Below are 57,671 nucleotides of genomic sequence, written 5' to 3' on the forward strand. Positions count from 1 at the left end.
ACATGAACTGAAAGGGATCATCCTGCGGAATGACAACGGCAGTCAGTTCATTGCCCATCGGGTCCGCCAATTTTTGAAGACCTCGGAGGTCAAGCAAGAGTTTACCCATGTGGCCACCCCAGAGGAGAACTCCTACATTGAGGCATTTCACAGCATATTGGAGCAAATCGTGATGCAGCGGCATGAGTTTGACAGCTATTATGAAGCCAAGGAAACACTGAAACGATTTTTTAATCACTATAAATGAAAGACGTCACCGGTCATTGGGTTTCATCACCCCACAAAACAAGTGGGAAAAAGCAGGTCAATGCGACTCAACTATTTTAGAAAATCTGTCCAACTAATCGGGGACTAAGACACAAAAAAGCCGCGAGGTATAACACCCTGTCATACCTCGCGGCTGTACAGGTTACCTTTATTATAAATCTTCTACCGCCGTCAGCCCGAAGCCGTATCCCGGATGATCGTCGCTTAGCTGTCCTTTATTAATTGATGTCGGCTGGACCTCTCATGAAAGACTTAAACTACTAGTTTGACGTAAAACCAAACGTTCTGCTGAATTGAGCTGGACATTATTGTCCTGTTGGCGTTAACTCTGCTTGCCGTCGTCGTTGGCTATCTTCTTCCGGTTGCGGTCGGGCGTGGTACTCATTTTGCCGAACCGCCAGTTGACCGACAGCCGGATGTTGCGGATGACGTTGTAGTTGGTTGCGTCGGTCACGAAGGTATTGGTCCGGAACTCGTTCTCGATGACGTTGTAGCGCCGGAATGGGTTTTCGAAATTAGCGGTGGCCGTAACGTTCTGCTTCTTGAACTCCTTGCGCGCCGAGAAGCCGTAATAGTAAAAACTCGACGACTGCCCCTGCAACTGAATCCGTCGCGAGTTGAACGAGCCGTTGGCCTGTAAACTGAAGTGATTCGGCAACTGCAGCGAGGTGTTCAGGTTGAAGCGGTAGCTGATATTCTCGTTCTCGACTTGCAGCGCCGGGCTGTTCAGCAGGTTGTAGTTGATGCCCACCGAGCTGTTGATGTTCCACTGCTTCACAGGACGGACGGAGCCGAACAGCGTTAGTCCGTAGGTCGCATTCTGGGCAATGTTGCGGAAGGTGCTGCTCGATACGCCACTGGTATCGACCGATGTAACCCGCTCGATGGCATTGTTGGTTTGCCGGCTGAACACCATCGCGTTGAACGAAGAGCCTTTGTCGGTATAGGTGCTATAGGTCAACTCCACCGAGTGCGCCAGTTCCGGGTCCAGATAGGGGTTACCCGACGATATGTTTTTGGGGTCCGAGTAATTGACATACGGGTTCAGGAAAAAGATAGAGGGGCGCTGAATCCGCTGACTGTAATTCAGACGTAACCGCTGACTGTCACTAAACCGTTTAAACACTGTTACGTTCGGCAGAAAATTCTGGTAGCTGTCGGCGAATTTTGTCTGGGTAGAGATAAAGTTGGCGTCAATGTCGGTCAACTCAAACCGCCCACCCAGGTTGAAACCCCACTTTCTGGCGGTCCGCATTCGGAACGATGCATACGACGACCACACTAGCTGCTGGTATTCGAAGATGTTGGCGCGGCTGGGATCATCCTGAAAGTTCAGACTGCCGTCGGGCGAGTTTTCCAACTGGTAGTTACTGGATACGTCCCGGCGGATCGCTTTCATACCTACCTCCAGCAGACGCCGGGTTTCGGTCGAGAACGAATGGGTATAGTCCGTCTGGATGGTCAGCTCATTTTGCGCATTATCGTTGGTATTGCGCTCCCGGTAGTTGATCACTTCGCTTTCGGGCAGCGGGTACTGAGTCAGGTTATAATTGCTGTGGTTATCGTTGCGGTTGTACTGGGCCAGAAAGGTGTACTCCTGCTCCGGGCGTTTGAACGTCTTCGTGTAATTGAAGTTGACGTCCATATGCGAGTTATCGTTCTCGCTGTTGTTGTACCGGCGAAACTCCTGCGGATTGGCCGACGCAACCCGCGTATCCCGCGTCGAGAAGGTATTGCGGCCGTCACCCCCAAAGGATGCATCAATCCCGATGCGATTGGTCGAGTCCAGGTCGTAATCGATATTTACCGAACCAAACCCTGAGTACCCCCGGTTGCGGTACTGGTTGTTCTGCTCGACGGTGCTGATGACCTGTCCTTCGCGCAGGTTTTGCCGCACCGACTCCGAGCCGCCGAAGTAGTTGTTACGATTACCCCCGCCGTAGCTGGCGATGCTCAGTTTACCCCGTTTGTAATTGACGTTGCCGCTGAGGTTACGCGACCGGCTGCCCACCGATGTGTTGACCCCGCCCGTTAGCCCCTGCAGCTGATTTTTGGTGATAATGTTGATAACGCCCGCCGTGCCTTCGGCGTCGTACTTGGCCGAGGGGGCCGTAATAACCTCTACCGACTTGATCACCTCCGCCGGAATCATCTGCAGGGCTTCGTTGATACTGCGGGCCATGATGCTCGACGGCTTGTTGTTGATCAGGACTTTGATGCTGGTACTGCCTTTGAGGGTAATGGTGCCGTCGGGATCTACGGTTAGCATCGGCACTTTCTTCATCACGTCAATGGCTGTTCCGCCCGTGTTCGACAGGTCTTTCTCGGCATTGTACACCAGCCGGTCTTCCTTATCTTCAATCAGCGCCTTTTGCCCTGTCACTACTACTTCGGTCAGCGTTTGCGTATTGGCCTGGACGGCCACCGAACCCAGCGCTACCTCCGGCTTCTCGACGCTGACAGAGACGTTGTCGATAACCCGGCTGTCGTAGCCGACAAAGCTGATCATCAGGCGGTACTGTCCAAAGGCTACCTGGTTGATGGTAAAGCGGCCGTTTTCATCGGAGTTTGTTCCGCCGATGGGCTTGCCGGTGACCGGGTCAAGCAGGGCAACCGTGGCAAACTCCACCGGTTTGCTGGTGGTAGCGTCGGTAATAGTACCGCTGATTTTCCCTTTTGAGGTGATTTGCGTTGATGGGTTGATTTGTGGTACCGTCGTATCCTGGGGCTGAACTGGTGTTGTCTGAGCAATGACTGACACGCTGAGGCCAATACCAGCCAGTAAAGGAAGCAGAAAACCTTTCATTTGTTAGAGTAAAGCGATGCGGAATATTTCAGAAGATCTGTTTGGATTGAAACACCGGCGAAACAAATCTGTTTCAGCCGACACCCGTAATAAGCAGGGGAACCGACGGTCTTACTCAAAAAATGAGCAAACAACTGTTAAATGCAAACAACGCTACTTTATCTTACCCTGCAATAAGAAATCCCGCACAAGCGCCAACTGATCGGTATTGAGGAAATCAACACCGGCTTCCCGGAGTTTGGCCCAGACGGCCGGGTCTTCGGGACTTGCCCACAATCTTAGCTTCTTGCCTTCTTTATGGGTGCGTTCAGCAAGTTGGCGCAATTTCTGGAACTCAGTGGCGGGCATACCGCCCTGACCACGCCAGGATAATTGATTCTGGTAGGCATCGCTCACGATCGGCATCAGGGCTGCACTGTATCCTTTGCCCAGGTCAGCGGGACGGCCATCAATGCCTAGCAATCGTTGCTTTGCTTTAGCAATGGTTTGCCCCGGCCGGTTACCCGATAGCACAACCGTGACAGGTCCTTTGCTGGTAGTTAACAGCTGTCGATACCGTTGCAGCACGGTTTCTATGGCTCGGTAGGTGCTGTCAGACTGAGTTTTGGCGTCGATCATCAGGTAAAAAGGGCCATTGTAGCCAGCGAGCACCCGACCGCCGTTCTGCCGGATGCGTTCGGCCAAAGGCTTCAGATACATGGCTTCGAGCGTTGCCGCCGGATTCCGGAACGCAGGGCGGTTATGGGCCACGTACAGCGTATCACCAATCAGATGCACATCGGCCTCAACGCTGGTGAAGCCGTGGTCCAACGCATCCCACAGGGGGCGGGACTGTTCGTAGTCGTTATGCGCGTGGGCATTCGGCAGGGGCGTTACATCCGCGAGTGTCTGTGGCACTTGGGGCCAGCTGATGGGCTGCGTCCAGGCCATTTCGACATCGCCCGGCATAAACGGGTTGAACTTTGGCGTATTGGAGATAATCCTGGCCCGAACCATCCAGACGTCGTCTGTCAGGGTGTAACGGGCCGTTGTATCCGTTACCTCCCGAAGGATCTCCGCCCGTTCTTTCCCTTTCCGGACGCCGATAAACCGAATGCGGTAACGGGTTTGGGGGGCGGCTTTGACCCGAACGGTGAGCGTGTTGCCGCGCTGGGGTAACTGCTTTAGCTCTACGCCGGTAGTAGCGTAAAAACGGCCAGCTTCCAAAGCCTCAATCAGGGCTTCTGGTGTCAGCGTTGGTGCATTGACCATCACCCAGGCCCGGCCGGAATTGCTATAGGTCGGCCCGAAATAAGAATAATTGTGGCTGTCGTCAGTAGCCAGACCGTGCATGAGTGGCCGACCCTGCCGTAGAAAATGGAGGTTGATTTTATCCCACATCACTTCGGTGCTGTCGTGGGTAGTGTCACCGTAATTGTTGACCTGCGGGTGGCCGTTGAATACCTCAAAAAAACGCTCGTGCCGGAGCTGCATCAGGTCCTGGGCCGTCATGGCATAATGGAAATTGGGGTGGTTGATGTGCGGGAACATGGGTTGGCCCGTCAGCCGCCGTTGGGCAACAACCAGATCGATGTTGTTCTGCATCACTTCGGCTACGCTGTTACCGGGTTGCGGACGGATCAGGTTCTGCACATTCGTGACGTTGAGGTGAATGGGTTTCCCCTGAAAGCCCGTTGACATCTCTTCGCTCTTCATAATCAGAAACTTACCCGGTTCCTCAAAATGGTTGCGGTATTCGCTGAGGGTTTTGAGCCGGACCGTCAGCGAGTCGTTGGGACCCTGGCGGTAAGTGACCCAGTCGGGGCCGAAGGTTTGCAGATAACGGGCGAATACCTGCCGGCGATCTTTCTGACGGGCGACCTTCACCCATTTCTCGCCCTCCTGCAGAATGTTATGGTCCGACAACCCGACGAAGTGATACCCATTGGCCTTGTACCAGCCCATAATCATTTCGGGGTAGTCGTCGCCGTCACTCCATAGGGAGTGCGTATGCAGGTTTCCCTTGTACCAGTTCTGGGCGAATACGGGAGAAAGGCAGTGGACAAATAGCAGGAGCAAGACAGAGACTTTCATAGCGTGACGGTAGAGGCCGGGGTTAGGATAAATATGCCATAAAATAACCTATAAAAACTGTTGGCCGCAAAACCGGTTGTCCGATTACATTCCATATCTCGCTACGCTGCCGCATAAGCCGACACAACACTGAACTATGGCGACAACAACCCTGGAGCCGATAAAGGCACTTTTTACCAGTGCTGTAATCAATAAACTTAGTCCGAGACTCGACGAAAAGCCGGAGAACGTTCGTAAAGCACTGGATCTGCTGATTCCGTCCGTAACGGGTGCAGTGACCAGCCGGGCGGAGGGGGACGGCCTGACCAAGCTATTCAACTGGGCTAAAACCTGGTCTCAGCAGTTTGATCTTTCCTACTTAGCCGGGCATGATGAGGCCCGACAGAAGGTAACCGACCAGGGGCGCCAGTTTCTGGAGAGCCTGGTGGGGCCACCGGTAAGCGGGCTGATCAATACGGCCTCAGCGTCCAGCGGAGTAATGTATACGTCGGCCGCCGGACTGATGGGCCTGGTTGGCGCTACCATACTGAGTTTTCTGCATAACCAGATTGAAAAAAAGCAACTGACCAAAGCACAGATCGGCGATTTATTACTAAGCGAAAATGAACGGATCGCCGAACAGGTCCCTAACGAGGTAAACGTTGCTGTTCCGGACCTGCTGGTGGAACCGGGTGGCGATCTGACCAGTAAAAATACATCAAAGCCCCCGGCACCGGTTAAGATGCAGTTGCCAAGAAAGGATTTTGACCGTATGTTTTTGCGGCTGATCGGTCTGATCCTGCTGCTGGTGATGCTGCTGGATACGGTGCGAACCTGTAGTGAGACCAAGGAGAAGAAAGCTCAGGTATCTCAGGAAACAACATATCTTCACAATCCGTAAATTATTTTTGATGCTGGTGGTGGATTTATAAGGCAGACTTGTCTTTAGATTGTTACAAATCTTTCGACATGTCTGCTGACGCTTACCAAAGACACTCCGCCCGACACGGCGACTCGGTACACTGGCTGGCAAAAGACCGGGAGGAAACCGCTGCCAATGAGGACGCCACCGGGATACCGGAGCCGTTAGACGGACTCGATTCGGATCGCGTCATGCCAGACCGGGTCACGCAGGACCGGGAATTTTTTATCCGACAGGCGTTCGGGCAGGATCCCCGGCGCGGCTGCGAACTCCTGTTCCGGCAGTATTATGCGCCGTTGTGCAGCCATGCGATTCGCTTCGTGCATAACCGGCAAGTTGCCGAAGATCTGGTGGCCGACGTATTTTACACCTTCTACAACCAGGAACTTCACCGGCAGATAACCATTTCGTTTCGCTCATACCTCTTCCGAGCGGTCCGTAACCGTGCGTATAATTATATCCGGTGGGATCTGAGTCGCCAGGAACCCTTACCCGACGATACAGACCGGCCTGAAGCCGAAGCGGCTCAGCCTGACCGCCTGATGGTTCAGGATGAGCTTTATTTTGCTCTGGAAGAAGCCATCAGCCAGTTACCTCCGCAACGGCAAAAAGTTCTCCTGCTAAGTCGCTTTGAAGGTAAAAAGCAGAAAGAAATAGCCGACGAACTGAATCTCGCGCCTAAAACGGTTGAAAATCATCTCCTTCGGGCACTGGCTACGCTCCGGACGGTGCTGACGCAAAAAAATTTGCTAGGCTGGGTGTTGCTGATTAGCCTCTGCCAGGGCCGGTAACCTTTTATCTACAGTTGACCTAACGAACTTCACTGTCATGACAGTTACTAAAGAATTACTATATACCTACTTCTCCGGTCAGGCTACTCCGCTTCAGAAACAGCTGATTGCCGATTGGCTGAAGCAGCCGGATCACCAGGAACTGTATTTTGACTGGCTGGAGGAATGGGAGCGCCGGATGCCGCAATATGCACCGGATACAGACACGGCAGTTGATCGCTTCCGCCAGCGGATGGATGGGCTGGTGCTGCCACTTTCAACCTCAGGAGATGAATTGTCGTCTGAGCCAGAGTCAGCTGGCAGGCTATGGGGACGAAACTGGCTGCAGATAGCGGCAACCCTTGCGCTGGTATTAGGGCTGCTCGGCTTTATCGTGAAGGATTACCTCTGGTATAAAACGTACGCCACCGACTACGGACAAACGTATGCGCTGACACTGCCCGATGGGTCGGCCGTAATGCTAAACGGCCACTCGAGCCTGCGGGTACCCCGCTTTGGCTTTGGTGAATCGGTCCGGCAGGTACAGCTGTCGGGTGAAGCCGTCTTCGACGTGAAGCATACAGTATCCAGCCAGCGGTTCGTCGTGCAGACTCTTAGTAACCTTGAGGTAGAGGTACTGGGTACCGAATTCTCCGTAACCACCCGTCCGCAGGGAACACAGGTAGCGCTAAACCGGGGAAAAGTCAAACTGCACTATCAGGCTACAGACCGGCAGGAACACGAGTTGGTAATGAAACCCGGTGATTGGGTGGCGCTGGATCAGCAAGGGCTGCTGAAGCGCGGTAGTCACAAAGACGCAAAGCAGTTTGCCGCCTGGCGGGAGCAGCGGTTCGAGTTTGACAATACGCCCCTGCAGGAGGTGGTTACCATGCTTAACGAAACCTACGGGTTTACCATAAAGCTGGCCGATGACCGGTTAGCTACCCGTACGCTGACGGGGACATTCCGCGCCCGGACTCCCGATGAACTGCTCGAAGCGCTGGCTCAACTGCTCAATCTGCGGATCGACCGCCAGCATAAAACCATCGTTCTCTCAACGCCTGTAACCAATCTATAACCTTACGTTAAAATGAACAAATCACTACCCTTAGCGTTGGCGACCAGCCTGCTGCTGGGTCTTCCGCCGGCTGTAACGGGACAGACGCTGGCCTTTGCCCAGCCCAAAAAGCGAGCCCTTGAATCAGTAAGCCCTGCCAGAACGCAATCGCTGAAGCAGGTACTGCTGGAGCTGAAGAATCAGTACGGGGTTGACATTCTCTTCGAAGAAACCGTCGTAGGCGATCGCTCAACAACCGTTACGATCAACCCGAAAGCTAAACTGGAAACAAACCTGAACGCCCTGCTGGAATCACAGGGGCTGCACTTCAGGAAGCTCCGGCCAGACGCTTACCTGATTGTGGCCACCAAGCCTGAGGCAAAGAGAACTGGCCAGCTTACTGTTCCGGCCACTATTCCCGTGTCGGCCAGCAACGGTGCGGAATCGGTACTTACGCCCATGCTGATAGATCGGGAATTGACGTTAGCCGTATCCGATGTGCGTGTAGCGGGCCGGGTAACTGCCGAAAACGGTGAAGCGCTGCCGGGCGTAAGTGTTGTGCTGAAAGGTACTACCCGAGGCACCACAACCGATCCGAATGGCCGCTATGATATCAATGTGCCAGACCGTAATGCCGTACTGGTATTCAGCTTTGTGGGATACGTCAGCCAGGAGATCACCGTCGGTAGCCGGTCGGCCCTGGATGTGCAACTGGCGGCCGATACCCGTTCGCTGAATGAGGTGGTCGTTATTGGCTACGGTACGCAGAAGAAAAGCGATCTGACCGGAGCGGTTTCAACCGTGCCGGTCGAGGAAATCCGGAAAATAGCCGTTACCTCGCTCGACCAGGCCCTGCAGGGGCGGGCCGCCGGGGTACAGATCACGCAGAACTCCGGCGCTCCCGGTGGGTCAACGACCATCCGCATCCGGGGTGGTAACTCGATTCAGGGCGACAATGAACCGCTTTACGTCATTGACGGGATTCCGTTCAAGAACGACAATGCCGGCAGCGGATCGAGTTTCAACGTCCTGAGTACGCTGAACCCAAGTGATATAGAGTCTATTTCGGTGCTAAAAGATGCCTCATCCACGGCCATCTATGGCTCACGCGGGGCCAATGGCGTAGTAATTATCACCACGAAGCGGGGTAGGGCCGGCCGGTCGACGGTTAACTTAGAAACGTATTACGGGGTGCAGCACGTACGCCGAAAATATCCGGTGCTGAATGCCCGCGAGTACGCCCAGTTTGTTAATGATGCCAACACCAACGAAGGCCGCGCTGCCGTGTACACCCCAGCGCAGGTAGAGGCTTTTGGCGAAGGAACCGACTGGCAGAATGAGATTTTTCGCTCAGCTCCGATTTCGAACTACCAGCTGACGATGAGTGGCGGTGACGAACGAACACAATATGCGATTGCCGGTGGCTATTTTAACCAGCAGGGCATTGTGGCTAACTCTGATTTTGAGCGCTATTCGTTCCGGCTTAATCTGGACCGGAAACTGACGGGCAAAATCAAGATCGGGAACAGCCTGACGGTGAACCGAACCAAAACCAACCAGTCGCGTACGGACGGTGATCTGGGCAGTGCCGGGCTGGTTACCATGGCTGCGCTGCAGTTTCCGCCGATTCTGCCCGTCTATAATCCCGACGGATCGTACCTGGTTACGCATCCGGCGCTGAACTTCACCGCTGATAATCCGGCGGCACTGGCCCGCGAGAGCCGGAACCTGAACACGGCGTACCGGATATTCGGAAACGTGTTTGGAGAATACCAGATCATGGAGGGCCTGAGCCTGAAGGTGCTGCTTGGACTGGATGCCATCCTGCAGAAACAGGACTCCTACCTGCCCCGCAGTGTGTCCAGCGGTTTGGCCCAGGGGGGCGTTGCTTCGCTGACCAACCGGCAATCGGCAACGTGGCTCAACGAGAACCTGTTGACGTACAACAGGACTTTCGGAGAAGTACATAGCATCGGGGCGCTCTTGGGGTACACCCAACAGGCTAACCGTACCGAGGCTAATACCGCGGCCTCCCGTAACTTCGTCAATGATAACCTGGGAACGGGTAACCTCGGTTCCGGTTCTGTCGCGCTGGTGCCTTCATCCAGTATTGGCACCTGGGGGCTGGAGTCGTATTTGGCGCGGGTCAACTACGGTTACCGCGACAAATACCTGATTACAGCTTCGTTCCGGGCCGATGGTTCATCCCGATTCGGGGCCAACAAGCGGTTCGGGTACTTCCCGTCGGCTGCGGTAGCCTGGCGGGTGTCTGAAGAAGATTTTCTGAAAAATGTTTCTGTGCTCAGCGACCTGAAACTCCGGGCTACTTACGGTCTGACCGGTAATCAGGATGGTATCGGCAACTACCCGGCCTATTCGCTGCTCAGTACGCAGAACTATGTGTTCGGTAATGCGGTGTCGACCGGCATTGGACCCAGCCAGATTGCCAATCCGGATTTGTCCTGGGAAACCACCGCGCAGGCTGATCTGGGACTGGACCTGGGACTACTCAACAACCGCATTACAGTAACGGCTGATGTGTACCTCAAACGGACAAAAGACCTGCTCCTTAACGTGACCATTCCGAGTACATCAGGCTTCTCGAGCGCGATTAAGAACCTTGGCCGGGTGGAGAACAAAGGGTTGGAGCTAAGTATTTCGTCCCGAAATATTGATGGTGCATTCAAGTGGAACACGGATCTGAATTTTGCCCTGAACCGGAACAAGGTGCTCGACATTGGTGGGGCTCCGCAGATTTTCGCCGGTCAGGTGGCTAACATTGCCCAAAACATCAACTCAGGTATTATCCGGGTTGGTGAGCCGCTCGGGTCATTCTATGGGTACGTCACCAACGGCCTGTACCAGTCTACCGATGAACTGGTGGCGTTGGTCGATGCGCAGGCCCGAAAGCCAGGTGACCGCAAGTACCTGGACCTGAACGGCGACAAACGAATCGACGATAATGACCGCACGATCATTGGGCGAGCCCAGCCTAAGTTTTTGGGCGGTATCAACAACACGTTCTCTTACAAAGGCTTCGAACTGACTGCCTTCTTTCAGGGCGTATACGGCAACCAGATCCTGAACGCCAACCGCTTTGAACTGGAGTACCTGAACGGTACCAATAATCAAAGCCGGGATATGCTCAACCGCTGGACTCCGACGAATACGAATACCGATATTCCGCGGGCGTCGACCACCCGGCCTGCCAACCGCATTTCGACACGGCAGATTGAGGATGGTTCATACCTGCGGCTGAAGAACCTGCAACTGGCGTACAATCTGCCGGCACCGGTGCTGAATACTTTAAAAATTGCTTCGTTGAGGGTGTATGCCACCGCGCAGAATTTTGCCACCTGGACGAAATACTCAGGCTATGATCCGGAGGTAAACCGGTTCGGGCAGGATAGCCGGAGCCAGGGTTTTGATTACGCCAGTTATCCCGCTGCCAAGACCTGGATGCTTGGCCTTAATGTAGGTTTCTAACTCGTTTCGACATCATGAAAAAGATAGTTATAACAAGCTTATTAATCGCTTTCTCCATGTCGGGTTGCGAAGTGCTGAACCAAACGCCGGAGTCGAGTTTTACACCCGAGAATTTCTATCGCAATGCCGATGATGCCAAAGCCGCCGTTAGCACCGTCTATGACCCACTGAACAGCTCGAATATGTACGGGCAGGTCATGTGGATTCTGCAGGACCAGGCTACCGATGATTCGGAGTGGGGCGGAGGCCGTTCCACCGCAAACCAGGCCAAAAACGACCTCGACAAACATACCTTTACCCCCGCTACCAGTACGTTTCAGTCCTTGTGGACGACAGTCTACCAGGGTATCAACCGGGCTAACGCCGTAATTGAACGAGTGCCGCCGATTGCCATGGACGAAGCCCTGAAGGCGCGTTACATTGCCGAGGCTAAATTCATGCGGGGCTTCTATTACTTTACGCTGGTTCGGTTATTCGGTGGTGTACCCCTGATGTTGAAAGAAACGACGTCGCTGAACGATCTGGCTGTGTCGCGGGCGTCGGCCGACGAAGTGTATAATCAGGTAATTCAGGATTTTACGGAGGCTGAAACTGCGTTACCGCCCTCGTATACTGGTGCAGACCGTGGTCGGGCTACTAAGGGAGCCGCCACCGCTTTCCTGTCAAAAGTATACCTGACCCGGAAAGACTGGGCTAAAGCGGCCGCTAAGGCTAAAGAGGTAATTGACTCTGGCGTATATGATCTGTGGGCTACGTTCTCAGAAGCCTTTCTGATTGCTAACAAGAATGGTAAAGAAGCTGTATTTGAAATGCAGGCGCTGGGTGGCGGTTTCGGAGAAGGTAGCCTGATGCAGGGGTATATGCGTCCGCCGTTTGACCGGGTCAATGGTGTAGCCGGCTTCGGCGACGATCCGGTGACTGAAAACCTCTACAAGGCTTACCGCCCGGAAGACAAGCGTCGTGACGTTACTATAAAAATGTACTCCGCTACCACGACGCCGGCGGCTCCGGCCAGTGTGGTTTATCCTGCTTACGTCTATAAATACCTGGACCCGTCGGCAACCGCAAACGGGGAAGGCAGCAATAACTATCCAATTATCCGCTACGCCGATGTGCTGTTGATGTACGCCGAGGCACTTAATGAGTTAAACGGACCCACACCGGAAGCCTATGCGGCTGTCAACCGTCTGCGCAGACGGGCGGGTCTCGCCGATCTGGCTGATATGACCAAGGATCAGTTCCGGGAAGCCGTGCTGCTGGAACGACGGCTTGAACTGGCCTTTGAGGGGCACCGCTGGTATGATCTGGCGCGTACAGGCCGGTTGATCAACGCTATAAAAGCGCAGAACCCGACTATTACGGTACCGGCCCATCATGTGCTGTTTCCGATTCCGCAAAGCGAAATCGATGTGAATTCGCAGTTGACGCAAAACCCTGGTTATTAGAATTTACCGTTCGGCTGCTTTCTGATTCAGATCGCTACATACCTGCTCAGATGGCGGCCGAACGTTATTTATTGATCTTATGAGAAGAAATACTTTTCTGTTAATACTCGCTGGTTTGGCCACACTGACAAGCTTCACGGTGCCTAACCGTCCCACTGCGGTTCAGCAGGCCGCGGTTCGGCGGGCCGATGTTATTATCTACGGGGGAACTTCGGCAGCGGTCACAGCAGCTGTGCAGATTAAAAAGATGGGTAAATCTGTCATCGTTGTGTCACCCGACAAGCACCTGGGCGGGTTGTCGTCCGGTGGACTGGGCTTTACCGACACCGGTAATAAGGAGGTAATCGGCGGACTATCGCGGGAGTTTTATCAGCGGCTGTATCAGCATTACCAGCAGCCTGCCTCCTGGAAATGGCAGAAAAAAGAAGAATACGGCAACAAAGGGCAAGGGACGCCAGCTATTGATGGCAACGCCCGCACCATGTGGATCTTTGAGCCCCACGCGGCCGAAAAAGTTTTTGAAGACTTTATCCGCGAAAACCAGATTACCGTCTACCGCGACGAGTGGCTCGACCGTTCCGCCAACGGCGTGCAGAAACGCAACGGAGCCATTCGTCAGTTCCGGACCTTGAGCGGCAATGTCTACGAAGGGCAGATGTTTATCGACGCGACCTACGAAGGCGACCTGATGGCGGCAGCCGGGGTAAAGTACCATGTAGGTCGGGAGGCCAACAGCGTTTACGGCGAAACCTGGAATGGCGTGCAGCCGGATGCCCGCCACCACGGCCATTTCTTTAAAGCGCAGATCAGCCCGTATAAGGTGCCCGGCGATCCAAAAAGTGGCCTGTTGCCGGAGGTGTCGGCGGCCGGACCGGGGGAGAAAGGCATGGGCGACAACAAAATCCAGGCCTACTGCTTTCGCATGTGCCTAAGCAACCACCCCGACAACCGGGTGCCGTTCCCCAAACCGGAAGGGTACAACCCCGCCCGGTACGAACTGCTGGCGCGGGTATTTGCTTCCGGCTGGCGCGAAACCTATAACAAGTTTGATCCGATCCCCAACCGGAAAACGGACACCAACAACCACGGCCCGTTTAGTACCGATTATTTAGGCAGGAACTACGACTATCCGGAAGCTACCTACGAGCGCCGGAAAGCAATCATTAAAGACCATGAACGCTACCAGAAAGGGCTGATGTACTTTTTGCAGAACGACCCCAGCATTCCGGCCGATGTCCAGACCGAGATGAAGAAGTGGGGCCTGGCCAAAGATGAGTTTACCGACAACGGCAACTGGCCGCATCAGATCTACGTCCGGGAAGCCCGGCGTATGCTGGGTGTATTTGTTATGAAAGAAGCCGACGCGCTGGGTAAAACCAACGTGCCGAACCCGGTTGGTATGGGCTCTTACGCACTGGACGCCCATAACGCCCAGCGGTACGTGACCAAAGAAGGTTACGTGCAGAACGAAGGCGATATCGGCGTGCACCCAGACCGGCCGTACTCCATTGCTTACGGCTCAATTCTGCCCAAGGAGCAGGAGTGTCGCAACCTGCTGGTGCCGGTCTGCGTATCCAGTTCACACATTGCGTACGGCTCGATCCGCATGGAGCCGGTGTTCATGATTCTGGGGCAGTCGGCGGCAACGGCGGCTGTGCTGGCAATTGAGAACAAAGTAAGTCCGCAGCAACTACCTTACGAAAAGTTGCGTGCCGTACTGCTCAAAGACGGGCAACGCTTAGAGTTGCAGCAATAAAAAGCCTTGTGTATCTCTGTGTAATAACCCTTCTTTTTTCCGATGAAGTCCCTTATCTATTTCACAGCTACACTACTCCTGCTAACCAGCCCCCTGATCGCTCAACCCGTAGTTCGTACGGTCGATGTATGCGTCTACGGCGGTTCCTCTGGTGGTGTCATGGCCGCTTATGCCGCCAAAAAGATGGGCAAAACCGTTTTGCTGATTGAGCCGGGCCGTCATTTGGGCGGTCTGACAACCGGTGGATTAGGCTATACCGACATCGGCAATAAATACGCTATCTCCGGCCTGGCGCTGGATTATTACCGGCGGCTTGGCAAACATTATGGTAACTTTGAGCAGTGGATTTTTGAGCCCAGTGTAGCCGAAAAGCTGTTCAAAGAATACATCAAGCGGGCCGATGTGCCCGTCGTATTCAACCACCGGATTGTGTCGGTGAAGAAGGTAAACGGGGCCATTGAGGAAATTACACTGGAGACACCCTTATCGTCGGTAGTGCACCCGGTTCGTGCCGTACGGGCAAAGATGTTTATCGATGCCTCCTACGAAGGCGACCTGCTGGCCAGGGCGGGGGTAAGCTATACCGTGGGCCGCGAAGCCAACAGCCAGTACAAGGAAACCTGGAACGGGGTTCAGCTGCTGGATAAACATCAGTTTCCTGATGGCATCGACCCGTACAAGGTGCCCGGTAAGCCGGAGAGTGGTTTGCTGTGGGGAATAAGCCCGGAGAAGGTAGCCGCAACGGGAGCCGGCGACAAAAAGGTGCAGGCTTATAATTTTCGCATCTGTCTGAGCAGTGATCCAACCAATATGCTGCCCATCACCCAGCCCGAAGGGTACGACCCATCGAGGTACGAACTGCTGCTGCGCTATCTGGAAAAGAAACCTGCGAAAGATCTGTGGGGCTTTCTGAAGTTCGACCTCATGCCCAATAAAAAGACCGACATCAACAACAACGGTCCCTTCTCGACCGACATGATCGGCATGAACTACGACTATCCCGAGGCCAGTTATGACCGCCGGGCGCAGATTCAGCGAGAACATGAGTTGTATACGAAAGGGCTGCTATACTTTATCGGGCACGACCCGCGCATGCCGGAGCATCTACGTAAAGAGATGCTCCGCTGGGGCTATCCAAAAGACGAGTATACGGACAACGGCCATTGGTCTCCCCAGATGTACGTCCGGGAAGCCCGGCGCATGATTGGCGAGTATGTGATGACGCAGGCCAACTGCGAAGGCAAAGACATAGTGAACGATGCCGTGGGTATGGCGGCTTACACCATGGATTCGCACAACTGCCAGCGGATCGTGATTGAGAAAAACGGCGTGAAGATGGTCAAGAACGAAGGGAATGTTGAGGTAGGAGGCTTTCCGCCTTACCCGATCAGCTACCGCTCGCTGGTGCCCAGGCAGGACGAGTGCAAAAACCTCCTGGTGCCGGTCTGCCTGTCGGCCAGCCACATTGCCTATGGCTCTATCCGGATGGAGCCGGTGTTTATGGTGCTGGGACAGTCGGCGGCTGTAGCGGCCAGTCTGGCCATCGACCAGAAACAGCCGGTACAGCGGGTCAACATAGCGGCTCTTCAGAAAATCCTGCGGGATAATCCGCTGCTCGATGGCAGCACACCCGATGTAGTCGTAGATAACGATGATGCTGGCCGGGTAACACTTACAGGCGACTGGAAGAAGGACAGTCGGGGCGGTTATGGGCGGTCACTGGTTATTGATGACACCAAAGGCCAGACAACCAAGACGGTCCGGTTTACACCCTCCCTGCCGAAAGCGGGTCAGTATGATGTCTATACCTACCTGCCGCGTCGGCCCGATGCCAGTTCCCAGACGACGCTGCTGATTGGCAACGGTAAAACAGCTCAGCCGGTGGTGCTGAAGCGCGATGCCGTGCAGGTGGTAGGCCAGACTTCCGGAACCTGGGTCAAAGTTGGGCGGTTTGCCCTGCCGGCGGGGCAGCAGTCGTACGTGGAGATCACCAACCAGCAGGCCGACGGAGCCGTAGTAGCCGATGCAGTACAATGGATTGCCGTTAACGAAAAATAAAAGCTGTTGAGGAGTGAACAAACCGTTGACTACCAGGTTATACCTGCTGGATTTAAACGTATATATAATCAACGGTAATGAAAAAGGTAATTATAATGGCGGCTGTGCTACTGGCTTCTTTTACAGTAGCTTCCGCGCAGGACGAGGTAAAGGAAAGTGCGAAGGCTACGGGCCGTCAGGCCAAGCGGACTGCGAAAGTCGCCGGTGAAAAAATAGGGCAGGGCGCTCGCAATACCGGTCGGGAAATTAAGGAAACGTCTACGGAGGTAGGTGATAAAGTAGAACGCGGAGCGAAGGCCACTGGCCGGGAGGTAAAGCAGGGTGCCAAGAAAGTTAGCACGGCTACCAAGCGCACGACAAAAAAAGCCCTTAATAAAACCGAACAGGGCCTGAAGAAGACAGAGGATAAGCTGGAAAATAATAACCGGTAACGGTAAAACTGCGGTCCGAAGAAATTTTTTAAACAACTTCGGCTCGTTCCCTGTTATATAGTTGTATTTCGCTTACTGACAGAATACTTGAAACGTATTCGTTACAAACAAACTGTCTACTAGGCGATTTTGAGGAACCAGATGACTTAGGTCATCTGGTTTTCTTTTTTGGTCCTCGCTACTTCGTCATAAAGCGCCAGGTAATGTTGCCGATGGTGTTTGGTTTGCCTTTTTCGGCGGCCGAAACAGTTCCGGTCCACTGGCCGTTTTTCCCGCGTTCAGTCCGGATGGTACGCCAGCTAAACTGGCCTTTCTCGTAGTTGAAGGTTTCGCCATCGTCATCATAGAGCCGGTACTGACCGGCTTTTTCGCCATAATGCCGGATCTCCAGGTCTACTCTCTGGTCAGGTTTAGGTGCGTGCAACAGGGGCGGCATCATTGGAATGATACCGCCGTTTTTGACAAATACCGGAATCTTAGCCAATCCCGGTGTAACGGTAATGACTTCGCCATCACCTGCGTATTGGCCGGTGTAAAAGTCATACCACTTCCCTTTCGGCAGAATGACTTTGCGCGATGTCTGACCGGTAGACAGCGGAGCTACCAGCAGGTATTCGCCCGCCATGTACTGATCCTTAATCTCTTTGCTTATGGCTTCTACGTACGGATTTTCTTCCAGGCTGGCGGTTACAACTTCTTTTCTCACGTCGGTTTGAAAACCCGGTTCCAGATTCATCGCCCGGAACGGCGGGGTACCTTCAAAATGGTATCTGGCAAATTCAGTGTACCAGTACGGCATCATCTGCATCCGAAGCTGAGCAATCTCCCGCACCTGATCCGCTACCTCCGGAAACGACCACGGTTTGGTGCTGCTGGCCCAGGCATTGATCATCGCCATCGGCGAAAAACATACCGATTGAAACCGGCGCAGCCATTCTTCACTGGTCTTCGACGCTCGTACTTCCGGCGTCCAGAGTACCCCCGAAAAACTGCTGTTGATCAGGGCCGTGATAAAATCTTCGTGGCTGTAGTAGTCGTTGTAGATGACGTACGGCAGCGACGAGCTACCCGCGTTCGACGCCCGCGTCAAGCCGTAGGTGCGCTGGTTGCGCTTGCGGAACAGATCCGCACTTTGTTTCTGGACCAGCAGGCCATAGGTTTGTCGCATCTGTTCCGCGCTGATTCCTGACGGGAACGTAGCCACATCGGGCCAAAGGTAATAGTCGTACCCGTCGGTTTCGTCGATTTTGTAGCCACTAACGCCGATGCCGATATGCTCTTTATCGAACACGTTCCAGAATACCTCTTTAGCTTTAGGTATTGTAAGGTCGGGCACGGCACCAACCCAAACCGTATGGGAGCCGGTGTATGGGGCAATCTTTGGATACAGTTGGGCATCGGGTGAGACGTAAGGGTTGGTCCAGAGATTAATGCGAATGCCTTTATTGAGCATATCCTTAACGAAGGCTTCCGGTTGCGGGAATCGGGTCTTGTCCCACTCAAACGTGCAGGGGTACGACTTGCTTTGCCACCCGGGTTCTAGGCCGATGAAGTCAAGCGGGTACTTACGGGACTCAAATTCGGCAGCTTCCTTTTGTACGTCGTCGGCGGAGTAGAGACGGTGAACACGCTGCGTAAAGCCCAACCCCCAGCGGGGTGGCAGACAACCTCCACCGTTGAAGAGGTTGAACCGGCGCACGGCATCCAGCGGGGTTGGGCCACCAAATACGTAAAGTTCGACTCCTTCGGCCGGAACCAGCATCTCAACAGCATCGGAGTAGGGCCGCGCCGACCAGCGTTTGTCGGTATTCCGGTCCTGCGCCACGGGTGGGTTCTTGCTGTCTTTCCGGGCCGCCGTTCCCGCATACACCGTAATATACCGGGCCGAGTTGACAAACACGCCATACCCTTTGGAGGAAATATAAAACGGCACCGGCGCGTGCGTACGGCCATTGTCTTTGCCTCCGTAATGATCCACGTGCAGTTGCAGGATTTTACCCCGCTGGTGTACCGTCTGGAAATTCAGCCCAAAGCCAAACAGCTGCTCACCCCGGTCGAGGGGAAAACGCAGGTAGGTTTTGCCGTTTTCGATCCTGACCGAAATGTCATTCTGCACAAGCGGAAAACCAGTTTTGCCCAACCGGCCTATAGCGCTGACGTTGGGTTGTGATTCGGCCGCCGTTAACAGATTGTATGCCTCCGGTTTGCCCACGCTTAGTTTCCAGATACCAGGGGCGGTTTCTGTCCAGCTGAGTGACTGAGCCAATGCAGGCAATCCGCCTGTAAGAACAAGTAAAAAGGCAAGCGTTGTACGTATTGAAGCAAGAAAAAGATGTGTCATTGTTGGTCAGAAATAGATCATGGTTAGAGAGGGACAAGCGTATATTGCTTCCCTTTTTGCGTTGTAAAATCAATGACATGGCCATGCGCTAAGGGTACATCGATAAGTTTGGCCGACTGGTTCTGCTGAAAGACCAGCTTACCCGGAGTTGGTGTTAATGGGTTTGGGTTTGCTCCCTCTGCCGGGCGGTTGCTTACCTCCAGGACTTTTACCGGCACCGTAGTCCGGATGCGGCAGTTACCTCCGTTGCCTGACAGCACCGTGGCTCTGGCTAATTTTCCGTCTTTCCAGGTAAGGGCTACCTCAAAATTACCGCGTGCTTTCAGGCCGGTGACGGAGCCGGTGCGCCATTCATCAGGTAGGGCGGGCAGCAGGCTGAGTTCACCGGTATGGCTTTGCAGCAACATTTCGGTCATGCCGGCGGTGCCGCCGAAGTTACCGTCGATTTGGAAGGGTGGATGCGCATCGAAGAGGTTGGGGTAAGTACCGCCCCCCTTCTGTTCCTTCTTTTTAGGACCGATGTAGGTCAGACCGGCCCGTAAGATCGTATGGGCGTGATTACCGTCTTCCAGCCGCGCCCACCAGTTAATTTTCCAGGCCATCGACCAGCCGGTGCTGACGTCGCCCCGGTGGATCAGCGACTGTTTGGCGGCAGCCGCCAGTTCGGGCGTAAGCCGGGGACCTATCTGATGACCGGGGTGCAGCCCGAACAGGTGGGAGATGTGGCGATGCGTGTCTTTCGGATCGTCCCAGTCCCTGAACCATTCCTGCAATTGCCCATACTGCCCAATCTGATACGGGTACAACCGGGCGTTCGCTTTTTCAAGCCGGGTGCGGAAGGAGTCGTCGGTCTTTAATGCCTCAGATGCTTTGATACAAGCTGTAAAAATCTCCCGGCAAATAGCCATATCCATTGTTGAGGCCATACTAACCTCATACTCTTTTCCGCTGATCTTAACCGTGTTTTCCGGGGAGGTAGCCGGGTTGGTCATCAGACGACCCTGGTCGTCTTCCACCAGCCAGTTCAGCGCAAACTGAGCGGCTCCCTTCATCAGCGGATAAGCTTTATCCTGCAGGAACTGCCTGTCACCGGTAAAGAGGTAATGCTCCCAGAGATGCGTACCGAGCCAGGCTCCGGCCATCGGCCAGGCCGACCAGCGGGGATACCCCAGCGGGTCGGTGTCGTAGCCGCCGGTAGGCGAAGCTTTGGCCCAGATGTCGCTGTTGTGGTGGGCGCACCAGCCTTCGGTAATGCCATAGTTGGTCTGTGCAGTTCGGGCACCCGTCACGGCCAGGTTGCCGATAAAATCAAATAGGGGCTGGTGGCATTCCGACAGATTGGTGTTTTCGGCCAGCCAGTAGTTCATCTCCGTATTGATGTTGAGCGTGTAGTTGCTGCCCCAGGGCGGCTGAACAAGGTCGTTCCACATACCCTGTAAATTAGCGGGCGGGGAGCCGGGTCGGGAGCTGGCAATCAGCAGGTAGCGGCCATATTGATAATACAGGGCCTGCAATCCGTTGTCGGATGAACCGGTTTCCTGGCGCAGCAGCCGCTCGTCCGTCGGCAGGCTGGCCGTCTGTGGGTCACCGCCCAGGTTGAGGGTAACGCGCCGAAACAGGCGCTGGTAATCAGCTATGTGGGTCTTAATAAGTTGCGCAAAGCTTTTTTGCAGGGCTGCCTTCAGGTTGGCGGACGTTTCCAGCGATGGGTTCTTTCCCGCTAAGCCTGGCGATTGATCATATCCGCTGAAGCTGGTGCCTCCAGTCAGGTACAGGGTCACCGCATCAGCCCCTTGTATAGCCAGTTCATTTCCGTCTGCGTTTACCTGTCCGCCTTCGGCCTGTATGTGCAGCCGGATCTCAAAATTCATACCTTCACCCTGTGGACTTTCGGCGTACACCACCTGCTGCGGATCAGCCTTGCGGTGCGCTACGTACATAGGCGCTTTACCCGTTAGCACCAACAGGTTACCGGAAGGTGCTGTAACGGTATAACGGAGTTTGCTTTGCAGACCGGCTCTAAAGGTGATGCTTTTCTTTTTGTCGGCTGTCATCCGAACGACCATAACACGGTCCGGGTGACTGATAAAAGCCTCTCGTTGGTACGTTATGCCTCTCACCGTATAGCGGACCGTAGCTATGGCCTTGTTCAGGTTCAGGTCGCGGTAGTACGAGGTGGTCGTTGAATCGGCCAAGGGAAAGTCGAGGTAGAGGTCGCCCATCGGCAGATAACGGGCGGAGTAGGGACCCTGCATCTTTTTCCAGAGCGTTGCTGCCTGTTCGTAATCACCGGCCAAAACAGCTTTCCGAACCAGCGGTAGTACCTGCGGCCCGTTTGGGTTGTTGCCCGGCACCGGAGAGCCCGACCAGAGGGTATTGTCGTTCAGTTGATAGCGCTCCCGCTTCACGCGGCCAAACACCATCGCCCCGGTTTTGCCGTTTCCCAGCGGTAACGCTTCCTCCCAGATGCCGGCTGGCTGGTTATACCACAGCTTCAGATCTGCGTCACTGGTTGAGCTCTGGGTATGGGCTGGCTGCGCATTGAACCATAGAAAAGCAAAGAGCCAGCAGGGGATCAGGTGAGTCATGAAGGTTTTATAAAGGAAGACGGACGTCTTACCAGTATAAAGACGGCGCTTGCGGAAATATACACGGCTGGGTTGGAAAATTGTGGGACGGTTTCCGAATCGGTGCTGACCCGGACGAAAAACAAAAAGGAGCCAGCTGGCCCCTTTTGCACGATACATAAGAAGGTAACGTAATTACGCGTCCAGCGTCGCCAGCACATCGTTCATGTTGCGAACGGCATCGGCCGACTTGCTGAAAGTGGCTTTCTCCTCGTCATTCAGTTGAATGTCAACGATCTCTTCCCAGCCGTTGCGGCCGATTACCACCGGTACCCCCAGGCAAATGTCTGACTGACCGTATTCGCCTTCCAGGTAGACGCTGCACGGGAACACATGCTTCTGATTGCGGATGATGCTTTCCACCAGCACGGCTACGGCCGCACCCGGTGCGTACCAGGCCGAGGTTCCAATCAGTTTCGTCAGGGTTGCGCCACCGACCATGGTATCGGCGGCTACCTTCTGCAACTGTTCCTGGCTCAGGAACTGGCTGACCGGCACACCCATTCGGGTAGCCAGGCGCGTCAGCGGGATCATGGTTGTGTCGCCGTGACCACCCACGACCGTTGCGTGAATATCGTTCGGCGGGCAATCCATCGCCAGCGCCAGATACGTTTTAAAGCGGGCGCTGTCCAGAATACCACCCATGCCTATAATCCTGTTCTTGGGCAGCCCCGAGGCTTTCAGCGCCAGGTACGTCATGGTATCCATCGGGTTCGATACAATGATGATAATGGCCTCTGGTGAGTGTTTTAAAATGTTTTCCGTAACACCTTTTACAATGTTGGCGTTGGTACCGATGAGCTCTTCGCGGGTCATGCCGGGCTTACGTGGTAAGCCTGATGTAATCACTACGACATCCGAACCAGCCGTTTTGCCGTAATCATTGGTAGAGCCGGTAATTTTGGTATCGAAGCCCAGCAGGGTTGCGGTCTGGAGCATATCCAGCCCCTTGCCTTCGCTCAGGCCTTCTTTAATATCCAGCAGAACGACCTCTTCGGCCAGTTCCAGGCGGGCAATGTTATCGGCGCAGGTTGCTCCGACGGCACCAGCTCCTACAACGGTAATTTTCATACAATGAGGAATTATAGAGGTGAATACACGAAAACTAACGGGGCGTAAAATTAGGAAAGCCAGCCGTCAGAAACCAATTGATTTACAACCTCACCCTCAGATTTTTTGAAATATGGAAATATTTATCTGAAAATTATTGTTATAAAAATGCACCAACTAACTTTTACTCAATAGATGGCGAATAGTAAGCTGATTGCTCAGGTTTTAGCATCCATATTTTTTCGGCGGTCCAACGTGAAGGCTGCCCGGTATGCCCGGAACAGCCGCAGTTTGTTTGGACTTGTGCAGCAGGTTCTGACCAAAAGTAAAGGCCTGACCGGTAGTAACATACAGGATGTCAGAAACCATATTGCCTTGATGGCTCGTATGGTAAAAGCTTATGCATCGGGTGAGTACAAGAACATTCCCTGGAAGTCGCTGATCCGGATGATTGCGGTGCTGATCTATTTTGTGTCACCGCTGGATTTCATCCCCGACTTCCTGCCGATCATCGGCGTTACCGACGATATAGCGCTGGTTTTCTGGCTCGTTTCGGCAATGGGTACCGATATTGAGAAGTTCCGGCAGTGGGAAGAAAGTAGAAAGACTACTATTTCTATAGGCTAATCTTAAGCCGGTTTTAATAGTTAATTGCTGAATTGTTATTATTTTTGCATACTTATAAATTTCAAGATTATGAACGTTGCCTCCATTTTAGCATTTATGGGTTTGGGCGGACAGGAAATGCTTCTCATTTTCCTGGCGCTGTTGTTGTTCTTCGGCGCTAAGAAGCTGCCTGAACTGGCACGCGGTCTGGGTAAAGGTATCCGCGAATTCAAGGATGCTACCAAAGAAGTTCGCGATAACATCGAGGACGGGATTAAAGAGACGAAATAACATTGAGTTGTGATAAGCAGACAACTGAATACCTGACCGGGTATTCGGTTGTCTGTTTTTGTATTTAGTACCCGCCTAACTTTTCACCACATGCTATACCGCAGCTTTGCGGAGGTACAGTCGGCACTGGAGGCCGGCACCGCCACCTGCCGCCAGTTGGTTGATTATTATCTGTCCCGCATCGACGAACAGCGTTCGCTAAACGTTTTTACGGAGGTATACGCCGACGAAGCCCGGCAGCAGGCTGAGGTTGTAGACCAGAAGCGGGCGGCTGGCAAAGCCGGGCGACTGGCGGGTATGGTCATTGGCCTGAAAGATGTGCTGAGTTATGCCGGCCATGGTCTGCAGGCGGGTAGCCGGATTCTCGACGGGTTTACGGCGCAGTTCACCGCTACGGCGGTACAGCGGCTGCTCAACGAAGATGCCATCATCATCGGCCGGCAGAACTGCGATGAGTTTGCCATGGGCTCCTCCAACGAGAACTCAGCTTTTGGCCCTGTACGCAACGCGGCCAATCCGGAGCGGGTTCCGGGCGGATCATCGGGGGGCTCGGCGGTAGCGGTGCAGGCGGGTATGTGCCTGGCGTCAATCGGCTCCGATACCGGGGGCTCTGTGCGGCAGCCGGCCGCTTTCTGCGGGGTGGTAGGCCTGAAGCCTACGTATGGGCGGATCAGTCGCTATGGGCTGGTGGCCTACGCTTCTTCGTTTGACTGCATTGGTCCAATTACCCATACCGCCGATGATGCCGCGTTGCTGCTGGAAATTATGGCCGGCCCCGACGACTTCGACAGCACAGTCTCTTCTAAACCGGTCGAGTCTTACACCCAGGCAACACTTCCTGACCGCCCCCTGCGCATTGCTTACCTGCGCGACGGCGTAGAAAGCGAAGGTGTGGCGCCCGACATCCGGCAGGCTACCCAACAGCGGCTGGATAAACTCCGCAAAGCCGGACATAGCGTCGAGCCGGTCGACTTTTCGCTGCTCTCGTATCTGCTACCAACCTACTACATTCTGACCACCGCCGAAGCCAGTTCAAACCTGTCGCGCTTTGATGGGGTGCGGTACGGCTACCGGAGTACCGGGCCGGCCGCGACGGATCTGGAGTCGATGTATAAGAAGAGCCGGACGGAGGGTTTTGGTACGGAGGTCCGCAGACGAATTTTATTGGGAACATTTGCCCTCAGTGCCAGTTATTACGAAGCCTATTATACCAAGGCACAGCAGGTTAGGCGGTTGATACGCCAGGAAACAGAGCAGGTTTTTGCCCGCTACGATTTTCTGGTATCGCCTACTACCCCGTCGACGGCGTTTCGGCTGGGTGAGAAAACGGCCGATCCGCTGCAAATGTACTTAGCCGATATTTTTACGGTCCAGGCCAACGTGGCAGGTTACCCGGCGATCTCCGTTCCGAACGGTACCGATACCGACGGGTTGCCGATTGGGTTGCAGGTGATGGCTCCTCCGTTTCAGGAAGGAATGTTGTTGGCCCTGGCAAAAACGCTGTAATTTCTTGCGTCTAGTGATATTTTCCGGTAGATTTGGTGGTCTACTGAGGATGCACTTAACGCTGCGTTGCCTTTTTATTAGTGGTTTTCGACTAATTTATTGGATTTCAATACATAAGCAAACAGGAGATTACTGCGGGTGATCGCCGTATGCCATAGTGTGAGTAAAATTACTGACCATTCAACTATACAAAACATGTTCAACCCGAACCGTCGCCTGCGTAGCCTGAGGGGGGCGTGCATTGTAGGAGCGCTGTGTCTGCCCGTTTTGTCGCTGGTGAGCCAGTCTGCCTTCGGACAATTTCCCACCCGAATCGCTATTCCCGTTAAACTGGACACGACCTTGTATGGTGCCTCCGATGTGGCCGTCGAACTTGACTCCATCGCGGAGGTTTATACCGTGGATGGGTCGCTGGTAAAACCGCGTCTGAAACAGATTGAGAAGACGATACCGCTCACCTACAACGACATCATTCATAAATACATTGACATTTTTACGTACCGCAAGCCGCATTATACCAAACGGATGCTGGAGCGGATGGCGGTGTATTTTCCGCTGTACGAAAAGTACCTGGCCAAGTATGACCTGCCCGATGAGCTGAAATACCTCTCGATTGTGGAGTCGGCGCTGAACCCGCGGGCGGTATCGCATGCCGGTGCCGGTGGACTATGGCAGTTTATGCCCGCCACGGGCCGGGAGTTACGGCTGTCGCAGGACGAGTATGTTGATGAGCGGATGGACCCGGAAAAATCAACGGAAGCCGCCTGCCGCCATCTGAAGGGCCTCTACAGAATGTTTGGCGACTGGCATCTGGTGATGGCCGCTTACAATAGCGGGGCCGGCACGGTCAAGCGGGCGATGAGCCGCACGGGCGGCCGGTCGTTCTGGGACATCTACAATGCCCTGCCAAAAGAGACCCAGGGGTACGTGCCGATCTATATTGCTACCACCTATATGATGCATTACGCCCACGAGCATGGTCTGTTCGCGGAGCGTCCCGACCACCCGGTGCCGTTCGATACCATTCAGGTAAACAGCTACTTCTGCCTACAAACGTTTGCTAAAGAATGTGGGATGCCACTGGTTGAACTACAGCGGCTGAATCCGGCCATCACAACGGTGAATCTGCCGGAGTTTGCCCGGAATGTGGTGGTCCGTCTGCCGTCGAGTTATTACTATACCTTCCAGCAGAACCGGTCGGCCATACTGGATTCAGCCACACGGATGCCGGTTGAAACGGAGCATATGCTACTGGCCGAAGCGGAAGATCCCGACCGGGCGTCAGAAGCCTACGCGGCTCACTGGTTTGCCTATGCCCGGAACGTCGATGACAACGCGGCCATAATACCTGACGCTGTGCCGGTGGATGAGTTGCTGGCCGAAGAGGACGAGAAGCCTGCGGTAAAAGCAGAGAAGGTAACGGTCTGGAAAACCAAAAAGCAAACACACATCGTCCGGAAGGGCGAGACGCTGAGCCGTATTGCCAACCGCTACGATGTATCCGTCAGTGATCTGAAACGTTGGAACCGCCTGCGTTCTGCCAGCGTTCGGAAGGGTCAGGGCCTGGTCATTATCAGAGAGATAAAAGTTACCGAGACCCGTCTGGTTCAGGTGGAAGAAAAAGCTACCGCGCCGAAGCCTGTGGTAGAAAAGGTTGAAAAATCGAAAGTAGCCAAATCGATAACCAAGAAAATCAAACCTAAATACCATCAGGTACAGGCCGGTGATACCTTGTGGAGTATTGCTGAACGTTACGACCGGTCGGTCGAGCGGCTCAAGAAGCTGAACCACATCCGGGGTAACAAACTGCGTCGGGGACAGCGCCTGATTATTGGGTAAACCGCTCTTTCGGCTATCTTTTGCCTGTTCCTGTGCAGTGGATTAACTGCCGGTTAAATCTTGGACAAAACCCATGACAATAGACAAAAAGTCGTGGGTTTTTTGTATATTTACAGTCTTGTAACCAGTTCATAAAGAAGTTTCTACTGCCTTAATGATCGCTTATATTGACGGCAAACTGGCCTACAAAGAACCAACGATGGCGATAATCGATGTCGGTGGTGTAGGTTACGAAGTGCACATTTCTCTCCAGACATATTCGACATTACCCGGTGGCGGAGAGCGCTGCAAACTCTTTACGCACCAGCATATCCGGGAAGACAATCACACGCTGTTTGGGTTTGCGTCGGCCGACGAGAAATCCCTGTTCCTGGACCTGATCTCCGTCTCGGGAATCGGGCCGAATACGGCGTTGGGTATGCTGTCGTCGCTGACTCCGTCAGATTTGCGGCTGGCTATTCTGAGTGAAAACGTGCGGGCGGTGCAGGCTATTAAAGGCATTGGGGCTAAAACGGCCCAGCGGGTTATTCTGGAACTGAAGGATAAAATGAAAAAAGCGGGTATTGTGCCCGATGCACCTACCTACCGGCAGGGTGCGACCAATCCGGTTCGGGAAGAGGCTCTGGCGGCTCTGGTAGCCCTGGGTTTACCCCGGCCGGCCGCCGAGAAAAATCTGGACACCATCCTGAAGCGTGAAGGCGACCACCTGGGGGTCGAAGATCTGATACGTATGGCTTTACGGTAACTACCAGCCGGGTCGTTTGTTCAACGGCCCGGCTTTTGATTTATTAAACGGTCGAAAAAAAGCCCCTGTTTTACAGACTACAACCATGACATCGGCCGTTTGAAAGAAAGACTTGTGCGAAAGCCATTCTCACTAACCACCGATTTGAAGTACCCTGCATGGTGAATTTGTATACCGCCCGCAATCTTCATTCCTTACTGATCCGTTTACGTCAGGTGCGTAGACGAAAGGATGGGTTGTGGCAGTCTTTTTCCGCAGATCAACATCTTTGTCAATTTTCTACCCTTAGTGGTGTTTTATATTTCCTGTCGTTGGGTATTTTCCTGGTGGGTTTGTCAACCGAATCCCTGGCGCAGCGCACGCCACGCCGGACAGCCCCGTCGTCTACCACTGCTCAACCGGCGAACGCCCGGCAGGCTGCTGTTGATTCAGCGCGCCGGGTAGCGCAGGAACGGGCCGACAGCCTGCGGGCGGCCCGGAGTGCAGCTCGCCGACCCACGGTGAACTGGGTGGACCGTTACACCAGCCGATTTTCGTCCAAACTCCCCCGTTCTCCTTTTATCCTGCGTGATCCCCGTTCGGTAGCCACAGATATCCGGCTGGATTCGGCCAATCGCGTAACGGTGTATGAGCAGGTTCGGCCTGTCAATTCTATCCCCATGTCGCCTGGCGTGGCGACGCCCGGTGGTGCCACCGTCCCTCCCGGAACCAGACCGGCGGTGGGCGCAACCGGAGTGACTACGCCCGGCGTAGCGACGCCCGGTTCGTCTGTTACGCAGCCGGTTGGTGGCCCTGGCGCACCCGGTACGTACCTACCCCCGTCGACCTACGGATTGCCCTACCGTCCGGCCGAGACCATGCCGTTTTCAACGTATGAGCAGCTTCAGAACCAGCGGGTTCGTCAGAATATCTGGCGGGAGTACAGCGGCCGTCGCGACGGGCAAAGTGCCATGAGCGGTCGCGGCCTGATGCCCAAGCTCGACCTGCCGCCGGCCATCGACCGCATCTTTGGGGGTAACCTGGTCGATTTTCTGCCCAATGGCTTTGTAATGCTGGATTTTGGTTACCTCCACCAGTTTATCGACAACCCCACCATTCCGGTACGGCTGCGTCGTCAGGGTAACTTCATGTTCAACGAGCAGATCAGCATCAACTTCAACGGCAAGATCGGTGAGAAGCTGGGGATGCTGACTAACTTCGATACGAAAGCCTCGTTTAACTTCGAGAATGCCCTGCGGCTGAACTACAAAACGAACGAGGAAAATATTATTCAGAAGATTGAGGCCGGTAACCTGAGCTGGCCGATCAACAGCCAGTTGATCCCCGGCGTTCAGAACCTGTTTGGTCTTAAAACCCAGTTGAAATTTGGCCGGCTGAATGCTACCGTGGTTGCGTCACAGCAGCGTTCCAAACAGGAGAGTATTGTGCTGCGGGGTGGAGCCATGAGTCGCCAGTACGAAATCCGGGCCGATCAGTACGACGAAAACCGCCACTTCTTCCTGGCGCATTTCTTCCGCAACAATTACGAGCGGGCGCTGAAAAATCTGCCGGTGATTATGTCGGGGGTGACCATCACGCGCCTTGAAGTATACGTAACCAATCGCACCAATACCACGGCTACCCTGCGTAACATTGTGGGTTTTGCCGACTTGGGTGAGAGTAACCCGAACAATCGCAGCAATCCGAACCTCCAGCCAATTGTGGCTAATGCGCCGGCGGGCAATAACGCCAACGGCCTCTACGAACGGGCCAGGGCTAATCAGAACCTGCGGCAGGTAGACCGCACCTCGGCTGAGCTGGAGAGCAGCTTCGGCTTTGCCAAAGGCATTGACTACGATCTGCTACGGGGGGCCAAGCGGTTGTCGGAAACCGAATACAAATTCCAGCCGGAACTCGGGTATATCTCGCTCGTAACCCCGTTGCGCAACGACGAAGTGCTGGCGGTAGCCTACGAATATACCTACCAGGGCCGACGGTATCAGGTGGGTGAACTGACCGAAGATTACCAGAACCGGAACGACGATGAGGTGCTGTTCCTGAAGTTGCTGAAGTCGGCTACCATCCGGAACAATATTCAACTGCCGATGTGGGACCTGATGATGAAAAACATCTATTCCCTCAACACCACACAGCTCAACCGCCAGGGCTTTCAGCTCCGCATTCTGTACAAAGATGACCTGACAGGTATCGACAACCCGAACCTTCAGGAAGGCCGCCGGTTGCAGAACCGGCCGCTGGTGCAGGTATTCAACATGGACCAGCTTAATCAGCAGCTGGACAAACAACCCGACGGTAACTTCGATTTTGTGGAGAACGTAACGGTGGACCCTCGCTACGGACGGGTTATTTTTCCGGTGCTGGAGCCATTCGGGTCGTACCTCGACCGGCAGTTTGATGCCGACGAGGAAGCGTTGAAGTCGAAGTATGTTTTTCCGCAGTTGTACCGGCTGACGCAGGCAGATGCTATTCAGGTAGCGGATAAGAACAAGTTCTTCCTGCGGGGTACGTTCCAGTCGGCGACCGGCCAGGAGGTAACGCTGCCCTATGGGGTGAATGAAAACTCCGTGCAGGTAACGGCGGGCGGGGTTCCGCTGATGGCCGGCCAGGATTATGTATTGGAGGCCCAGATTGGTCGCCTGCGGATCATCAACGAGGGCGTTATCAATTCCGGCCGCGAAATCCGGATTACGTATGAGCGCCCTGACCTGTTCCAGAACCAGATCCGGACGCTGTTTGGTACGCGACTGGATTACCAACTTAGCCCCGACATTAACCTCGGTATGACGGCCATGCGGCTCCGCGAAACGCCAGCCGGTTTTCTGACGCGGGTAGCTATAGGCAACGAGCCGGTCAATAATACCATCATCGGCCTCGACGCCAACATCCGCAAGGAGTCGCGGGCACTGACGCGTTTCCTCGACCGGTTGCCGCTGCTGCAAACCAAAGAGGTATCAACCGTCCATTTCCAAGGGGAAGTCGCCCAACTGTTTCCGAGCGTGGCACCCAGGGTGAACAACAACGCGTTTATCGACGATTTCGAAGCGGCACGCACCATTTTTGACCTGACGCGTCAGCCGACTCGCTGGCGGCTTGGGGCTACCCCGCAGCAGTTTCCGCAGGGCTCGTTCCAGAGCCCGCTGGAGTATGCTTACAACCGCGCCCGGATATCCGTGTACTCTGTTGACCAGACCATTTACGGCCAGGGTACCGGCCTTCGTACGGTAGATATTAATCTGTCGACCGATGATAAGCAAAACTATTACGAGCGCTATTTTCTGCCGCAGCAACTCTTCCCCGGCCGCTCGGTCCGGCAGATTCAGTTGCCCGAAAACGTGCTGGATGTCGCTTACTTCCCCAGTGAGCGTGGTATGTATAATTTTAACCCGAACCTGACTACAGACGGGCGGTTACTGAATCCCCGGCGGAACTTTGGGGCGGTAACCAGGGCTATTACCTCCGATATTGACTTTGACAATGCCAACATCGAGAACATTACCTTCTGGATGATGGATCCCTTTATTGGTGGGGAGCGGGGTAAGGTGCGGGCTAATCCGGACGATTCCAAAAACAAGCCGAACACAACAGGGGGAAAACTGCTCTTTAACCTCGGCGATATTTCGGAAGATGTGGTCAAGGATGGTCGTTTCAATTTCGAAAACGGATTGCCGCTGGAGAACGGCACCCGTGAGCGGGGTACCGACACAACCGCCTGGGGCCGTGTTACCCGTCAGCAGTTTATTACTAATGCCTTTACCAACCAGCCCGGTGCCCGCGAAAAACAGGATGTCGGTCTGGACGGTTTGAGTAACGTCGACGAACGACGCTTTTTCAATGACTACCTGAACGCCATCCGACCACGGGTAAGCGGGGAGGCTTTTGATGAGATTGCCAGTGACCCGGCCAACGATGACTTCCAGTTCTATTTAGGCCCGGCGGCAGACTCGGCCAAATACATCGTAGCCCGCTACAAACGGTTTATGGGTATGGAAGGTAACTCGCCCGAAAACGATAGCCGCGATCAGTTCCTGACGCCAGCCTCAACCAACATTCCAGATATTGAGGACCTGAACATAGACAACACCGTCAACGATAACGAAGCTTATTACGAATATGAAGTAGACCTGCGTCCGGGCCGGCTGGAGGTAGGGCAGGGCTATATTATTGATAAAGTGGTGGCCGACGGAGCTACATGGTACCTGTTCCGGATTCCGGTGCGGGAAGCGGCCCGGAAGGTCGGTAACATCAACGGCTTTAAGTCGATCCGGTTTATGCGGATGTACCTGACCGATTTTGAGGAACCGGTGGTCCTGCGGTTTGCGCAGTTGCAGATGGAAGCCAACCAGTATCGCAAGTATACCGGCGATCTCTCGGCCCGTGGTCTGCAGGAAGTACCGGAGCCTTACGATGCCAAGTTTACGGTATCGACGGTGAACATCGAAGAAAACAGCCAGACGAATACCAACAAGTTTGTCTATACGGTGCCGCCGGGTTTTCAGCGCGACCGCGATTTCACCCAGTTGAACAATGTGGAGCTGAATGAGCAGTCGATGAGCCTCTGCGTAACCGGCCTGCGCGACGGTGATTCACGGGCTGCTTTCCGGAATACAAATTTCGATTTTCTGTTCCGTAAGCGGCTGCGGATGTTTATTCATATGCATCCGAACGATCAGCCTGTTACCAGTCAGGTGTCGGCGTTCATCCGCGTTGGTACCGATTTTACCGATAATTACTACGAGATAGAAATTTCGAACCTGCGGCAAACGCCTGAGCGGGTCAACGATCCGCTGGCGGTGTGGCCGACCGAGAATGAACTGGATCTCGCCATTGAGGAACTAATCAACCTCAAAGCCGAGCGTAACCGGCAGTTTAGCCGGTCGTATACCCTGCCGTTTGCGCTTCAGTCGCTGGATGGCCGCTACCGGCTGACGGTGGTGGGGAATCCAGACCTGAGTTCGGTGCAGACCATTATGATCGGGGTGCGAAATCCGAAATCAGCCGATGAGCAGGCGCAGAGCTTCTGTATCTGGGTGAACGAGTTTCGGGCGTCGGGCTTCGACCAGACCGCCGGCAATGCCGCCGTGGGATCGGTCAATGCCAAGCTGGCCGACTTTGCGACGGTAACGGCTTCGGGACGGTATACCTCGTTCGGCTTCGGTGGAGTGCAGACCAAGGTAGGGGATAGAACCCGCGAGAGTACCACTGAATTCGGGGTGTCGTCGGCTGTGGCTGTAGATAAACTGCTACCGGAGAAATGGGGATTACGGATTCCTGTGTACCTGAACTATGATAACCGGAAGGTGACCCCGCACTTCAACCCGCTCGACCCGGATACCCCCCTACAGACCTCCTTATCTACATTTGCCGAGGGGGACGAACGAGCCCGGTACCGACGATTGGTGGAAGAAAACAGCGTTCGGAAGGGCATCAACTTCTCGAACGTGCGGAAGGTGCGGCTGAACTCCAACGGTAAAACGCACTTCTGGGATGTCGAAAACTTTGCCTTATCCTACGCGTTCAACGAGGCCCGCCGGACCAACATCCTGACCGACGAGTATACCCAGCGGCAGATTCGGGGGAGCATTGCCTATACCTACAGCAGTCAGCCCAAACCATTTGAGCCGTTTAAGAACGTCAAAAGCCTGGAGCGTAGTTACCTGCTCTGGCTCAAAGACTTTAACCTAACGCTGCTACCGACGCTGGTATCCATCCGGACCGACATAGACCGCAACTACGTGAAGACCCAGTTGCGCAACTCGGAACTGACCACGGCCGGAATCGCGCCGATGTTTGAAAAGTACTTCCTGTTCAACCGGTACTACGACCTGACCTGGAACCTGACCCGCAACCTGCTGGTGACGTACAAGGCCGTAGCCAACTCCATCATTGACGAACCGTTCGGGGAAATCAACACCGAGGCCAAGCAGGATTCGGTCTGGCGGAGTGTTCAGCAACTGGGCCGGATGAAGAACTACCTGCAGGAGATAAACACGACGTACCGGATACCATTCGACAAGTTCTCGCTGCTCGACTGGATTCAGGCGGACGCCAACTACCGCGTCGGCTACCAGTTTCAGGCCAACTCGTACGGCATCACCGACACGCTGGCGGTTCCGTTTGGTAACGTGTTGCGCAACAACCGGGAACGGGGGGTGACGGGGCGCGTAGACTTTGTCAGGCTGTATAACAAGATCCGGTACCTGCGCTTTGCCAACACGCCATCGCCGGTAAAGAAGAACTTTGCCCGCAGCCCCGGTGACATCGAAGAGATTGAGCGGCAGGAGAGTAAACTGCTGAAGAACTTTACGCGGGCGCTGCTGACGGTGCGGGGGATCAACTTTACCTATACTATTCAGGAGGCTACCATCCTCCCCGGCTTCCTGCGAACGCCCGGCTTCTTCGGCCTCGACCGGGCGGGTAACGCGCCGGGGCTGCCGTTCGTACTCGGCGATCAGGACAGGCGTTTTCATTATAAAGCCGCTGAGCGGGGCTGGCTGTCGCCAAGTACGGTGCAGAACGCGCCCTTTACACAGAGTATAGCCAAGACCTTCAATGCCCGCACCACGCTGGAGCCGTTCAAGGATTTCCGGATGCAGATTGAGGCCCGGCTGACGCGCTCCGACAACTACCAGGAGTTCTACCGCCCCGGCCTTCCGGGTGGGGAGTTCGAGAGCCAGAGTCCGGTACGCAACGGTCAGTTCAGTATGTCGTTCCTGTCGTTCCGCACGGCTTTTACCAAACTGCGGAGGGATAATACGTCGCCGACCTTTGAGAAACTGGAGGAGTACCGTGCACTCATTCTCGAACGGGTGAGAGCCAGAAACACGAATCCGGGCGGAGAATACAACAAGAACTCACAGGATGTGCTGATACCGGCCTTTTTTGCTGCCTACAGTGGCGAAGATCCGCAGAAAACCAGTCTGTCGCCCTTTTATAATTTCCCCTTACCGAATTGGCGTGTTGACTACAACGGTTTGTCGAACCTGCCGTTCTTCAAGCGGTGGTTCAGTTCGGTCACGCTGGCGCATAGCTACAACTCCACCTACAGCGTGGGTAACTTTGTTTCGTCGCTGGAGTATAACGCCCAGTATGTAAACCTGGCCGTCACCGGCTATCCACCGTCGGTCTTTTTCAACCCGCAGGGTAATTATATACCGGTGTTTATCATGAGCACCATTACGATGTCGGAGCGGTTTGCACCATTAATTGGGGTGCAGTTTCAGACGCGGAGCCGCATCAGCGGCCGGCTGGAGTACAACCAGGACCGAAACGTAGCCCTGAGCTTATCGAACTCGCAGGTAGCCGAACTCACTAATAAAGATCTGACAGCTACGGTCGGCTTTACGCGCAACAACATCCGGGTACCATTCCGGATCAACGGCGCATACCGCAAGCTCAAGAATGATCTGACGTTCAGCTGCAGCCTCACCCTGCGCGATACCCGCGCCATTCAGCGCAAGCTGGATGCCGAGCAGATTATTACCGCCGGCAACGTCAACTTCCAACTGCGGCCGCAGGTGAGCTACATCGTGAGCCGTCGGGTCAACCTGAACTTTTATTTCGACCGGACCTTTAACGACCCGCTCGTCTCTAACTCCTTCCGCCGGGCCACCACCGCCGGGGGGGTGCAGCTGAAATTCAATCTGGCTGACTGATAGCCGGGCCAGCCTTATCGGGTACAGCCATCCGGCCCGTGCGACGCCACCCCGTGGCGGACACCGGCCGGATGGCTTTTGTGTTTTTCTGCCGGTATCCCGCCCTGGGCTATAAGCTGGTCAAGTTTTCTAACGCGCTCTTTCTCACTTTTTAAGCTATTTTATTTGCTTTCTATTCGCTGCAATGTACATTTGTTGGGTGCCTATTTTAATGCAATTTTATCCTTATATTATCACCTTTCACTACAAACCCTTTATTCTATGATGCAAGCTTTACAAAAGCGGTACACAGGTTTTGTACCGCTAAGAGCCTTCCTTATGATGTTGCTCGTCGTTCTGGCGGGAACTGTTTTTGCCCAACAACCTGTATCAGGTACTGTAAAAAATGAAGCCGGCGATGGTCTGCCCGGCGTAAACGTAGTAGAGAAAGGAACGAACCACGGAACAACAACCGACAAAGATGGCCGGTTTTCGCTGACGGTAGGCCGTCAGGCTACACTAGTGTTCAGCTACATCGGGTTTGTCCGGCAGGAGATTGCCGTAGGCGGCCGATCAAGCATTAATGTCCAGTTGATGGCCGACGAGCAGTCACTCAGTGAGGTGGTGGTAGTTGGTTACGGTACGCAGAAGAAGTCGTCATTGACGGGTGCCGTATCGTCGGTGGCCCCCAAAGATTTGCGGGCATTGCCGGTCATCAGTCCTACCCAGGCGTTACAGGGCCGGGTGCCGGGTGTTTCGGTTACCAACAACAGTAGTCCCGGTAGCGAGCCGGTTGTGCGCATCCGGGGTGTCGGCTCTATCAGTTTGAACCCGAACCCGCTCTACGTGATAGACGGTGTGCCCTCAGGTGGCCTGAACAACCTGGACCCTAAAGACATTGAATCCCTGGAAGTGTTGAAAGATGCGAGCGCTGCGGCTATCTACGGTTCGCGGGCGGCCAACGGGGTTATCCTGATCACCACCAAGAAAGGATCCACAAACGGTAAACTGACCGTTAATGTTGATGCCTACTACGGCTCACAGTCAGCCTGGCGGAAACTGGACCTGCTGAACCGTGACCAGTACATCCAGTATGGTACAGCACTGCTGACGGCATCGGGGCAGCCGGTTCCGGGCCGATTCAATAACCTGAATACGCCTATCTACGACGGTGCTACGCAGACCTTTGCCCAGACCGACACCGACTGGCAGGATGTGATGTTCCGGGCGGCACCGATTACCGATAACCAGATCTCTATCTCGGGCGGTAACGCTATGTCGCGGTTCTACACCTCGGCGGGTTACTTTAAGCAGGACGGTATTATGCCGTTCACCAACTACAACCGGCAGAGCTTCCGCATCAACTCCGACCATAAGATCAGCAAGTTTTTAACTATTGGTCAGACCCTGCTGGCGGCCACGGACTACCGGCGGCTGGAGCGCGACGGAGGAGGCCGAAGCCTGATCATGAACACAATGCGGATGACTCCGTACTGGCCCGTACGGGACCCGACAAAGATTGGTGGGTTCAGTACCACCGCCCAGGGTCTGGATGCTACCGACCCGGAGAACCCGCTGCGGGTAGCCGAGCAGGAGATGCAGTTCAAGACCGATCGCGGGGTTAAATTATTAGGAACCATCTTTGCGGAAGTACGCTTCACCGATTTCCTTCGCTACCGGTTCAATTTCGGTGGTGATTTTGCTTACTCCCGTTACAACGGCTTCGATCCGATTTACAACGACGGTAACCGCAGCCGCTTAATTGCGGGTGTGAACGAAAACCGCAGTGAGTATTTCTCAACCGTGCTGACCAACCAGTTGACCTTTGAGAAAACGTTCGGCAAGCATTATGTGAACGCCACAGCCGTTGCTGAGCAGCAGAACAGCACCTCCCGGAGTCTGAGTGCCAGTGGGCAGCGCCCCGATAATAACATTCTGGTTATCCAGGGGGTATCCAACCCGAATGGTAGCAGCAGCAAGAATGAAAATTCGCTGATCTCGTACGTGGGTCGTCTGAACTACGAATTCGGTGGTCGTTACCTGATCGGGGCGTCTATCCGGCGCGACGGCTCCTCGAAGTTTGCCCCTGATCGCAAGTGGGGTACATTCCCGGCAATTTCGGCAGGCTGGCGCATCAGCGAAGAAAGCTTTATGCAGAATGTCCGGTCTATCTCGGAATTAAAAATACGGGGTAGTTACGGCCAGACCGGCTACAACGCCATCGGTGATTACGACTGGCAGCCTTTGATTCAGGCGAACGCCACCATTTATCCGTTTGGGAACCAGACCCAGCTGGGTTCTTTTTTCAACCGGTTGGGTAACAGCAACCTGAGCTGGGAGGTGACTACCATGTCGAACATTGGTATCGATGCGTCGCTGCTGAACAACAAAATTACCCTAACCGCTGAGGTATATAACCGCCAGACCGATGGCCTGCTGCTGAGCGTACCCCTGCCAGAGTCGATGGGCTACTCGGCAAGTCCGCTGGCCAACGTAGGCAGCATGCGCAACCGGGGCTTCGAATTGTCGGCGGGTTACAACCATTCCGGCAAAAACTTCAACTGGAACCTGACCGGGATGTTTGATATGACCCGGAACAAGGTGCTGGGCCTGGCTACGCCGAATGCCACCATCAACTCTGGTAATAACGCTGACTTTGGCGGGTTCGACATAACGCGGACACAGGTGGGTCAACCCATTCAGTCGTTTTACGGCTGGGTGGTCGATGGTATCTTCCAGAGCAAGGAAGATGTGGAGAAGTATAACGCTATCGACGGTGATGCCAAGACCTTCTACCAGAACGATAAGACATCACCGGGTGATATCCGGTTCCGCGACCTGGACGGCAACGGCAAGATCGACGCCAACGATCGGCAGTTCCTGGGCAGCTTTATTCCCAAGTTCAGCTACGGCCTGAACTGGGGCGGAACGTATCGGAACTTCGACTTTACCATGTTCTTCCAGGGTGTACAAGGCAACAAGATCTACAATGGTACCAAAGTAATTGGTCAGGGTATGCTGCGGTTGTTCAACGCCAGCACCGATGTGCTGCAGGCATGGACCCCTCAGAATACAAACACCGATGTGCCCAGAGCCATTAGTGGTGATCCGAACCAGAACTCCCGGACCTCCGACCGGTTCCTGGAAGACGGCTCCTACCTGCGCCTGAAGAACTTCAGCATCGGTTATACCATTCCGGCAGCTACCATCGGCAAGCTGACGGGTAACGTGGTCAGCCGGACACGCGTGTACGTGTCGAGCCAGAACCTGCTGACCTTTACCAAGTACACCGGTTACGATCCCGAGGTATCATCGAAGAATTACAACCTGCTGAACAATGGTATCGACTATGCTCAGTACCCACAGGCTCGGACGATCATGGTGGGACTAAACCTTAGCTTTTAACCAATTATGAAAAAAATAATCCTTTCCACTATATGTTTAGTTGGTTTGGCCATCAGTTGTAATGATGATGTGCTGAACAAAGTGAACCCCAACGGGGTGACCTTCGATACATTTTTTAATAACGAGGCTGAATTAACGGCGGGTGTTAATTCCATTTACGCCCTGGTGCAGTCGAACAGCCTGGTATCGCGGGAGTGGTTCTTTACCCACGATTTGCGTAGTGATGAGATGGCGTCGGGCGGTGGGCAGTTGGAAACCCCCCGGAACCAGTTGCTCATTGGCGTGCATGATACCGGGAACGGCCTTGTTGCCAATATCTGGCGTGGCTGGTATCGGACTATTCACCGGGCCAACGTGGTGCTGGAAAAGGGGCCTTCAGTGAAAAACATCTCGGATGCTGCCCGCAACCGGCTGCTGGGCGAAGCCCGCTTCCTGCGGGCGTGGGGGTATTACGAACTGGCTACTTTCTTTGGCGGTGTACCGCTGTACAAAGAATTTGTAAAGTCGGTGGAGGGATCGCTGAAACGCTCGACCCAGAAGGAGGTATATGATTTTGCCATCGCCGATCTGAAAGCGGCCGAGGCCGGTTTGGCGGCTACGTACGACGCCCGGAATCAGGGCCGGGCTACCAAAGCCGCGGCCCAGACCCTGCTGGCTCGTATCTACCTACAGTTGGGTGACTACGCCAGCGCCAGAACGGAACTGCTGAAAGTGGTTAACTCCGGGCTGTATAAACTGGTGGATAACTATACGGACCTGACCAACGAAGAAGGTGAGTTCAACGCGGAGTCTATCTTCGAGGTGGTTTACGCGCCGTCGGGCGGAGCCTACAATTGGGGGGGCGACAGCGATGGTACGGCCGTGCAGGAAGAAACCGTCCGGTCGCAGGAGTATGCGGCTATTGCGTGGCGTAACGTTATCCCATCGAACAAAATCCTGAACGAGTACGAAATGGTGGCGAAAGGCGATGCCAAAGACGACCCGCGCTATGCTGATTCGTACTGGACGGAAGGCGATAAGTTTAACAACGGCACTAAAACGCTCACTGGCGACATGGTGCAGGGTAATGCTTCCGTGGTAAACGGCAAAACGCAGAAAGTGAGCTGGCGGAAGTACTCCCTGATGTATAAATCCGACGCGGCCAACCAGCAGAGCGGTATAAACATGCGGATCATGCGTTACGCCGATGTGCTGCTGATGCTGGCCGAGTGCGAAAATGAACTGGGCAATTCGGCCGAAGCCATTAAGCTGATGAACCAGGTGCGGGCTCGTAAGTCGGTGGATATGCCGCCTTTCCCAACAGCAAAATTCCCGGTTAGTAATAAGGATCAGGTATTCGATGCCATCGTACATGAGCGTATGGTTGAACTGGCCGGTGAGCAAGTCCGCAATTTCGATATCATCCGCTGGCGGAAGAATAAGAAACTGAAGACTGAACCGCTCTCGTACTTCCAGGCCAATAAGCACGAACTGCTTCCGATTCCTCAGGCGGAAATTGACAACAGTCCGGCACTGGACCAGAAGGATCAGAATCCGGGGTATTAATAGTTAGCAGTGGGCAGTTAACAGTAGGCAGAAAAGAGCATCATACCGTTGCTCACTCCAGTCTGCCTACTGTTAACTGCCCACTGCTAACAAAATTTGTGTTATGCGTCTATTGGTTGCGCTAGTGGTGGGTCTAAGTCTGGTGAGTTGCCGGACCGGGCCAAAACCGTTGTTCGAGAAGGTTAGTGGACGGGACTCGGGGGTGCGGTTTGCCAATACCCTGAACGCTACCGATTCGCTGAATGCCTTTACGTTTACCAACTTTTACAACGGCGGTGGGGTTGGGGTAGGTGATTTCAACCGGGACGGAAAGCCCGATCTGTTTTTTACCGGTAATCAGCAGAGTTGCCGCCTGTATATAAACCAGACCGCATCGGCGGACCGCCGGTCTGGACAGATACCTACTGAAAAGTCTGACTTCAAGTTTGCTGATGTGACCGAGACCGCCGGGGTACATACCAACCGCTGGTGTACCGGCGTGTCGGTAGTCGATATTAACCAGGATGGCTGGGATGATATTTATGTGAGCGTGGCGGCTCACAAAACGCTGCCGCAGAGCCGCAATCTGCTCTTTATCAACCAACGAACGCCAACCCCCACGTTTAAAGAGGAAGCAGCATTGTACGGCCTCGACTATGATGGGTTTACCACCCAGGCGGCTTTCTTCGATTATGATCTGGACGGTGACCTGGACGTATTTCTGCTCAACACGGCCCCCGACCTGCAGAATCCCAATTACCTGCGCCCGGCCGTCAATGATGGTACGTATCCCTCCACCGACCGGTTGTTCCGCAACGAAGGGGTAAGTCCTGCCGGGCGGCCTGTCTTCCGGGATGTGTCCAGAGAAGCCGGTATCCGGTTTGAGGGGTTAGGGTTAGGCGTGGTAGTGTCTGATCTCAATCAGGATGGCTATCCGGACCTGTATTGCTCCAACGACTTTATCAGTAGCGACGTGCTATACCTGAATAACGGTAATGAGCCCGGAACATTCAGCAATACTACCCGTACCTCGCTGGCCCATACCAGTCTGTACGGCATGGGCGTGGATGCCGCCGATGTGAATAATGATGGCTGGATTGACCTGATGCAACTGGATATGCTGCCGAAGGAAAATGAGCGCCAGAAAATGATGCTCAGCAGTCAGGACTACGACAAAAAAGAACTTAGTCAGCGCCCCCAGTACGGCTACCAGCTACAATACATGCGAAACACGCTGCAGATCAACAATGGTGTGCGGCCGGGGGGACGGAGCCGGGACGTAGGGGATGACCTTCCGGCCGCTAACTCCACACCTGATTTTAGCGAAATTGGCTTGCTGGCGGGCATAGCGCAGACAGACTGGAGTTGGACAACCTTGTTGACCGATCTCGACCAGGATGGCCGAAAAGACATATTCATCACAAACGGATACCGCAAAAATGTAACGGATAAAGACTTCATCAGCTTTACGGAAGAGTTCGGCCTGTTCGGGACGGACGCGGCCAGGGAGCAGGTTCGTAGTAAAGTGCTGGAGAAGGTGCCGGAAATCAAGCTCCGTAATTACGCCTTTCGTAATCAGTCTGATCTGACCTTCAGCGATGTATCGGCGGCCTGGGGCCTTGATGAATTGTCGTACGCCAACGGTGCCGCTTATGCCGACCTCGATCAGGACGGTGATCCTGATCTGATTGTCAACAACATTGACGAAGAAGCTTCGCTGTTTCGCAACAATAGCCGGGAGCAGCAGAAAAACGGCTTTTTGTCGGTAGGACTTGAGGGACCTGCCGGCAACCGGGCTGGTATCGGCGCAACGCTGACTGTCTGGGCCGGGGGCGGGCGGCAGGTTTTCGAGCAGTTTCCGGTGCGTGGCTACCTGTCCTCGGTAGCGCAGCAGTTGGTGGTGGGACTGGGAACGTCGCCGGTAGCCGATTCGGTAAAGGTGGTCTGGCCGGGTGGGCTGACCGAAGTACGCTACAACATAAAGGCGAATCAAAAACTGGTGTTTACCGTCACGGAAGCCAAACCGGCCTCCCGGCGGTCAGTGGCAAAACCGGATTGGCTGTTTACGCCAGTGCCCAACGCCATCGACTTTACCCATGAAGAGTCGGATTTTGTCGATTTTAAAACAACACCGGCTTTGCACAAGATGCTGTCCCGTTCGGGTGTGGCGATGGCCGTGGGCGACCTTAATGGAGACAAAATCGACGACATTGCTGTGGGTGCTTCATACCGGGGCAGTGCCGGAGCCTTGTTCTTCGGAAAAGCTAGTGGTGAATTCACCCGCACCGGCTGGATGGCCAACACACCGATGGAGGTCGGCGACATCCTGCTCTTTGACGCTGACAATGACGGCGACAATGATCTGCTAGCCGTTGGCGGGGGGAACGAGCGGCCGCTGAGTGCTACAGACGCTTACCAGCCCATTCTGTACCTAAACGACGGCCGTGGTCACTTCGAGCCAACAACAGCCTTGCCCACAATGGCGGTAAGCAGCCAGTGCGTTCGTGCCCTTGACTACGACCGCGACGGTGACCTGGATATTCTCATTACCGGTCACCAGATACCCGGCCAATATCCGCTGCCGGCCCGGAGTTATTTGTTACGAAACGAGCGTGTGGCGCAGGGGTACAAAGACAGGGTGCCTGAGGCCACAAGAAACACAGCGCCCGGAGCCAGGCACACAGGGCAACCGGTAACGTTTACCTCACTGGCTCCCGTGCCTACAACCCAAAAACGTACCGACGGACTGCCCCTGCGCTTTACCGACGTTACAGCAGACGTTGCCCCGGCCTTAGCCAACCTCGGTATGGTCTGTGACGCGCTGCCCCTCGACTTTAACCTCGATGGTTACAACGACCTTGTCCTTGTCGGCGAATGGATGCCGCCAACCCTGCTGCTTAACCAGAAAGGGCGGTTCATTACCGCAACGGCGGACCCTCAATCACTCAATCACTCAATCACTCAATCTCTCGGCTGGTGGAACTGCCTGGCTACTGGTGATTTTGACCATGACGGTGATGCGGACCTGCTGCTGGGTAACGAAGGGTTGAATACCCTGTACCGGGCGTCGGAGAGCGAGCCCATCGGTATTTTAGCCAACGATTTTAACCAGGATGGGCAGTTTGATCCCATTATGGGCTACTTCATTAACGGCACCCGCTACCCGGCGCTGCCGCGCGAAACCCTCAATCAGCAGATCATCCAGTTCCGGCGCAAATACCAGCATTATGCCGACTATGCAAAAGCCGACTTCGACCAGTTGTTCTCAAAGGAAGACCGGGAGGCCGCATTCCAGGGAGAAGTGACCGAACTGCGCAGTTGTTACGCTGAAAATGTGGGCGGAGGCCAGTTCAGGATTCGCCCGCTGCCTGTCCTGGCCCAGCAGGCACCTGTCTTCGGTTTTCTGGTCGACGATTTTGACCGGGATGGTCATCTCGACGCGCTGGCCACCGGCAATTTCTTCGGTAATGAAGCCAATATGGGCCGGCAGGATGCATCACGGGGTTTGCTGCTCAAAGGCGATGGAAAAGGAGGGTTTACGCCCTTGGGACCGGGCCAGACCGGGTTCAGGGTTTCGGGTGATGCCCGCCGGTCGTACCGGTTGCACAACCCGGAGCGCATTATCACGGCAATTAACTCCGGAACGCCCGTATTCCATAAATGGATGGGCGGGCAGCGTTAGAAGGTTGCTCTTGAGCCTGGGTCGCTTTCAAATTTACCGACTACTTTCGCTACGTTCACCATGTACCGATGCGACTGGAGTTCGATATACGGCTCTTCGCCGAGTACCCGCGCCGGGCGGGTGAGGGTATCCATAAATTTACCACCGAAGGCATCCTGAATTAATAATATATCGCCAGGTCTGAATAAGTAGTTAAAAGCCGAAGCAGTATCGTAAGCGTTCATAAACACATTCCTTTTACACGTTCGCCATCCTACCAATTATATAGGGTTATCGTATGCAATTGTTTTAAATAAGCAATAAACTTTCTAACCGGCAGCCATATACGCTCCGGTTAGACGGTGATAAGTCCATTGAATAGGATTGGAACTCTGGTACCCGTGCTTTAGTACGTATATAGGAGTAGCCTCACTTACGGATGATTGGCATAGGCCAGGGCAGAACGGCTCTCCTCAACATGGCCCAAATTTCTCAGCGCTTCAATATGCGAACTCAGGGCTTCGGCAATGGACGCTTTGTTGTTGTAAGGAATGCCAAAATCTTCGGCCGTGGCCTGCACAATTTTGGAGAGTTGCCGGTAATGGATGTGACAAATGGACGGGAACAGATGATGCTCAATCTGAAAATCCAGACCACCGATAAACCAGGATATCATCCGGTTACAATTGAAGTTGGCCGTGGCATAAAGCTGGTGAATGGCCCAGGCGTTTTCGACGTTACCCTGCTCATCGAAGGCCGGATGTTCAACGCCTTCCACAATATGAGCCAGTTGAAAAACGGTGCTCAGAATGATGCCGGAGGTAAAGTGCATCGCCAGAAAACCAAGCAGCCATTGCCCGAATGTCAGATTTGTGAGCAGGAGCGGCAATACGCAGATCAGAACAATATAAAGTGCCTTGGTGACGAGCAGGATTACAATCTCACGGGTCGAAAACGGCTTGGCAACTGCATGGTTCCGAAACCGGAAAACCTGCCGGAAGTCTTTACCCAGGAAGGAGAGCGTCATCAGCCCGTACAGGAAAAAGGCATAAATATGCTGAAAGCGGTGGTACCCTTTGAGCCGGTCGCTGTAAGAAAAGCGCAATAGGAACTTGCCGGTAACGTCTTCGTCTACCTCATGGATGTTCGTGTACGTATGATGAAGCGTGTTATGCTGTATCTTCCAGTTATAAACATTACCCCCCAGCAGGTACAGCGACGCGCTAAAAAGGTTGTTGACCTGCGGTACTGCCGACAATGACCCATGACTGGCATCGTGCATCACCGCCATACCTACACCGGCCGTGCCCACACCCATGAACACCGCCAGCAGGAACATGGCCCATACCGGAAAAGAGCCGGACAGAATCAGAAGATAAGGGACAAGAAAAAGAGAGAGCATGATGATGCTCTTGTAAATCATCGTTTGACTGCCAAACTTGCTGATTGAATTTTCTTTGAAGTACAGATCAACCCTCTTTTTCAGAACGGGGAAAAAGTCGGACTTGTCTTTGTTAAGGAATTTAATTGGCGCTTTAGCCATACCAGGATTAATCGGTTAAATGCAGAAAAAAAGTTCTTGAAGATCCAGGTGTGGTGGTTTTCGCTGGAGCAGTCGCCGCCGTAGCGGGTACCCTGGCCACACGGGTCAGAGGTAGTTTTATGGGTGAGGACAGGCAAAACTCTACCGTATAACGCCACACGCTGCATTTAATTGTAAGGTATGCAGCGCATGGGTAACGTTAATGGCAAAAAAACTCGTTGCTGGTGCGGGGTGCGCCGTTTTACTTGGCAAGCTGTACGTCGATGGCACTAGGGCCCTTGGCGGTCATTTCCACATCAAAGGTAACCTTGTCGCCTTGTTTGATAGGCGTTTTGAGGCTGTTGACGTGAACAAAGATACTATCCTGCGACTTTACATCTTTGATAAAGCCGTAGCCTTTGGATTCGTTGAAAAACGTAACGGTACCAGTTCGAATTAACGTAGCCGGGTCAATATCTTCCTGCCGGGCAACGCCAATCTGGATGTCTTCCGAATTGATCGTTCTCTTTTTGTTGGGGTCGGGAGGAGTAGAGGTGATGTTGCCGTTTTCGTCAACATAGGCAATCATATCGTCCAGACTTTTTCCTTTACCCGCATTGGCTTTGCGTTCTTCTTTCTTCTCTTTCTTGTCCTTCTGCTTCTTAAGACGGTTTTTTTCTTTTTCCTTTTTGTTAAATGTTTCCTGCGATTTAGCCATATGTGCTCTAAGAGGGGGTTAAAGTAAGCGGCCGCCTATACCGGCCTTAGTAGATAAGGGTTTTCAGATCAATTAAGTTCAGAAGCGGGTTTGCCCCTGTAAAACAAAAAACATGCTCAAAAAAGCATGTTCCTGACGTCACTACGAATAGCTATTTGTCAACCAATCACCTCTACGTTAACAGCATTGAGCCCTTTCTTGCCCTGCTCAACATCATACTGTACCTTATCGTTTTCACGTACATTGTCTTTAAGACCTGATACATGCACAAAAATATCTGGTCCTGAATCAGATGGTGTGATAAACCCGAAGCCTTTGCTTTCGTTGAAAAATTTGACTGTTCCTGTTGGCATAATTGTATTTTTTATAAATGTAACGGTAAGAAAATTAGTAAACAAATTCCAGTGGAGGCAGAGCCAAATTTCTTTACTTTCAGGCCTGCTTCATCTGGTTACGCACAGGTATCCGAAGGGGCGGTCAGCATTTGTCAGAACTGGTAAATAACGGCGTTGATGTTCATGCCGGCACCCACGGAGGCAATAACCACGATATCACCGGGATCAAGACGGTGATCTTCCAGCTGTTGTTTCTGAATCAGATCCAGCAAGGTGGGAATAGTAGCCACCGAACTGTTACCCAGCCAGGAAATCGTCATGGGCATCAGATCGGCCGGTGGGTTGTCCAGCCCATACAGTTTGAAGAGCCGCTGCAGAATGGCGTCGGTCATTTTTTCGTTGGCCTGGTGGATCAGCACCTTCTTGATAGCCGACAGCGGAGTTTTCGCTTTGTCCAGGGCTGCTTTTATGGCTATGGGCACCTGGCTTAAGGCGAACTCATAGAGTTTGCGGCCGTTCATCTTCATAAAGATGTCCTTGCTGCCTGCCCGGTCCGGCGAGTACGAATGATTCATACTCAGCAAAGAGTGGGCGTATGCGTGTGTTTGCGTATAGTGCGACAGGATACCCGCCTGGCTGTCTTCTGCGGCTGCCAGAATTACGGCTCCGCCACCATCGCTAAAAAGCATGGAATCCCGGTCGTGGGGGTCAACCACGCGGGATAGCGTTTCGGTGCCAATAACCAGACAGCGTTTGGCGTCGCCGGAACGGATGTAATAATTGGCCTGAATCAGGGCTTCGAGCCAGCCGGGACAGCCAAAGGCAATATCGTAGGCAATGCACTCGGGGTTCTCAATCTGCAGCAGGTACTTGATGCGCGAAGCCAGCGAGGGCACCATATCCGAGCGGTTGCTGCCATGCACTACATCCCCGAAATTATGGGCAACAATAATATAATCGAGCGTTTCGCCGTCAATCCCTGAACTGTCCAGGGCATTGCGGGCCGCCAGGTAGCCCAGTTCGGACGCGGTTTGTTCCGGGCGGGCGTACCGACGCTCCTCAATGCCGGTAATCTCCCGGAATCGCTCCACCAGCTTCGCTTTATCCTGCGCTATTAATACCCCTTCTTTATCGAAAAAACAGTGATTGGCAAAAGCTTCGTTAAGCACCTGAACCGGCGGAATGTAACTGCCTGTAGCCGCAAATACGGATCGGATGGTCTTATGCATAAAAGTTACGGTTTATGTAAAAATCTCGAATACCTCGGCGGTATACGCCTTGTCCTGGAGAAATAACGATTTAAGGTGCCGGAAAACACCCAGATAAGCAGGGATTTGCTCATTACCGAGAGCGACATAGAAAAGTTTATGTTCCAGGGAGCCCGTCTGTGGCCCCTTAAATTCGGCTTCAATATCATTCTGAATGATGTGAATAGCAACTAAAGTCGAACCCGAAGGGATATCAATCTCATTTAAGCCAAAGAACAAGGGGACTGTATATTGGGCAAAACTGGACATTTAGCTGACTTTTTTACCAATGGCTGAGCGGGTTAGTTAAATCTGTTTTCGAGATAAGTGCCTAGTTTGAACGCATTCAACAGGGAGGCCAGCTTTTCTTTCAGCAGGTACACATCGTAGTTCAGCATATGTACCTCGGTGGCCAGGTCCGAAATAGTAACTTCTTCTATTTTCGCTAATTCTTTGATCGCTTCCACCAGAATTGGACTCAACACCGGGGGTTGTGGTTCAGATAAGGGTTTTTCAGCCTGTTTCCACATATCCCGTTCTTTTTCAAAATCGGCCAGTTGATGCTTATAAATCGAGACCTGCTGGTTAATGAACAACTGGAGCAGCCATAACTCATCCAGTTTATGATGCTTAGGGTCAAGATAACTTAAAATTGCCGACTTCAGCCGCCTTTTCATAAGAGAGTTGTGGATAATTCAGTGTAACTCATATTGTATCGTTAGCTGGTCAACGAGGCTTCGCCAATCACTTAAGGTGGCCGGCTTGACAAAATAGCCATTGCCGCCATATTGCGCCATTTTCAACTGAATGTCCGGTTCGGAAATGGTAGACAGCAGGATAATGGGCACATTGATAAACTGAACGGCCCGCCGAATTTCGATCAGGAGCTCTATCCCATCTAAACCGGGCATTTGCCAGTCCAGTATCATCAGCTGCGGGGGTTGGCTTATGGAACCAACAGAAGCCAGCAGGCTGGCGCCATTCGTAAAGGTTTGAAGGTGGCAATCCGGAATGGTACTCGAAAGAACATTGGTAAGCATGTTCAGGTCGTCCTCATCATCATCCACTACTATAATATACAGATCATATGGATTTGCCATATTGACGGAATTAAGAGCAGCCATCCGTCGGCTTCAACTAAAGTTGGCGGAAGAGAGACCCGGTTTAACTCATAGATTATTGTAAAGGTAACTTTTTTACCCCAGACTATTGCTATCGGGCGTTCCTGCCAAGCTAACTAATTCCCGGCTCTAATCGCTGCCAGCCGGCCGGCCGGCGCTTACCAGGCGAATCAACTCCTCCAGATCAACAGGCTTGACTAGGTGGGCGTCAAAACCGGCTTCCCCGCTGCGTAGCCGGTCGTCTTCGTAGCTGTAGCCGGAGAGCGCAATCAAATAGAGATTTTTACCCCAGGGTTGCTGCCGAATCAGCCGGCAGGTCTGGTAGCCGTCCATCTCAGGCATGCTGATGTCCAGTACCACCACATCCGGTTGCAGACTCTCGGTGGCTGCTATGCCGTCCGCGCCCGAATAGCGTTCGTACACGTCGTGCCCTTTTATTTTCAGCAGCATCGCCAGGGTACGGGCCGAATCGCGGTTATCGTCTATGACCAGTATCCGCTGGCGGGCGGGGTTATTAGTTGTCATGGCTGTTGAGTAAATCGTTTATTCAGGTAAAAGTGGCAAATAAACCGTAAACGTGCTACCCGCATCGACTCCTGCACTATATGCGGCTACGCGTCCGCCATGTAATTCAACCAGTTCTTTGACCAACGTGAGCCCCAGGCCCAGGCCTTCCTGCGTACGCGCCCGCGAGGCATCTACCTGCACAAACATATTAAAGATACGATCGAGTTCGTCGGGAGGGATGCCGATGCCGTTATCGGCCACCCGCAGCCGGGCGTTCTGCCCGTCCCGCTCCAGACTAATCGCCATCTGGCCTTCGTTGCGGGTAAATTTGGCCGCGTTGCCCAGCAGATTCCGGACCACCTGCGTCAGCCGCGTAGCATCACCATCCAGGTAGAGCGGTTCGGCCGGCAGGCTCAGGCTTAATCGCCGTTTACCGCGTTCCACCAGCGGCCGGGCCGCTTCAACCGCCAGTTTCACCAGCTCGGTCAGGTCCAGCCGCTGCCGGCGCAGGTGGGTTTTACCGTGGCTGATGCGGCTTACATCCAGTAAGTCATCCACCAGCCGCACCAGTTGCTGCACTTCCCGGTTCATCATGTCGATAGCCGTCTCCAGCTTCAAACTTTCATCGGCCCCGCCGGTCATCTTCAGAATGAGCAGCAGGTTATGGAGCGTAGACAGCGGATTGCGCAGCTCGTGGGCCAGCAGCGCCAGAAACTCGTTCTTCCGCCGGTCGGCTTCCTGTAAAGCCTGCTCTGCCAGTTTCCGGTCGTGAATGTCGACGCCCACCCCAAACCAGTTTATTATTTCGCCGGTTTTCAGGTCGCGGTACGGGTTGGCCCGGTTCAGAAACCACCGGTATTCGCCGGATGCCGAGCGGTTGCGTTGCTCCACTTCAAACGGAAGACCGGTCTGCATCGCTTTGCTAAAGGCAGCCATCACTTTGGGGCCATCCTCCGGGTGCAGGAACCGGACCGCCACGTCGGCGGCCGTTTCCTGTTTATCAGAAACGCCACAGTAGTCGTACCACTGCTGATTCAGAAACTCAATGTTGCCCGTTGCGTCGGTGATCCACATACTTTCGGGAACCGCGTCGACCATCCGCCGGAACCGCTCCTCACTGTGTCGCAGGGCTTCTTCCGTGTGTTTGCGGTCGGTGATGTTTTTGAAAAACAACGCCACATGGCGCTCGTCGGGTTCGCCGATCCGGAAGGCATACACATCGAACCAGCGGCCCATAGGCCCGGCAAAGTTCTCAAAATGGGTTGATTCTCCGGTAAGGGCCACCCGCCCATAGATGTCGAACCAGAACGGTTCAAGGTCCGGTACCAGCTCGCTGGCGGTCCTGCCAAGGGTATTTTTCATGCCGGTCTGGTCTTCAAACGCCGGGTTGATTTCGATAAACCGGTAGTCGACCGGCTTCTGCTCCTCATCAAACAGCATCTGCAGAATGCAGAACCCTTCGTCCATGGAGTTAAGCAGGGCCAGGTACTTGTCGGTAGCCCGCCGGGCCAGGTCAGTAACATCCTCTACCTTGTGGATGATGTACCAGACGTCTCCCTGCTCATCCAGCACGGGGGTATTTACGGGCAGCCAGTATTTCTCCACGAAGCCCCCGCTGCCATCGGGTACATCGTAATGTTGCCGGACCATGCGGTGGGGCTTCTTCGTCTCCAGCACGTTCTGGAGCGATGCCCGGAGGTTCGCTACCGCCTTAGCCTCCCGGGTCGCCGGATTGTCGGGAAAGACATCAAACACGTGGCGACCGGTTATCTGCGACCGGGTGGTAAACGTGGCGGCCAGGTAGGCATCCGAGGCCGTCAGAATCAGCAGGTCCGGCGACAGAATCAGATACAGATCCGGCACCGTCTCCAATGCGCTCAGCAATTCCCGGCCCGGAGCCCTCTTGATCCCTGTACTCATCAGAAAACTGGTTATGCGTGCTTTTCCTCTATGAAGTCACGCGCCGGGCGCAATGTTTACGAATTTTTTTTCACGGACATTACCGGTACGTATATCAGAAACGCGGACCCTTCGCCCGGCTGGCTCATAGCCGTAATTACCCCTTCGTGGTTCTCGATGATGCGCTTGCAGATGGCTAGTCCGATACCGGTGCCGGGATACTGCCCAACTGAGTGCAGCCGCTTGAACGGGTCAAAGATCCGGTCGGTGTATTGGGGATCAAAACCAAGGCCGTTGTCCTGAACAGTGATTTCGGCATACTCGATATCCGGGTTTAACCCCGATACACTCTCGAACGCCCAGCCCGGTGCCGTCCGGCAACGGATTACTATTTCCGGCGAAACACCCGAGCGGTAAAACTTCAGTCCATTGTCGATCAGGTGATGAAAAACCAGCCGCCACTGCGAGGCACTGCCCCTGATCTCCGGGAGGTCTTCTACGTGAACCATCGCTTTCCGTTCTTCCAGTATGGTATAGAAATCTTCGGTTACCTCCGTTATCAGCCCGTTCAGATTGATGATTTTGGGCTCCGGTTTATCCACCGAAAGCCGGGCGTACGTCAGCAGGTCTTTAATTAACGCCTGCATCCGGCTGGCCGAGGCATGAATGCGCTCGATGAGGTTGCCTCCGGTGGCCGTTAGTTCGTGACTGTATTGGGCCCGCAGCAGGTCGCTCAGCGTCTGGATTTTGCGGAGCGGCTCCTGCAGGTCGTGGGAGGCTGCGTAGGCGTATTGCTCCAGCGTCTGGTTGGACCGCTGCAAGGCCTGATTCTGATTCTCTAACTGATGCTGGTATTCCTTAAGGGAAGAAACGTCGAGGCCAGTCAGGATAACCCCGGCGTCGTGTTTGGTAATGCTGGCCGCCAGCCAGGCTTCGTTGCCCTGAGAGCGGTAAGGGAACTCCAGATAAACAGGTAAGCCGGTAGTCGCCACATGCCGTAACTGTTCGAATGTCTCGCCCTGAAGCAGAAGTGGGTAATGCTCGGAGAGCTTGCTTCCGAGTATGTCTTCCATCGCAATCTGGTTTACCTGGGCAAACTTTTCGTTACAGAACGCCAGTTGGAAATCGGTAATCTCATTTTGCTCATTGTACAGCGCCTTCAGGTAGGCAATGGAGGCCGGTGAGCTATCCAGCACCGCGTGCAGGTTTTCGGCGGTCCGGGTCAGCTCGTGGTTGGTATGTTCCAGCGTCTTATTGGCTTCATCCAGCTCCTGGGTTCGCTGCTGCACCCGCCGGTCCAGTTCGGCGTTCATCTCTTTTTGCAGGGTTACATCGGCGGAGGTACCAATGTAGCCGTTAAAGGTGCCGTCGGGGAAAAACATGGGTCTGGCATTTTCCAGGATCCAGTGATAGCTGCCATCGTGCCGTTTCAGCCGGTACTCGGCACTGAACGCCTTACGGTCCTGGAGACTGCTATGATAAATGGTCAGGTAGCTTTCCCGGTCATCCGGATGAATGTTCCGCGCCCAGCCGTAACTGATCTCATCGGCCAGGGTGCTTCCGGTAAAATTCAGCCAGGCCTGATTCACGAACGTGTACCGGCCATCGGGACCGGCAACCCACGTCGGGAAGGGGGCGCTGTCGGCGATGGTGTGAAACCACATCTCGCGCTCTTCGAGCAGCCGCTGCGCCCGCCGATGGTCGGTCAGGTCTTCAATCGCCAGCAGAATGGCGTCCTGGCGGGTTTGCCGGCTTACCCGGCTGGCGCTGAACATCAGCACTTTTTCGCCGCTGGCGGGGAAGGTGTGCGTGACCTCAGACTGCTGCGACTCGGCCACCCGCGACAGGATATTGCCCAGCAGTTGCCGCAGTTCGGGAATATCCCACCGGCGGTTACCGATTTCGTAGATCAGCCGGCCTTCAATATCGCTTTCATCGGTCTTGAACTTGTGGTAGAAGGCTTTGTTGGCGTTCAGCACCCGCAGGTCTTTATCGAGGATCAGCGTAGCCTCCCGAATGGTGGTGAAGATGGCCTCCGAAAAATGGTAGGCTTCCGACAACTGGTCGTTTCGGAGCTGCAGCTCCTGATTGGTCGTCATCAGCTCCTCGTTGGTCGACTCGATTTCCTCCTTGGAGGTTTCGAGTTCCTCGTTCATGCTTTGCAGCTCTTCTTTGGCCGATTGCAGCTCCTCATTACTAACCTCGTGTTCTTCAATTACCGCACGCATATCTTCCCGGAGGTTGGCCAGTTGTTCCTCCAGTTCTTTGATGCGCTGGTTACGGGCCGACATCGACCGGGATTCCGGCGCTACTATCGGAACGGCTTCCTCAAAAATTACCAGGTAAAGCTGGTCTTCGGTATCGGTCCGGATGGGAACGACTTCGATGGCTACGTAGTGCGTGGTGTTGCTAACCTCAAATGTCAATCCGGGCTTCCGGACCGGCTGCCCGGCCTTTCGGGCTTTCAGAATGGTGCTGCGCAGATCGAATACCAGCTCAGGGCGGGCCATCTTCAGCAGGTTCAGGGTGGCTTTGCCCGCCGAATGCGCCAGATACAGGCCGGTAGAGCCGCGAAACTGGAGGATATCCATGTCCTGATTAACCAGTACGCTGGGGGGTATATACTGGCGGAGCAGCAGGGCATCGACCACCTGCTCCAGATCAACAGCCGGTGGTGCTACCGCGAGCGTCTTTCTGGGCTGGCCCTCCTGTACTTTACCGTCATCGTCTGCGTATGCTTCCCGCAGGCGGGGGCTCATGTCGAAAGAAACGCGGCTGGTGGCATCGCTCCGGCGGGTAAACACCTTATACGGTTTTCCCAGTTGCGAGAACAACTGGGAAGCCGAACTTACCGATTCAGACTTGCCCAGCAGCAGAAAACCATTGGCGTTAAGGGCGTAGTGGAAGGCGCTGATGGCCTTTTTCTGGAGCGTATTATTCAGGTAGATCAGCAGGTTGCGGCAACTGACCATGTCGAGCCGCGAGAAAGGCGGATCTTTGAACAGGTTGTGGGGCGCAAATACGCAGAGGTCCCGCACGGCTTTATTGATCCGGTACCGATCGTCTACCTTGGTGAAGAACCGCTGCAGCCGCCTGGGGGTATAGGCCCCCTGGCGGGCTTTGGCAATGGCGGCCTCGCTGATGTCGGTGGCGAAGATGTGAATCGGTACCTTTACGGCTTTGTCGCCGAGGATCTCCAGAAACATCATGGCCAGCGTGTAAGCCTCCTGGCCGGTCGAGCAGGCCGGCACCCATACCCGGATCGAATCACCTTCTTTTTTGATTTTCAGGATCTGGGGCAGCACAATCTTCTGCACGTAGTCCATCGTTTCGGGGTCCCGAAAGAAGTTGGTTACGTTGATGAGCAGATCGCTATACAGGAGTTCGGCTTCTTCGGGATGCCGCCTGACGTACAGGGCGTAATCACTGAGCGATTCGAACCTGAAGAGCAGCATGCGCCGGATAATTCGCCGGCGTACGGTGGTTATTTTGTACTGGCTGAAGTCGGCACCGGTAACTTTTCGTAAGATCTGGATGATGGATTTCAGCACTTCTTCCTGCGTGGCCGGGATATCGGCATCCTCGGCATCAGCCGTTAGCTGAAACAAGTCTATTCGGCTGCTCAACAGACCTAACTCTTTGGCAATTTCCGCCGGAGAAAGCACCAGATCGGCCACGCCCTCGGCAATAGCCGCCTGGGGCATAAACTTATATTTGGCCGTTTCGTCCTGCACAAACGTAAGGCCGCCCACGGCCTTAATGGCCCTCAGACCCAGTATGCCGTCGGCATTCATGCCGGACAGCAGGACGCCGATAGCGCCTGCTTTCTGCCGTTCGGAGAGGGAGATAAAAAACTCATCGATGGGCATGTGGATAGCCGGATGCAACTGGCGCGGTTGCAGCGTCAAGATACTATCCACAATTTCCATGTTCGTATTGGGCGGAATAATGTAAACATGGTTCGGCTCGATTCGCATGAGATGCTGAGCCTCTGCCACCGGCATCGCTGTTTCTTTACCGAACAGCATGGCGAGCTGGCTATCGTGGGTCGGGTCCAGGTGCTGGATATAAACGTATGCCAGACCGGTATCCGGCGGCAGGGCTCTCAATAGCTCGGAGAAGGCTTCGAGCCCCCCGGCCGATGCACCAATCGCCACTACAGGTACCGATTTGGTTGCCGACTGACCGTCAGCAGTTTGTTCTGTTGGACCCATCTAAGAATAGTACCAGCCTCCAAAAGCAATACAGCCGGTAATGCCTACCGGCTGTATTGCTTTTGGAGGCTACCGTTTAAAAGATTTATAACGCAGTAAAGGAAAAAAGTAAATCTAAGCATTTCGGGCCGTTAAAAAAATACGCCCTCCATTCGGATAAATCCTGCATTTGTAAAACATTTCCCCGGCTATAGAGTAGTAAATTTTGTTAATAAGACTATACGTTGCGTTAGGTTGCTTGCTATAATGGCCAGATTGCCTGCGCAGTTTTTTTATGGCAGCAGAAACGAGTATGGCCAGGCAAACTGTAATAGTGATTGGCGCTTCTGCCGGTGGCGTATATGCCCTGAAAGAGTTGGTGGCTTCGATTCCCGGAGACTTTGATGTGCCCATTTTTATTGTCCAGCATCTGGCCGCAGCGGTCCGGAGTTACCTGCCGGAGATTCTGAGTGCGGCCGGGCCATTGAAGGCAATTCATCCGGCTGATAACGATCCGGTTGCACCGGGTACGATTTATATAGCTCCGCCGGATCACCACATGCTGGTAGAGAAAGACCGCATCATTGTGCGGAAAGGACCCAAAGAAAACCGCTTCCGCCCGTCTATCGATGCCTTGTTCCGCTCGGCGGCCTATAGCTACGGGCCGGGCGCGATTGGTATTGTGCTGACCGGATTGCTGAATGATGGGACCTCCGGGATGTGGTCTATCAAGCGGCTCGGCGGCATCGGCATCATTCAGGAGCCGGAAGAGGCATTATATCCGAGTATGCCGACAAGTGTGCTGGAATACGTCAATGTAGATTTCAGCGTCCCGATCTCGGAGATGGCTGGTCTGCTGTCGCGGCTGGTCAAGGAGCCGGTGCAGGATAAGCCGGACCTGTCTTCCGAAGAGCATACCCGGATGAAGAGGGAAATCACGATAGCCGCGCAGGAGAATGCGTTTGAACGAGGGGTTATGGAGATGGGACCACTGACACCGCTTACCTGTCCGGAGTGTAACGGTACGTTGATTACCATTCGGGAGGGTAAGTTAATCCGCTACCGCTGCCATACCGGCCATGCCTTTACGTCGGATGCCCTGCTGGCCGAAGTGACCAAAAGCGTAGAGGAAAACATCTGGAAGTCGATCCGCAGCCTCGAAGAAACCGTCATGCTGCTGGAGCAAATTGGCAAAAACTACGAAGAAAACGGTCAGCCGGAAGAGGCTGAAGAATTTTACAACAAAGCCCGCGTCACCCGAGAACGCGCCCGGAAGCTCCACGACTTTGTATTCCAGCAGGAGCAGTACAGCGAAGACCTCCGCAGCCACAAGCCCGAGGGTGCGTGATGGAAAAGGAAGGCCCCTCCTACGTATGGCACCTAAGCAGGCCAGTGGATGGGGATTCTGATCCGGAACAGAGTGCCTGTTTCCGATTTGCTTTCGATCTCCAGACTGGCTTTCAGCAGTTCACAGAGCCGTTTCACAATAGACAAGCCTATGCCCTCTCCCTTACCGGGGAAATGACTGGACGCCTGTAGGGCTTGTTCTTCCTGCTCTGAGACCGGAGGCAGTCCCGAGCCAAAGGCGCTCGGGGTATCGGGAGACGGGAACAGCACCTGTGACAGCGAGCCTTCTTCCCGGTACTGTAAACCCGGACCGGTATCCTGCACGCTGATGATACAGCGGTAATCGTTTTCCCGACTCCAGGACACAGACACCATTCCTTTCTTCGTATGCTTAACCGCATTCAGTACCAGATTCTGCAGGATGCGCTGAAGATGAACGGCATCACTCTCAAGCATAATTTCGTCCGGCCCATCTGCTTTCAGCAGCAGGTTCTGTTCCTGCGCCA

At 54.1% G+C, this 57,671-nt stretch carries 36 protein-coding genes (1 of these 36 running past the window's edge); 19 read left to right on the forward strand and 17 right to left on the reverse strand.

The genetic code is table 11. The annotated features are described in order from the left end of the window. Positions 1–247 (forward strand): integrase core domain-containing protein (locus tag ABD949_RS08055; RefSeq protein ID WP_345242351.1); only part of this gene is annotated, 247 nt, incomplete at its 5' end. 342 nt (positions 248–589) lie between these two features. Here ABD949_RS08055 and ABD949_RS08060 read toward each other — a convergent pair. Both ABD949_RS08060 and ABD949_RS08065 read right to left on the reverse strand, forming a co-directional pair. Next, entirely contained in the window at positions 590–3,073 is a 2,484-nt protein-coding gene (locus tag ABD949_RS08060) for a TonB-dependent receptor (RefSeq protein WP_345242354.1), read from the reverse strand. Positions 3,074–3,226: 153 nt separating this feature from the next. Beyond that, positions 3,227–5,146, reverse strand: coding sequence for a histidinol-phosphatase (locus ABD949_RS08065; RefSeq protein WP_345242356.1), 1,920 nt, complete (start codon positions 5,144–5,146; stop codon positions 3,227–3,229). A gap of 136 nt (positions 5,147–5,282) precedes the next feature. Here ABD949_RS08065 and ABD949_RS08070 point away from each other — a divergent pair, with 136 nt between their 5' ends. The 8 genes from ABD949_RS08070 (at position 5,283) to ABD949_RS08105 (ending at position 17,050) form a co-directional block, all read left to right on the forward strand. Continuing rightward, positions 5,283–6,026 (forward strand): DUF937 domain-containing protein, encoded by a 744-nt coding sequence (locus ABD949_RS08070; RefSeq protein WP_345242358.1) that lies wholly within the window; start codon positions 5,283–5,285, stop codon positions 6,024–6,026. 68 nt (positions 6,027–6,094) lie between these two features. Next, on the forward strand, positions 6,095–6,838 hold the full coding sequence (locus tag ABD949_RS08075) for an RNA polymerase sigma-70 factor (RefSeq protein WP_345242359.1): 744 nt from the start codon (positions 6,095–6,097) through the stop codon (positions 6,836–6,838). Between the two features lie 37 nt (positions 6,839–6,875). Further along, positions 6,876–7,895, forward strand: a complete 1,020-nt coding sequence (locus tag ABD949_RS08080) for a FecR family protein (protein WP_345242361.1) — start codon at positions 6,876–6,878, stop codon at positions 7,893–7,895. A 12-nt stretch (positions 7,896–7,907) separates the two neighbouring features. Further along, the gene (locus ABD949_RS08085; protein ID WP_345242363.1) at positions 7,908–11,360 is read left to right on the forward strand and encodes a SusC/RagA family TonB-linked outer membrane protein; all 3,453 of its coding nucleotides are present in this window, start codon (positions 7,908–7,910) and stop codon (positions 11,358–11,360) included. 14 nt (positions 11,361–11,374) lie between these two features. Continuing rightward, positions 11,375–12,805 carry a RagB/SusD family nutrient uptake outer membrane protein gene (locus ABD949_RS08090; RefSeq protein WP_345242364.1) on the forward strand — a complete coding sequence of 477 codons (1,431 nt, stop codon included), beginning with the start codon at positions 11,375–11,377 and terminating at the stop codon, positions 12,803–12,805. 79 nt (positions 12,806–12,884) lie between these two features. Next, the gene (locus tag ABD949_RS08095) at positions 12,885–14,561 is read left to right on the forward strand and encodes an FAD-dependent oxidoreductase (protein ID WP_345242365.1); all 1,677 of its coding nucleotides are present in this window, start codon (positions 12,885–12,887) and stop codon (positions 14,559–14,561) included. Between the two features lie 42 nt (positions 14,562–14,603). After that, on the forward strand, positions 14,604–16,619 hold the full coding sequence (locus tag ABD949_RS08100) for an FAD-dependent oxidoreductase (RefSeq protein WP_345242366.1): 2,016 nt from the start codon (positions 14,604–14,606) through the stop codon (positions 16,617–16,619). Between the two features lie 77 nt (positions 16,620–16,696). Continuing rightward, complete coding sequence (locus ABD949_RS08105; RefSeq protein ID WP_345242367.1) at positions 16,697–17,050, forward strand: hypothetical protein; 354 nt, start codon at positions 16,697–16,699, stop codon at positions 17,048–17,050. A 178-nt stretch (positions 17,051–17,228) separates the two neighbouring features. Here ABD949_RS08105 and ABD949_RS08110 read toward each other — a convergent pair whose 3' ends face one another. The 3 genes from ABD949_RS08110 to mdh all read right to left on the reverse strand — a co-directional run bounded on the left by ABD949_RS08110 (position 17,229) and on the right by mdh (position 23,089). Then, positions 17,229–19,391, reverse strand: a complete 2,163-nt coding sequence (locus ABD949_RS08110) for a glycoside hydrolase family 31 protein (RefSeq protein WP_345242368.1) — start codon at positions 19,389–19,391, stop codon at positions 17,229–17,231. 23 nt (positions 19,392–19,414) lie between these two features. Continuing rightward, positions 19,415–21,979: a glycoside hydrolase family 95 protein gene (locus ABD949_RS08115; RefSeq protein WP_345242370.1), complete on the reverse strand. Its 2,565-nt coding sequence runs from the start codon at positions 21,977–21,979 to the stop codon at positions 19,415–19,417. A gap of 174 nt (positions 21,980–22,153) precedes the next feature. Further along, positions 22,154–23,089, reverse strand: coding sequence for a malate dehydrogenase (gene mdh / locus ABD949_RS08120; protein ID WP_345242372.1), 936 nt, complete (start codon positions 23,087–23,089; stop codon positions 22,154–22,156). 174 nt (positions 23,090–23,263) lie between these two features. Here mdh and ABD949_RS08125 point away from each other — a divergent pair, with 174 nt between their 5' ends. From ABD949_RS08125 to ABD949_RS08165, 9 genes are all read left to right on the forward strand, one after another. Beyond that, complete coding sequence (locus tag ABD949_RS08125) at positions 23,264–23,695, forward strand: YkvA family protein (RefSeq protein ID WP_345242374.1); 432 nt, start codon at positions 23,264–23,266, stop codon at positions 23,693–23,695. A gap of 69 nt (positions 23,696–23,764) precedes the next feature. Next, positions 23,765–23,965, forward strand: a complete 201-nt coding sequence (gene tatA / locus ABD949_RS08130) for a twin-arginine translocase TatA/TatE family subunit (RefSeq protein WP_345242376.1) — start codon at positions 23,765–23,767, stop codon at positions 23,963–23,965. 90 nt (positions 23,966–24,055) lie between these two features. Then, positions 24,056–25,471 (forward strand): Asp-tRNA(Asn)/Glu-tRNA(Gln) amidotransferase subunit GatA, encoded by a 1,416-nt coding sequence (gene gatA, locus ABD949_RS08135; RefSeq protein WP_345242378.1) that lies wholly within the window; start codon positions 24,056–24,058, stop codon positions 25,469–25,471. Between the two features lie 195 nt (positions 25,472–25,666). Beyond that, positions 25,667–27,310: a lytic transglycosylase domain-containing protein gene (locus ABD949_RS08140; protein ID WP_345242380.1), complete on the forward strand. Its 1,644-nt coding sequence runs from the start codon at positions 25,667–25,669 to the stop codon at positions 27,308–27,310. A gap of 154 nt (positions 27,311–27,464) precedes the next feature. Then, the gene (gene ruvA, locus ABD949_RS08145) at positions 27,465–28,055 is read left to right on the forward strand and encodes a Holliday junction branch migration protein RuvA (RefSeq protein ID WP_345242382.1); all 591 of its coding nucleotides are present in this window, start codon (positions 27,465–27,467) and stop codon (positions 28,053–28,055) included. Positions 28,056–28,381: 326 nt separating this feature from the next. Beyond that, the gene (gene sov, locus ABD949_RS08150) at positions 28,382–35,707 is read left to right on the forward strand and encodes a T9SS outer membrane translocon Sov/SprA (RefSeq protein WP_345242921.1); all 7,326 of its coding nucleotides are present in this window, start codon (positions 28,382–28,384) and stop codon (positions 35,705–35,707) included. Between the two features lie 318 nt (positions 35,708–36,025). Then, positions 36,026–39,091, forward strand: coding sequence for a SusC/RagA family TonB-linked outer membrane protein (locus ABD949_RS08155; RefSeq protein WP_345242384.1), 3,066 nt, complete (start codon positions 36,026–36,028; stop codon positions 39,089–39,091). Between the two features lie 6 nt (positions 39,092–39,097). Continuing rightward, positions 39,098–40,636 (forward strand): RagB/SusD family nutrient uptake outer membrane protein, encoded by a 1,539-nt coding sequence (locus tag ABD949_RS08160; protein WP_345242386.1) that lies wholly within the window; start codon positions 39,098–39,100, stop codon positions 40,634–40,636. Between the two features lie 103 nt (positions 40,637–40,739). Then, a complete protein-coding gene (locus ABD949_RS08165; RefSeq protein ID WP_345242388.1) occupies positions 40,740–44,297 on the forward strand; it encodes a VCBS repeat-containing protein in 3,558 nt (1,185 codons plus the stop codon). Here the strand turns inward: ABD949_RS08165 and ABD949_RS08170 are convergent. The 11 genes from ABD949_RS08170 to ABD949_RS08220 form a co-directional block, all read right to left on the reverse strand. Next, positions 44,294–44,521: a hypothetical protein gene (locus tag ABD949_RS08170; RefSeq protein ID WP_345242390.1), complete on the reverse strand. Its 228-nt coding sequence runs from the start codon at positions 44,519–44,521 to the stop codon at positions 44,294–44,296. The two genes, ABD949_RS08165 and ABD949_RS08170, sit on opposite strands and share 4 nt — an antisense overlap. A gap of 188 nt (positions 44,522–44,709) precedes the next feature. Beyond that, complete coding sequence (locus tag ABD949_RS08175) at positions 44,710–45,819, reverse strand: fatty acid desaturase family protein (RefSeq protein WP_345242392.1); 1,110 nt, start codon at positions 45,817–45,819, stop codon at positions 44,710–44,712. 241 nt (positions 45,820–46,060) lie between these two features. After that, entirely contained in the window at positions 46,061–46,516 is a 456-nt protein-coding gene (locus ABD949_RS08180) for a cold-shock protein (RefSeq protein ID WP_345242394.1), read from the reverse strand. Positions 46,517–46,674: 158 nt separating this feature from the next. Then, on the reverse strand, positions 46,675–46,869 hold the full coding sequence (locus tag ABD949_RS08185; protein WP_345242396.1) for a cold-shock protein: 195 nt from the start codon (positions 46,867–46,869) through the stop codon (positions 46,675–46,677). Between the two features lie 134 nt (positions 46,870–47,003). Further along, positions 47,004–48,080: a 3-oxoacyl-ACP synthase III family protein gene (locus tag ABD949_RS08190; protein WP_345242398.1), complete on the reverse strand. Its 1,077-nt coding sequence runs from the start codon at positions 48,078–48,080 to the stop codon at positions 47,004–47,006. A gap of 12 nt (positions 48,081–48,092) precedes the next feature. After that, positions 48,093–48,368: a hypothetical protein gene (locus tag ABD949_RS08195; protein WP_345242400.1), complete on the reverse strand. Its 276-nt coding sequence runs from the start codon at positions 48,366–48,368 to the stop codon at positions 48,093–48,095. Positions 48,369–48,400: 32 nt separating this feature from the next. Continuing rightward, positions 48,401–48,775, reverse strand: a complete 375-nt coding sequence (locus tag ABD949_RS08200; RefSeq protein ID WP_345242401.1) for a hypothetical protein — start codon at positions 48,773–48,775, stop codon at positions 48,401–48,403. Between the two features lie 18 nt (positions 48,776–48,793). Continuing rightward, positions 48,794–49,198: a response regulator gene (locus ABD949_RS08205; RefSeq protein WP_345242403.1), complete on the reverse strand. Its 405-nt coding sequence runs from the start codon at positions 49,196–49,198 to the stop codon at positions 48,794–48,796. Between the two features lie 150 nt (positions 49,199–49,348). Further along, positions 49,349–49,744 carry a response regulator gene (locus ABD949_RS08210; protein WP_345242405.1) on the reverse strand — a complete coding sequence of 132 codons (396 nt, stop codon included), beginning with the start codon at positions 49,742–49,744 and terminating at the stop codon, positions 49,349–49,351. An 18-nt stretch (positions 49,745–49,762) separates the two neighbouring features. Beyond that, positions 49,763–51,646, reverse strand: a complete 1,884-nt coding sequence (locus tag ABD949_RS08215; protein WP_345242408.1) for a sensor histidine kinase — start codon at positions 51,644–51,646, stop codon at positions 49,763–49,765. Between the two features lie 56 nt (positions 51,647–51,702). Then, positions 51,703–55,839 carry a chemotaxis protein CheB gene (locus ABD949_RS08220; protein WP_345242409.1) on the reverse strand — a complete coding sequence of 1,379 codons (4,137 nt, stop codon included), beginning with the start codon at positions 55,837–55,839 and terminating at the stop codon, positions 51,703–51,705. A 292-nt stretch (positions 55,840–56,131) separates the two neighbouring features. On the opposite strand from ABD949_RS08220, the gene ABD949_RS08225 reads away from it, so the two are divergent. Further along, positions 56,132–57,166 carry a chemotaxis protein CheB gene (locus tag ABD949_RS08225; protein ID WP_345242410.1) on the forward strand — a complete coding sequence of 345 codons (1,035 nt, stop codon included), beginning with the start codon at positions 56,132–56,134 and terminating at the stop codon, positions 57,164–57,166. A gap of 32 nt (positions 57,167–57,198) precedes the next feature. On the opposite strand, the gene ABD949_RS08230 is transcribed toward ABD949_RS08225, so the two are convergent. Further along, positions 57,199–57,671: the end of an ATP-binding protein gene (locus ABD949_RS08230; protein ID WP_345242412.1), read on the reverse strand. It continues 799 nt past the right edge of the window; the window shows 473 of its 1,272 coding nt (coding positions 800–1,272); its start codon lies off the right edge, out of view — the gene reads right to left on this strand; its stop codon occupies positions 57,199–57,201.

The sequence above is a fragment of the Nibrella saemangeumensis genome (assembly GCF_039541915.1).
GTDB classification, from domain to species: domain Bacteria; phylum Bacteroidota; class Bacteroidia; order Cytophagales; family Spirosomataceae; genus Nibrella; species Nibrella saemangeumensis.

What these genes read in the sequence shown, in the direction of transcription:
- ABD949_RS08195 (WP_345242400.1), bottom strand. Translation starts at nt 48,368, where the DNA reads ATGTCCAGTTTTGCCCAATATACAGTCCCCTTGTTCTTTGGCTTAAAT.
- ABD949_RS08125 (WP_345242374.1), top strand. Translation starts at nt 23,264, where the DNA reads ATGGCGAATAGTAAGCTGATTGCTCAGGTTTTAGCATCCATATTTTTT.
- ABD949_RS08170 (WP_345242390.1), bottom strand. Translation starts at nt 44,521, where the DNA reads ATGAACGCTTACGATACTGCTTCGGCTTTTAACTACTTATTCAGACCT.
- ABD949_RS08075 (WP_345242359.1), top strand. Translation starts at nt 6,095, where the DNA reads ATGTCTGCTGACGCTTACCAAAGACACTCCGCCCGACACGGCGACTCG.
- ABD949_RS08160 (WP_345242386.1), top strand. Translation starts at nt 39,098, where the DNA reads ATGAAAAAAATAATCCTTTCCACTATATGTTTAGTTGGTTTGGCCATC.
- ABD949_RS08115 (WP_345242370.1), bottom strand. Translation starts at nt 21,979, where the DNA reads ATGACTCACCTGATCCCCTGCTGGCTCTTTGCTTTTCTATGGTTCAAT.
- ABD949_RS08215 (WP_345242408.1), bottom strand. Translation starts at nt 51,646, where the DNA reads ATGAGTACAGGGATCAAGAGGGCTCCGGGCCGGGAATTGCTGAGCGCA.
- ABD949_RS08110 (WP_345242368.1), bottom strand. Translation starts at nt 19,391, where the DNA reads ATGACACATCTTTTTCTTGCTTCAATACGTACAACGCTTGCCTTTTTA.
- ABD949_RS08205 (WP_345242403.1), bottom strand. Translation starts at nt 49,198, where the DNA reads ATGGCAAATCCATATGATCTGTATATTATAGTAGTGGATGATGATGAG.
- tatA (WP_345242376.1), top strand. Translation starts at nt 23,765, where the DNA reads ATGAACGTTGCCTCCATTTTAGCATTTATGGGTTTGGGCGGACAGGAA.
- ABD949_RS08060 (WP_345242354.1), bottom strand. Translation starts at nt 3,073, where the DNA reads ATGAAAGGTTTTCTGCTTCCTTTACTGGCTGGTATTGGCCTCAGCGTG.
- ABD949_RS08065 (WP_345242356.1), bottom strand. Translation starts at nt 5,146, where the DNA reads ATGAAAGTCTCTGTCTTGCTCCTGCTATTTGTCCACTGCCTTTCTCCC.
- ruvA (WP_345242382.1), top strand. Translation starts at nt 27,465, where the DNA reads ATGATCGCTTATATTGACGGCAAACTGGCCTACAAAGAACCAACGATG.
- ABD949_RS08200 (WP_345242401.1), bottom strand. Translation starts at nt 48,775, where the DNA reads ATGAAAAGGCGGCTGAAGTCGGCAATTTTAAGTTATCTTGACCCTAAG.
- ABD949_RS08085 (WP_345242363.1), top strand. Translation starts at nt 7,908, where the DNA reads ATGAACAAATCACTACCCTTAGCGTTGGCGACCAGCCTGCTGCTGGGT.
- gatA (WP_345242378.1), top strand. Translation starts at nt 24,056, where the DNA reads ATGCTATACCGCAGCTTTGCGGAGGTACAGTCGGCACTGGAGGCCGGC.
- ABD949_RS08220 (WP_345242409.1), bottom strand. Translation starts at nt 55,839, where the DNA reads ATGGGTCCAACAGAACAAACTGCTGACGGTCAGTCGGCAACCAAATCG.
- ABD949_RS08070 (WP_345242358.1), top strand. Translation starts at nt 5,283, where the DNA reads ATGGCGACAACAACCCTGGAGCCGATAAAGGCACTTTTTACCAGTGCT.
- ABD949_RS08175 (WP_345242392.1), bottom strand. Translation starts at nt 45,819, where the DNA reads ATGGCTAAAGCGCCAATTAAATTCCTTAACAAAGACAAGTCCGACTTT.
- ABD949_RS08225 (WP_345242410.1), top strand. Translation starts at nt 56,132, where the DNA reads ATGGCCAGGCAAACTGTAATAGTGATTGGCGCTTCTGCCGGTGGCGTA.
- ABD949_RS08100 (WP_345242366.1), top strand. Translation starts at nt 14,604, where the DNA reads ATGAAGTCCCTTATCTATTTCACAGCTACACTACTCCTGCTAACCAGC.
- mdh (WP_345242372.1), bottom strand. Translation starts at nt 23,089, where the DNA reads ATGAAAATTACCGTTGTAGGAGCTGGTGCCGTCGGAGCAACCTGCGCC.
- ABD949_RS08095 (WP_345242365.1), top strand. Translation starts at nt 12,885, where the DNA reads ATGAGAAGAAATACTTTTCTGTTAATACTCGCTGGTTTGGCCACACTG.
- ABD949_RS08155 (WP_345242384.1), top strand. Translation starts at nt 36,026, where the DNA reads ATGATGTTGCTCGTCGTTCTGGCGGGAACTGTTTTTGCCCAACAACCT.
- ABD949_RS08090 (WP_345242364.1), top strand. Translation starts at nt 11,375, where the DNA reads ATGAAAAAGATAGTTATAACAAGCTTATTAATCGCTTTCTCCATGTCG.
- ABD949_RS08180 (WP_345242394.1), bottom strand. Translation starts at nt 46,516, where the DNA reads ATGGCTAAATCGCAGGAAACATTTAACAAAAAGGAAAAAGAAAAAAAC.
- ABD949_RS08080 (WP_345242361.1), top strand. Translation starts at nt 6,876, where the DNA reads ATGACAGTTACTAAAGAATTACTATATACCTACTTCTCCGGTCAGGCT.
- ABD949_RS08210 (WP_345242405.1), bottom strand. Translation starts at nt 49,744, where the DNA reads ATGACAACTAATAACCCCGCCCGCCAGCGGATACTGGTCATAGACGAT.
- ABD949_RS08165 (WP_345242388.1), top strand. Translation starts at nt 40,740, where the DNA reads ATGCGTCTATTGGTTGCGCTAGTGGTGGGTCTAAGTCTGGTGAGTTGC.
- ABD949_RS08140 (WP_345242380.1), top strand. Translation starts at nt 25,667, where the DNA reads ATGTTCAACCCGAACCGTCGCCTGCGTAGCCTGAGGGGGGCGTGCATT.
- ABD949_RS08190 (WP_345242398.1), bottom strand. Translation starts at nt 48,080, where the DNA reads ATGCATAAGACCATCCGATCCGTATTTGCGGCTACAGGCAGTTACATT.
- ABD949_RS08185 (WP_345242396.1), bottom strand. Translation starts at nt 46,869, where the DNA reads ATGCCAACAGGAACAGTCAAATTTTTCAACGAAAGCAAAGGCTTCGGG.
- ABD949_RS08105 (WP_345242367.1), top strand. Translation starts at nt 16,697, where the DNA reads ATGAAAAAGGTAATTATAATGGCGGCTGTGCTACTGGCTTCTTTTACA.